51 protein-coding genes and 2 rRNA genes (2 of these 53 only partly in view) are annotated in these 57,671 nt (G+C 41.8%); 28 read left to right on the plus strand and 25 right to left on the minus strand.

Features of this window, described 5'->3' with window-relative positions; all coding sequences use genetic code 11:
• Both L0Z67_RS02775 and rrf read left to right on the plus strand, forming a co-directional pair.
• Positions 1-2,442 (plus strand): 23S ribosomal RNA (locus L0Z67_RS02775); it begins 443 nt to the left of the window's first position.
• A gap of 121 nt (positions 2,443-2,563) precedes the next feature.
• A 5S ribosomal RNA gene (rrf, locus tag L0Z67_RS02780) occupies positions 2,564-2,678 on the plus strand.
• A 488-nt stretch (positions 2,679-3,166) separates the two neighbouring features.
• Here the strand turns inward: rrf and L0Z67_RS02785 are convergent.
• The 4 genes from L0Z67_RS02785 to gpmM form a co-directional block, all read right to left on the minus strand.
• On the minus strand, positions 3,167-3,880 hold the full coding sequence (locus L0Z67_RS02785) for a divergent polysaccharide deacetylase family protein (protein ID WP_062570050.1): 714 nt from the start codon (positions 3,878-3,880) through the stop codon (positions 3,167-3,169).
• A 76-nt stretch (positions 3,881-3,956) separates the two neighbouring features.
• Positions 3,957-5,225 (minus strand): S41 family peptidase, encoded by a 1,269-nt coding sequence (locus L0Z67_RS02790; RefSeq protein WP_062570051.1) that lies wholly within the window; start codon positions 5,223-5,225, stop codon positions 3,957-3,959.
• A 35-nt stretch (positions 5,226-5,260) separates the two neighbouring features.
• Complete coding sequence (locus L0Z67_RS02795) at positions 5,261-6,400, minus strand: murein hydrolase activator EnvC (protein ID WP_237114805.1); 1,140 nt, start codon at positions 6,398-6,400, stop codon at positions 5,261-5,263.
• Positions 6,401-6,403: 3 nt separating this feature from the next.
• Positions 6,404-7,948 carry a 2,3-bisphosphoglycerate-independent phosphoglycerate mutase gene (gene gpmM, locus L0Z67_RS02800; RefSeq protein ID WP_062570053.1) on the minus strand — a complete coding sequence of 515 codons (1,545 nt, stop codon included), beginning with the start codon at positions 7,946-7,948 and terminating at the stop codon, positions 6,404-6,406.
• A gap of 191 nt (positions 7,949-8,139) precedes the next feature.
• Between gpmM and L0Z67_RS02805 the strand changes: the two genes are divergently transcribed.
• From L0Z67_RS02805 to gpsA, 4 genes are read left to right on the plus strand one after another with little or no spacing between them, the layout of a single operon-like run.
• On the plus strand, positions 8,140-8,571 hold the full coding sequence (locus L0Z67_RS02805; RefSeq protein WP_062570054.1) for a rhodanese-like domain-containing protein: 432 nt from the start codon (positions 8,140-8,142) through the stop codon (positions 8,569-8,571).
• A gap of 34 nt (positions 8,572-8,605) precedes the next feature.
• Positions 8,606-8,863, plus strand: a complete 258-nt coding sequence (grxC, locus tag L0Z67_RS02810) for a glutaredoxin 3 (RefSeq protein WP_062570055.1) — start codon at positions 8,606-8,608, stop codon at positions 8,861-8,863.
• Between the two features lie 37 nt (positions 8,864-8,900).
• A complete protein-coding gene (secB, locus tag L0Z67_RS02815; protein ID WP_062570056.1) occupies positions 8,901-9,389 on the plus strand; it encodes a protein-export chaperone SecB in 489 nt (162 codons plus the stop codon).
• 3 nt (positions 9,390-9,392) lie between these two features.
• Complete coding sequence (gene gpsA, locus L0Z67_RS02820) at positions 9,393-10,400, plus strand: NAD(P)H-dependent glycerol-3-phosphate dehydrogenase (protein ID WP_062570057.1); 1,008 nt, start codon at positions 9,393-9,395, stop codon at positions 10,398-10,400.
• 57 nt (positions 10,401-10,457) lie between these two features.
• On the opposite strand, the gene L0Z67_RS02825 is transcribed toward gpsA, so the two are convergent.
• Both L0Z67_RS02825 and trmL read right to left on the minus strand, forming a co-directional pair.
• Entirely contained in the window at positions 10,458-12,290 is a 1,833-nt protein-coding gene (locus tag L0Z67_RS02825; protein WP_167346350.1) for a bifunctional diguanylate cyclase/phosphodiesterase, read from the minus strand.
• Between the two features lie 140 nt (positions 12,291-12,430).
• Positions 12,431-12,895: a tRNA (uridine(34)/cytosine(34)/5-carboxymethylaminomethyluridine(34)-2'-O)-methyltransferase TrmL gene (gene trmL, locus L0Z67_RS02830; protein ID WP_054550977.1), complete on the minus strand. Its 465-nt coding sequence runs from the start codon at positions 12,893-12,895 to the stop codon at positions 12,431-12,433.
• Between the two features lie 102 nt (positions 12,896-12,997).
• On the opposite strand from trmL, the gene L0Z67_RS02835 reads away from it, so the two are divergent.
• Positions 12,998-13,906, plus strand: coding sequence for a cation diffusion facilitator family transporter (locus tag L0Z67_RS02835; RefSeq protein WP_237114806.1), 909 nt, complete (start codon positions 12,998-13,000; stop codon positions 13,904-13,906).
• Here L0Z67_RS02835 and L0Z67_RS02840 read toward each other — a convergent pair.
• From L0Z67_RS02840 to L0Z67_RS02850, 3 genes are read right to left on the minus strand one after another with little or no spacing between them, the layout of a single operon-like run.
• Complete coding sequence (locus tag L0Z67_RS02840; protein WP_237114807.1) at positions 13,885-14,826, minus strand: alpha/beta fold hydrolase; 942 nt, start codon at positions 14,824-14,826, stop codon at positions 13,885-13,887. The two genes, L0Z67_RS02835 and L0Z67_RS02840, sit on opposite strands and share 22 nt — an antisense overlap.
• Positions 14,827-14,828: 2 nt before the next feature.
• Positions 14,829-16,211: an ATP-binding protein gene (locus L0Z67_RS02845; RefSeq protein WP_083515341.1), complete on the minus strand. Its 1,383-nt coding sequence runs from the start codon at positions 16,209-16,211 to the stop codon at positions 14,829-14,831.
• A 1-nt stretch (position 16,212) separates the two neighbouring features.
• Complete coding sequence (locus tag L0Z67_RS02850; protein WP_062570060.1) at positions 16,213-16,902, minus strand: response regulator transcription factor; 690 nt, start codon at positions 16,900-16,902, stop codon at positions 16,213-16,215.
• 171 nt (positions 16,903-17,073) lie between these two features.
• Between L0Z67_RS02850 and L0Z67_RS02855 the strand changes: the two genes are divergently transcribed.
• Positions 17,074-17,604, plus strand: coding sequence for a Spy/CpxP family protein refolding chaperone (locus L0Z67_RS02855; protein ID WP_062570061.1), 531 nt, complete (start codon positions 17,074-17,076; stop codon positions 17,602-17,604).
• 49 nt (positions 17,605-17,653) lie between these two features.
• Here the strand turns inward: L0Z67_RS02855 and yacG are convergent, their stop codons facing one another.
• The 7 genes from yacG to nadC all read right to left on the minus strand — a co-directional run bounded on the left by yacG (position 17,654) and on the right by nadC (position 24,915).
• On the minus strand, positions 17,654-17,887 hold the full coding sequence (gene yacG, locus L0Z67_RS02860; RefSeq protein WP_062570062.1) for a DNA gyrase inhibitor YacG: 234 nt from the start codon (positions 17,885-17,887) through the stop codon (positions 17,654-17,656).
• 73 nt (positions 17,888-17,960) lie between these two features.
• Complete coding sequence (gene pilB, locus L0Z67_RS02865) at positions 17,961-19,637, minus strand: type IV-A pilus assembly ATPase PilB (protein WP_062570063.1); 1,677 nt, start codon at positions 19,635-19,637, stop codon at positions 17,961-17,963.
• A 174-nt stretch (positions 19,638-19,811) separates the two neighbouring features.
• Entirely contained in the window at positions 19,812-20,417 is a 606-nt protein-coding gene (gene coaE, locus L0Z67_RS02870) for a dephospho-CoA kinase (protein WP_237114808.1), read from the minus strand.
• A 2-nt stretch (positions 20,418-20,419) separates the two neighbouring features.
• On the minus strand, positions 20,420-21,316 hold the full coding sequence (locus L0Z67_RS02875; protein WP_276574952.1) for an A24 family peptidase: 897 nt from the start codon (positions 21,314-21,316) through the stop codon (positions 20,420-20,422).
• Positions 21,317-21,694: 378 nt separating this feature from the next.
• The gene (locus L0Z67_RS02880; RefSeq protein WP_237114809.1) at positions 21,695-22,924 is read right to left on the minus strand and encodes a type II secretion system F family protein; all 1,230 of its coding nucleotides are present in this window, start codon (positions 22,922-22,924) and stop codon (positions 21,695-21,697) included.
• A gap of 229 nt (positions 22,925-23,153) precedes the next feature.
• Complete coding sequence (locus tag L0Z67_RS02885) at positions 23,154-23,573, minus strand: pilin (protein ID WP_237114810.1); 420 nt, start codon at positions 23,571-23,573, stop codon at positions 23,154-23,156.
• 493 nt (positions 23,574-24,066) lie between these two features.
• Positions 24,067-24,915, minus strand: coding sequence for a carboxylating nicotinate-nucleotide diphosphorylase (gene nadC, locus L0Z67_RS02890; protein WP_237114811.1), 849 nt, complete (start codon positions 24,913-24,915; stop codon positions 24,067-24,069).
• 151 nt (positions 24,916-25,066) lie between these two features.
• Between nadC and ampD the strand changes: the two genes are divergently transcribed.
• The 11 genes from ampD to L0Z67_RS02945 all read left to right on the plus strand — a co-directional run bounded on the left by ampD (position 25,067) and on the right by L0Z67_RS02945 (position 40,159).
• Positions 25,067-25,609 carry a 1,6-anhydro-N-acetylmuramyl-L-alanine amidase AmpD gene (gene ampD / locus L0Z67_RS02895; protein WP_237114812.1) on the plus strand — a complete coding sequence of 181 codons (543 nt, stop codon included), beginning with the start codon at positions 25,067-25,069 and terminating at the stop codon, positions 25,607-25,609.
• Positions 25,610-25,626: 17 nt separating this feature from the next.
• Positions 25,627-26,478, plus strand: a complete 852-nt coding sequence (gene ampE / locus L0Z67_RS02900; RefSeq protein WP_237114813.1) for a beta-lactamase regulator AmpE — start codon at positions 25,627-25,629, stop codon at positions 26,476-26,478.
• Positions 26,479-26,830: 352 nt separating this feature from the next.
• Positions 26,831-27,580, plus strand: a complete 750-nt coding sequence (gene pdhR / locus L0Z67_RS02905; RefSeq protein ID WP_062570071.1) for a pyruvate dehydrogenase complex transcriptional repressor PdhR — start codon at positions 26,831-26,833, stop codon at positions 27,578-27,580.
• Between the two features lie 84 nt (positions 27,581-27,664).
• A complete protein-coding gene (aceE, locus tag L0Z67_RS02910; RefSeq protein ID WP_062570072.1) occupies positions 27,665-30,331 on the plus strand; it encodes a pyruvate dehydrogenase (acetyl-transferring), homodimeric type in 2,667 nt (888 codons plus the stop codon).
• A 9-nt stretch (positions 30,332-30,340) separates the two neighbouring features.
• Complete coding sequence (aceF, locus tag L0Z67_RS02915; RefSeq protein WP_237114814.1) at positions 30,341-32,233, plus strand: pyruvate dehydrogenase complex dihydrolipoyllysine-residue acetyltransferase; 1,893 nt, start codon at positions 30,341-30,343, stop codon at positions 32,231-32,233.
• A gap of 187 nt (positions 32,234-32,420) precedes the next feature.
• Positions 32,421-33,845 (plus strand): dihydrolipoyl dehydrogenase, encoded by a 1,425-nt coding sequence (lpdA, locus tag L0Z67_RS02920; protein ID WP_062570074.1) that lies wholly within the window; start codon positions 32,421-32,423, stop codon positions 33,843-33,845.
• A 169-nt stretch (positions 33,846-34,014) separates the two neighbouring features.
• Entirely contained in the window at positions 34,015-34,659 is a 645-nt protein-coding gene (locus L0Z67_RS02925; protein ID WP_276529641.1) for a tRNA-uridine aminocarboxypropyltransferase, read from the plus strand.
• 787 nt (positions 34,660-35,446) lie between these two features.
• Positions 35,447-36,451, plus strand: coding sequence for a Fe(3+) ABC transporter substrate-binding protein (locus L0Z67_RS02930; protein WP_193988328.1), 1,005 nt, complete (start codon positions 35,447-35,449; stop codon positions 36,449-36,451).
• A gap of 71 nt (positions 36,452-36,522) precedes the next feature.
• Positions 36,523-38,157, plus strand: a complete 1,635-nt coding sequence (locus L0Z67_RS02935) for an iron ABC transporter permease (protein WP_237114815.1) — start codon at positions 36,523-36,525, stop codon at positions 38,155-38,157.
• A complete protein-coding gene (locus tag L0Z67_RS02940) occupies positions 38,154-39,197 on the plus strand; it encodes an ABC transporter ATP-binding protein (RefSeq protein ID WP_237114816.1) in 1,044 nt (347 codons plus the stop codon). Before L0Z67_RS02935 ends, L0Z67_RS02940 begins: the two co-directional genes overlap by 4 nt.
• A gap of 62 nt (positions 39,198-39,259) precedes the next feature.
• The gene (locus tag L0Z67_RS02945; protein WP_062570078.1) at positions 39,260-40,159 is read left to right on the plus strand and encodes a Dyp-type peroxidase; all 900 of its coding nucleotides are present in this window, start codon (positions 39,260-39,262) and stop codon (positions 40,157-40,159) included.
• Here L0Z67_RS02945 and argR read toward each other — a convergent pair.
• Entirely contained in the window at positions 40,156-40,623 is a 468-nt protein-coding gene (gene argR / locus L0Z67_RS02950; RefSeq protein ID WP_062570079.1) for a transcriptional regulator ArgR, read from the minus strand. The genes L0Z67_RS02945 and argR overlap by 4 nt on opposite strands.
• Positions 40,624-40,848: 225 nt before the next feature.
• On the opposite strand from argR, the gene mdh reads away from it, so the two are divergent.
• Positions 40,849-41,784, plus strand: a complete 936-nt coding sequence (gene mdh, locus L0Z67_RS02955; protein WP_062570080.1) for a malate dehydrogenase — start codon at positions 40,849-40,851, stop codon at positions 41,782-41,784.
• Positions 41,785-41,879: 95 nt separating this feature from the next.
• Here mdh and ispB read toward each other — a convergent pair whose 3' ends face one another.
• On the minus strand, positions 41,880-42,851 hold the full coding sequence (gene ispB, locus L0Z67_RS02960) for an octaprenyl diphosphate synthase (protein WP_237114817.1): 972 nt from the start codon (positions 42,849-42,851) through the stop codon (positions 41,880-41,882).
• A gap of 410 nt (positions 42,852-43,261) precedes the next feature.
• Between ispB and rplU the strand changes: the two genes are divergently transcribed.
• The 5 genes from rplU (at position 43,262) to L0Z67_RS02985 (ending at position 46,169) form a co-directional block, all read left to right on the plus strand.
• The gene (rplU, locus tag L0Z67_RS02965; protein WP_036965957.1) at positions 43,262-43,573 is read left to right on the plus strand and encodes a 50S ribosomal protein L21; all 312 of its coding nucleotides are present in this window, start codon (positions 43,262-43,264) and stop codon (positions 43,571-43,573) included.
• Between the two features lie 17 nt (positions 43,574-43,590).
• On the plus strand, positions 43,591-43,848 hold the full coding sequence (gene rpmA / locus L0Z67_RS02970) for a 50S ribosomal protein L27 (protein WP_054551015.1): 258 nt from the start codon (positions 43,591-43,593) through the stop codon (positions 43,846-43,848).
• Positions 43,849-44,005: 157 nt separating this feature from the next.
• Positions 44,006-45,157 carry an Obg family GTPase CgtA gene (gene cgtA / locus L0Z67_RS02975; RefSeq protein WP_405128442.1) on the plus strand — a complete coding sequence of 384 codons (1,152 nt, stop codon included), beginning with the start codon at positions 44,006-44,008 and terminating at the stop codon, positions 45,155-45,157.
• Positions 45,158-45,235: 78 nt separating this feature from the next.
• Positions 45,236-45,715: a type 3 dihydrofolate reductase gene (gene folA / locus L0Z67_RS02980; RefSeq protein ID WP_083515346.1), complete on the plus strand. Its 480-nt coding sequence runs from the start codon at positions 45,236-45,238 to the stop codon at positions 45,713-45,715.
• A 79-nt stretch (positions 45,716-45,794) separates the two neighbouring features.
• Positions 45,795-46,169 carry a DUF3718 domain-containing protein gene (locus L0Z67_RS02985; protein ID WP_062570084.1) on the plus strand — a complete coding sequence of 125 codons (375 nt, stop codon included), beginning with the start codon at positions 45,795-45,797 and terminating at the stop codon, positions 46,167-46,169.
• A gap of 383 nt (positions 46,170-46,552) precedes the next feature.
• On the opposite strand, the gene L0Z67_RS02990 is transcribed toward L0Z67_RS02985, so the two are convergent.
• The 7 genes from L0Z67_RS02990 to lptD form a co-directional block, all read right to left on the minus strand.
• Entirely contained in the window at positions 46,553-48,568 is a 2,016-nt protein-coding gene (locus tag L0Z67_RS02990) for a methyl-accepting chemotaxis protein (RefSeq protein WP_062570085.1), read from the minus strand.
• Between the two features lie 142 nt (positions 48,569-48,710).
• Entirely contained in the window at positions 48,711-49,526 is an 816-nt protein-coding gene (locus L0Z67_RS02995) for a symmetrical bis(5'-nucleosyl)-tetraphosphatase (protein ID WP_193988332.1), read from the minus strand.
• Positions 49,527-49,532: 6 nt separating this feature from the next.
• Positions 49,533-49,922: a Co2+/Mg2+ efflux protein ApaG gene (apaG, locus tag L0Z67_RS03000; protein ID WP_036965974.1), complete on the minus strand. Its 390-nt coding sequence runs from the start codon at positions 49,920-49,922 to the stop codon at positions 49,533-49,535.
• On the minus strand, positions 49,906-50,712 hold the full coding sequence (gene rsmA / locus L0Z67_RS03005; RefSeq protein ID WP_062570087.1) for a 16S rRNA (adenine(1518)-N(6)/adenine(1519)-N(6))-dimethyltransferase RsmA: 807 nt from the start codon (positions 50,710-50,712) through the stop codon (positions 49,906-49,908). The genes apaG and rsmA overlap by 17 nt, the downstream gene beginning before the upstream one ends.
• Entirely contained in the window at positions 50,709-51,701 is a 993-nt protein-coding gene (pdxA, locus tag L0Z67_RS03010) for a 4-hydroxythreonine-4-phosphate dehydrogenase PdxA (protein WP_062570088.1), read from the minus strand. The genes rsmA and pdxA overlap by 4 nt, the downstream gene beginning before the upstream one ends.
• Before the next feature lie 5 nt (positions 51,702-51,706).
• A complete protein-coding gene (gene surA / locus L0Z67_RS03015) occupies positions 51,707-52,999 on the minus strand; it encodes a peptidylprolyl isomerase SurA (RefSeq protein WP_062570089.1) in 1,293 nt (430 codons plus the stop codon).
• A gap of 36 nt (positions 53,000-53,035) precedes the next feature.
• Positions 53,036-55,282 carry an LPS assembly protein LptD gene (gene lptD / locus L0Z67_RS03020; protein WP_130150733.1) on the minus strand — a complete coding sequence of 749 codons (2,247 nt, stop codon included), beginning with the start codon at positions 55,280-55,282 and terminating at the stop codon, positions 53,036-53,038.
• 103 nt (positions 55,283-55,385) lie between these two features.
• Here lptD and L0Z67_RS03025 point away from each other — a divergent pair, with 103 nt between their 5' ends.
• The 3 genes in view from L0Z67_RS03025 to djlA are tightly spaced (at most 15 nt apart) and all read left to right on the plus strand, a layout consistent with a single transcriptional unit that may run on beyond the window.
• Positions 55,386-56,387, plus strand: a complete 1,002-nt coding sequence (locus tag L0Z67_RS03025) for an aminoglycoside phosphotransferase family protein (protein WP_062570091.1) — start codon at positions 55,386-55,388, stop codon at positions 56,385-56,387.
• Positions 56,384-57,049 (plus strand): N-acetylmuramate alpha-1-phosphate uridylyltransferase MurU, encoded by a 666-nt coding sequence (murU, locus tag L0Z67_RS03030; protein ID WP_062570092.1) that lies wholly within the window; start codon positions 56,384-56,386, stop codon positions 57,047-57,049. The genes L0Z67_RS03025 and murU overlap by 4 nt, the downstream gene beginning before the upstream one ends.
• Before the next feature lie 15 nt (positions 57,050-57,064).
• On the plus strand, positions 57,065-57,671 hold the 5' portion of the coding sequence (gene djlA, locus L0Z67_RS03035) for a co-chaperone DjlA (RefSeq protein WP_237128167.1). The gene runs 254 nt beyond the window's last position; only the first 607 of its 861 coding nucleotides appear in the window; it begins with the start codon at positions 57,065-57,067; its stop codon lies off the right edge, out of view.

Genomic DNA, 57,671 nt, shown 5'->3' on the forward strand with positions numbered 1-57,671 from the left:
AGTACCGTGAGGGAAAGGCGAAAAGAACCCCTGTGAGGGGAGTGAAATAGAACCTGAAACCGTGTACGTACAAGCAGTAGGAGCATACTTGTTATGTGACTGCGTACCTTTTGTATAATGGGTCAGCGACTTATATTTTGTAGCGAGGTTAACCGATTAGGGTAGCCGTAGTGAAAGCGAGCGTTAACTGCGCGTTGAGTTGCAAGGTATAGACCCGAAACCCGGTGATCTAGCCATGGGCAGGTTGAAGGTTGAGTAACATCAACTGGAGGACCGAACCCACTAACGTTGAAAAGTTAGGGGATGACCTGTGGCTAGGAGTGAAAGGCTAATCAAACCGGGAGATAGCTGGTTCTCCCCGAAATCTATTTAGGTAGAGCCTCGGACGAATACTTACGGGGGTAGAGCACTGTTAAGGCTAGGGGGTCATCCCGACTTACCAACCCTTTGCAAACTCCGAATACCGTAAAGTACTATCCGGGAGACACACGGCGGGTGCTAACGTCCGTCGTGAAGAGGGAAACAACCCAGACCGCCAGCTAAGGTCCCAAAGTCATAGTTAAGTGGGAAACGATGTGGAAAGGCCCAGACAGCCAGGAGGTTGGCTTAGAAGCAGCCATCCTTTAAAGAAAGCGTAATAGCTCACTGGTCGAGTCGGTCTGCGCGGAAGATGTAACGGGGCTAAACTATGCACCGAAGCTGCGGATTCAAACTTTGTTTGAGTGGTAGGGGAGCGTTCTGTAAGCCGTTGAAGGTGTACCGGGAGGTATGCTGGAGGTATCAGAAGTGCGAATGCTGACATGAGTAACGATAATGCGGGTGAAAAACCCGCACGCCGGAAGACCAAGGGTTCCTATCCCATGTTAATCAGGGTAGGGTAAGTCGACCCCTAAGGCGAGGCCGAAAGGCGTAGTCGATGGGAAACGGGTTAATATTCCCGTACTTGGTATAATTGCGATGGGGGGACGGAGCAGGCTAAACAAGCATGGCGTTGGTTGTCCATGTGAAAGTGAGTAGGTTGAGAGTTTAGGAAAATCCGGACTCTTAAGACTGAGACACGAGACGAGCACCTAAGGGTGTGAAGTTGTTGATGCCATACTTCCAGGAAAAGCCTCTAAGCTTCAGATTATACCGAATCGTACCCCAAACCGACACAGGTGGTCAGGTAGAGAATACTAAGGCGCTTGAGAGAACTCGGGTGAAGGAACTAGGCAAAATCGTACCGTAACTTCGGGAGAAGGTACGCTCCTATCTGTGATGAGACTTGCTCTCTAAGCGGACGGGAGCCGCAGTGACCAGGTGGCTGGGACTGTTTATTAAAAACACAGCACTGTGCAAAATCGCAAGATGACGTATACGGTGTGACACCTGCCCGGTGCCGGAAGGTTAATTGATGGGGTTAGTTTTCGGACGAAGCTCTTGATCGAAGCCCCGGTAAACGGCGGCCGTAACTATAACGGTCCTAAGGTAGCGAAATTCCTTGTCGGGTAAGTTCCGACCTGCACGAATGGTGTAACCATGGCCACGCTGTCTCCACCCGAGACTCAGTGAAATTGAAATCGCAGTGAAGATGCTGTGTACCCGCGGCTAGACGGAAAGACCCCGTGAACCTTTACTACAGCTTGGCACTGAACATTGAACCTACATGTGTAGGATAGGTGGGAGGCTTTGAAGCAGAGACGCTAGTCTGTGTGGAGCCGTCCTTGAAATACCACCCTTGTAGTTTTGATGTTCTAACGTTGGCCCCTAATCGGGGTTACGGACAGTGCCTGGTGGGTAGTTTGACTGGGGCGGTCTCCTCCCAAAGAGTAACGGAGGAGCACGAAGGTTGGCTAAGTACGGTCGGACATCGTACGGTTAGTGTAATGGTAGAAGCCAGCTTAACTGCGAGACAGACACGTCGAGCAGGTACGAAAGTAGGTCATAGTGATCCGGTGGTTCTGAATGGAAGGGCCATCGCTCAACGGATAAAAGGTACTCCGGGGATAACAGGCTGATACCGCCCAAGAGTTCATATCGACGGCGGTGTTTGGCACCTCGATGTCGGCTCATCACATCCTGGGGCTGAAGTCGGTCCCAAGGGTATGGCTGTTCGCCATTTAAAGTGGTACGCGAGCTGGGTTTAGAACGTCGTGAGACAGTTCGGTCCCTATCTGCCGTGGGCGTTTGAGAATTGAGAGGGGTTGCTCCTAGTACGAGAGGACCGGAGTGAACGAACCGCTGGTGTTCGGGTTGTCATGCCAATGGCACTGCCCGGTAGCTACGTTCGGAACTGATAAGCGCTGAAAGCATCTAAGCGCGAAGCAGGCCTCGAGATGAGTTCTCACTAGACTTTTAAAGTCTCTGAAGGGCCGTTGAAGACTACAACGTTGATAGGCAGGGTGTGGAAGTGGTGTGAGCCATTAAGCTAACCTGTACTAATTACCCGTGAGGCTTAACCATACAACGCCAAACGCGTTTTGTGGCAGCGTAACAGACAGAAGTTAGTATACTAAAGTAGATTTACGATTATCAGATTTCCGAATTTTAGTTAATTGCTAAGGCGATTAACAAACAGAATACGCTTGGTGACAATAGCGTTTTGGACCCACCTGACCCCATGCCGAACTCAGTAGTGAAACGAAACAGCGCCGATGATAGTGTGGCATTTGCCATGTGAAAGTAGGACATCGCCAGGCTCCTAATTAGAGAAACCCGATTCGAAAGAGTCGGGTTTTTTGTTGCCTGTAGAAAAATAAAACACCCAACCAAGACCCTACTACTTCTATCCTTGTAGGCATAGTGTGGCATTCGCCATGTGAAAGTAGGACATCCTACTGCGTAGCGCACCATGGCTCCTAATTAGAGAAACCCGTTGCAGTAATGCAACGGGTTTTTTTCGTATGTGGTCGCGCTTTTACATCGCGCTTTATCCGCGAACAGACATCCCATGACGCGGAATAAACCCGCAGCTACGCGACAAGGCTGCCCCAACACGTGTGTCGTCGCGATTTTACATCGTGCGCTCTATGAGCGAATAGACAGCTAATGACGCGGAAAAATCCGCCCAAGACAATGAAGCCGTTGCAGACAAGCTGCGGGTTTTGTGTGTCGTCGCGACTTTTCATCGCAGTAGTTAACGTAGCAGTATTAAATTCGCTCACTACAGCCAATAGGAGTGGGGGTACTATTCACCTTGCTTCTGCTCGGCTTTGGCAAGCTGAATATATTTGGTTTCAACTAGTTGAGATAAGGGAACGAGTTCATAACCTTGTTTTTCTAGCTCAGGTAAGGCTTCTTGTAAGAAAGCAACGGTTTCTGGGTAAGGGTGGGCTATCGCTATTGCATAATTAAAGTGTTCGGCTTTAACTTTTAGTTCTTCAAGCTGCTGTGTCAATTGCTGTGTTGTCACTACGTTATCAAGAAATACATGCCTTGAGACATTTGCTACACCGTAAAAGTTAGCGGCATTTTGTGCTTCGCTTTGACTTGTTGTTCGGCTATCTAAAAAGTACAAACCACGTTTTTTTAAAACTTCCATGGTCCATTTCATGGGCTCTGTTAACTGTGTTAGCTCGGATCCCATGTGATTATTTACACCTTTTACCTGTGGAAGCGATGCAAGTGCGTGCCCAAGTGTGGCTTGTAATTCTGACTTGCTCATCGATTCAGTGAGAGCGCCAGGTCCAAGTGCTTTGCTATTATCGAGAGCCTGCATAGGAATGTGTAGTAAAAGTTCTTTATTTATTTTACTGGCGCGTTCAGCAAACGTTTGGGCATAGGGTGTATGGGGCAAGACTGAGAAAGTGACCTGCCCCGGTAAGTTTAAAATATCAAGATCGCGTTGGTGGTAGCCTATATCATCAATGACGATAGCAATTTGTTTTGCAGAGCAAAACATTGGCAAACATACTGCGAGTAGTAACCCTTTTAATAACTTCACTTGTTGTAATTATTTTTTCCATGTAGGCACTCACTTACTGCACGATTAAGAGTTGCTGGGCAGTGAGTTGTTTTTTATCTTGTCTATCAAGTAGTGAGCTGAATAAAGCTAACTCTTGGATGTTTTTTATTATAGCGTCTTGGTTAATTTCTGAAAGCATTGTTTGATTTATACTCACATCAGGTGTGACTCCCTTTCCTTCTATTGACTGACCCGTTGGGGTGTAATAGCGAGCAGTCGTCAATTTAAGTGCTGTGTTGCCATTACCTAGAGGGATGAGTGATTGTACCGAGCCTTTACCGTAAGTTGTCTCGCCGATTAGTGTTGCTCGTTCATTATCTCTAAGGGCTGCTGCTAATATTTCCGCTGCAGACGCTGAGTTTTCATTTATCAATACCGCAATGGGGGCGCCATTTAGGATATCGCCATCATGCGCTTGATAATGTTGATTTGCTTCATTAAATCGACCTTTGGTTGAGACGATAACTCCGGTATCCAAGAATAAATCAGATACTTCAATGGCACCCTGCAATGTGCCTCCAGGGTTATCACGCAAGTCGATAATTAGTCCTGATAGTGGAAATCCGTTATTCATCTGCATTTTTGCTATTTCACGCGCAACATCGTGCAGGGTATGGTTGTTGAATGTATTGATACTTAACAGAGCAACACCGGTGTCTGCAAGGTAGCCCTGCACGCTTTCTAAGTTGATTTGTTGGCGTTTGATAGAAAAACTGAGCCAGGTATCTTGTTCACGTAAAACTGAAACATCTACCGCTGATTGACCACTTTGTTGAATAAGCTTTGTTATTTCACTCATACTTTTATTAGCGATAGGCTGTTGATTTATAGCAATCACTTTATCGTTCTCTTTTAATCCTGCTAGTGCAGCGGGGGAGTTGCTAATAGTATTAACAACAACGACATGTCCTTGCTCTATTTTTACTTCTATGCCAATGCCTGTGTAGCGGCCGCTCGTACTGCTGAAAATGGCGTCTAGTTCTGTTTCATCTAAGTATTTTGAGTAGGGGTCTAAGCGCTCAAATAAGGCTTCAATTTGTTGATTATCGGGTTGAGTAATAAAGGTATTCTGTAACTTGAGATCATCCACATAATAGGTATGTATATTAAATAGAATTTCATTTAACTGCTGTGTATGAAGCGCTTTAAGTGATGGTTTAGCATTGACCAAAGACGGTTGCAGCAATAAATATACGAAGGCTATAAGCAGTAGAAATGACAGCCAAGTGTATAGCTTGGCTGAAGGAGAGTATAATTTAAATGGGTAAGTCGTGTTTAGCATCAGCTGCTCCTCATAGGGTGCAGCTATTTAATCAATTAAATACGTCTGCACCATTTTACAGGATTTACTGCGCGTCCTTTATGGCGTATTTCAAAGTATAGACCAGGATCTGATTGTCCGCCGCTTTGGCCAACTAAGGCTATAATTTCGCCTTCTCTGACAAGATCGCCCACATCACGAAGTAAAGTTTGGGCGTGGCCGTATAAGCTCATAAAACCATCGCCATGATCAATAGCAATCACCCAGCCAAAACCATTTAACCAGTCTGCATAGACAACTTGCCCATTTTGAACGCTTTTGACATCACTGCCTTCTCTAGCGCCAATGAGAACGCCTTTCCAGTCAATATTACCGTGTTTACGCTGTCCAAAGCTGTAACGAATTTTTCCTTTTGTTGGCCAGTCAAGTTTGCCTTTACTGTTTTGCAAGCCAAGTAGCTCAACCTTTTTTGAGCGCTCTCTTTCTAACTCTTCTATGGCGGTGATAAGCGTTTGTTCATTTTCTTTGAGGTAATCAATTGAGCTTTTTGTTTCTTTTAGGGCTGATTGTAATTTGTTGAGGTTGCTCTTACGGTCTTGTTGCGCGCTGACAAGTGCTTGTTGTCGCGCCTTTTGCTCGTTATGTAATTCAACAAGACGCAACTTGGTTTGCTCAAGTTCTGCTTGGTTATCCGCAATTTTGATTTGTAGCGCCTTAAGCTCTTCAAGCTGCGCTATTCGTGCTTTATTTAAGTAGTTATAGTAACTGAGTGTGCGCTCAATTTTTGCCGTGTCTTGTTGGCTTAAGAGCATTTTTGAATAATCATGGCCACCAGACATATAAGCACTTTTTAGTTGGGCTGCTAGCACAGCTTGACGTTCAGCTTGCTCTTGCTTTAATTGTTTGGCTTTATTTTGAAGTTTAGCTTGTTGTTGCTCGTTCTCTTTAATTGATTGTGCAGCGAGATTCAGCGCTTTTGCATTTTTAGCTATTTCTAACTCGTGGCTACGAAGTGCACTACGCATGTCAGAAATAGACTTCCTCTGTCCTTTAAGGTTAGCTTGCGATTTTTCTAAAGCTGATTGAATTTCGGATAGGTCTTTTTTGGTTTGATCTTCATTAGCAGCAACTCCTGTTCCTGCTAATGAAGCCAGTATTAAACCAGTTTTTAGGAAGTGGTTAATACGTTTTCTCATTGTTTATTTCAGCGTCATAATTGGTTTGCCAGTCATTTCGCTTGGCTGCTCAAGACCCATTAAGTGAAGCATTGTTGGAGCAACGTCACTCAGTGTTTTACCATCGTGAGCTGTCGCGTCACGGCCCACGTAAATAAAGGGAACTGGTTCACTGGTATGGGCTGTATGTGCTTGACCCGTTGCAGGGTTGGCCATTTGCTCGGCATTACCGTGGTCAGCTGTAATTAACGCTTCACCACCGTGCTCTTCAAGTGCAGAAATTACACGGCCTATACAGTGATCAACTGCTTCACATGCTTTGACAGCCGCTTCGAATACGCCTGAGTGTCCAACCATATCGCCGTTAGGGTAGTTACAGATAATGGCATCGTATTTACCGCTGGCAATTGCTTCAACAAGTTTATCGGTTAGCATTTCTGAGTTCATTTCAGGTTGCAGGTCGTAAGTTGCCACTTGTGGTGATGGGATTAGTTCACGAGTCTCGCCAACAAATTCATCTTCACGGCCGCCACTAAAGAAAAAGGTGACGTGTGCATATTTTTCTGTTTCAGAGATGCGCAGTTGCGTTTTACCTTGCTTCTCGAGCCATTCACCTAATACGTTCGTTAGAGGTTCTGGTGCGAATGCAACAGGGGCTTTAATATCGGCAGCGTACTCTGTCATCATTACAAAACCACTAAGAGCAGGAGCTTTCTTTTTTTCAAAACCATCAAAGTCAGCGTCAACAAACGCGCGGGTCATTTCACGAGCGCGATCAGCTCTGAAGTTGGCAAAAATAATTGTGTCACCATCGTTAATTTCTACTGCTGATTGGCCATCAGGCACAATTGTTGTTGCCGCGACAAATTCATCATTTTCATCACGTTCGTAGGCAGCTTCGAGTGCGCTCACTCCGTCGCTAAAACTGTGACCTGCAATACCACTCACCATAACATCATAAGCAGCTTCGACACGATTCCAGCGGTTGTCTCTATCCATTGCATAGTAACGACCCACTAAGGTTGCTAAGCGGCCACAGTTCAGTTTTGCAAATAGTGCTTCAATTCGCTCAATAGAGGCTTTTGCACTGCGTGGTGGCGTATCACGACCGTCCAAGAAAGCATGGAAATATACTTCTTTGGCACCGCGCTTCGCTGCAAGCTCGATAGTAGCAACGATATGATCTTCATGGCTATGAACGCCACCTGGGCTTAAAAGTCCCATGATATGAACAGCTTTACCTGCGTTGACTGCTTTATCGATGTTTTCAACAAGAGCAGGGTTGTGAGCGAACTCACCATCTTCAATCGCTTTAGTGATACGCGTAAAATCTTGGTAGACAATGCGGCCAGCACCCAAGTTAACATGACCCACTTCTGAGTTACCCATTTGCCCTTGCGGTAAACCAACATCAAGGCCAGACCCTGAAATGAGTGTATGAGGACGCGTTGCCCAAAGTTCATCGAGTACAGGGGTATTAGCAGCAAGTATTGCATTACTTTCTGTGTCTTCACGGTATCCCCAACCGTCTAAGATCATTAATACCAATGGTTTTTTATGCTCTGTCATTATCGCTCCTGAAGATTGGCACTTATATACCATTAGCATACCGTGTTTTATGGTTTTGATCAGCTATCAATATGTCATATTAAAATATTTCACGCTCTAGTATTTTCGATTCAAGCACGTATACTTGCGTGGCATATTTTAATAACCCCATGGTAAGTCGCCGTGGTCGTAGATATCTTAGTGGAAAACGCATGGATCAATACATTGAATTTGTCGGAAATCATCCGATATTGAGCATTATCTGGCTTGCATTGGTGGCAATGCTTATCAGTAGCTGGTTTAAAAGTAAATTTTCAGCAATTCGTCAAATTAATCCACAACAAGTGACTTTGTTGATTAACCGTGAAGATGGCCAAGTTGTTGATATTAGAGCTCAAAAAGAATTTAACTCAGGTCATATCGCTGGAGCAACACACCTAAGCTCAGAAAAGGCAAAACAATCTGATTTTTCAAGCCTTGAAAAGTTCAAGAGTAAACCCATTATACTAGTATGTACCACGGGCATGACCGCCTCAGGTATCGCAACTGCAATGCATAAAGCAGGATTTGAACGTGTATATGTATTATCGGGTGGTATGGGTGCTTGGCAATCGGCCAGTTTACCAACGACAACCGGTCGCTAATAGCATCACGTAGCAGCCCAATAGAGGATTTATTATGAGTAATGTTGTTCTTTACACCAAGGCGTACTGCCCTTTTTGCCAACGCGCATTAGCTTTACTAGACAGTAAAGGTGTAAGTTATACGAACATTGACATTGGTGAGCATCCTGAACGTCGTGACGAAATGATCGACAAAGCCAATGGTGGTTATACAGTGCCGCAAATTTTTATTAATGATGAACATATTGGCGGTTGCGACGACATGATGGCGATAGAAGCACAAGGTCTATTAGACGCTAAGCTGAACGCTTAAAATTTATTATAAAAACGAATACAAGTTAGGAATTACAATGAACGAAGAAAACCAGAACGCAGCAGCAGAACAACAAGCAGGTGCTCAATTCACAATTCAACGTATCTATACAAAAGATGTTTCTTTTGAGACACCAAACTCACCAGCTATCTTTCAAAAAGAATGGACGCCTGAAGTTAAGTTAGACCTTGATACTCGTTCAAATAAGTTAGAAGAAGGTGTTTTTGAGGTTGTTCTTGCTCTGACTGTTACTGCATCAATCGGTGAAGAAACAGCTTTCTTATGTGAGATCCAACAAGCGGGTATTTTCACTATTGGTGAAGTTGAAGAAGTTCAATTAGCACATATGCTAGGCGCATTTTGCCCGAACGTATTGTTCCCGTATGCACGTGAAGCAGTTTCAAACTTAGTTAACCGTGGTACTTTCCCACAACTTAACTTAGCGCCTGTTAATTTTGATGCATTGTTTGCTCAGTACATGCAACAACGTGCAGCTCAAGAGCAACAGGCTCAAGCAGACGCATAAGCAATGACTACAGCACAATCAGCTGTTACAGTTTTAGGGGCGGGGTCGTATGGCACCGCCCTTGCTATTTGCTTTGCCAGAAATGGCCACCCAGTGACTTTGTGGGGGCGAAATAGCGATGACGTTGCCACGCTTGCAGCTGAGCGAAAGAATCAACGTTATCTTCCTGATGTGGATTTTCCACAAACCCTTTCACTTGAATCTGATCTCGAAACGGCGGTTAAGGCCAGCAAGATTATTCTTGTGGTTGTGCCAAGCCATGCATTTGCTACAACACTACAGCAGATAAAGCCATGGTTGCAAGAGGGTGCCCAAGTAGCTTGGGCTACCAAAGGACTGGAACCAAATACAGGACGCTTATTGCAAGAAGTTGCGATGCAGGAATTAGGCGATGATATGCCGCTTGCAGTGTTGTCTGGGCCTACTTTTGCTAAAGAAATGGCGATGGGGCTACCTACTGCAATTTCTGTGTCATCAACATCCAGTGACTTTGCAAAGCAACTTGCCGAGTTATTGCATTGTGGACGCTCTTTTAGGGTGTATAACAATGACGATTTTATTGGTATTCAGCTCGGTGGTGCGGTTAAAAATGTTATTGCGATTGGTGCCGGTATGTCGGATGGCTTTGGTTTTGGTGCCAATGCGAGAACTGCGCTGATCACTCGTGGTCTTGCAGAGTTATGTCGATTAGGCTGTGCTTTGGGTGCTCGCTCAGATACCTTTATGGGGATGGCAGGGTTAGGTGACTTAATTCTAACCTGCACAGATAACCAGTCGCGTAATCGACGCTTTGGCTTAGCACTTGGCAAAGGTGAAGGGGTTGAAGCTGCCATAGAATCAATTGGTCAAGTGGTTGAAGGTTATCGAAACACGAAAGAAGTGTATTTGTTAGCTGAGCGTACTGGTATTGAAATGCCAATCACTGAGCAAATTTACAAAGTGTTGTACGAAAACAAAAATGTAAAAGAAGCAGCAATGGCGCTACTCGGACGTGAACAAAAATCTGAGTAGGTTATAAAGAGCAACTATAGACATTAAAAAGCGCGATTTTATATCGCGCTTTTGTTTTTAAGTTAATTGCTTAGTCAATTTATTTTTGATGAATTCATTGACTTGCTCGACATTGAGCGGCTTACTGTAGTAGTAACCTTGCTGACAGTGACACCCCATTATGTGCAGCATGTACGCCTGCTCTTGTGTTTCAATTCCTTCCGCAACAACGTTAATATTCAAATACTTTGCTAGGCGGACAATCGTCGCTGTGATATTTCTATCTTGTTCATTTTTAGCAATATCTCTGACAAATGACTTATCAATTTTCAACGTATCGATAGGAAAACGTTTTAAATAGCTTAACGATGAATGTCCCGTGCCAAAATCATCTAGCGCTATTTGCACACCCAGCGATTTAATACGCCTCATTTGCTGCTCTGCAAATTGTGGGTTTTCCATCATAGCACTTTCGGTTATTTCAAGTTCTAAGCATGATGCTGGCACATCAAACTTAGCTAAGTTATCAACTAATGTATCGATTAGATTACTTTGCTGAAAGTGTAGGGCAGAAATATTAATCGCGACCTTTCCAAAGGCAAGATTTTGATGTCGCCAAGCTGCGAGTTGTTTTAGTAACTGCGCGAGTAGTAGTTGGGTAAGGGGGATAATCGCGCCATTTTGTTCCGCTAAAGGAATAAATTCATCAGGGTTAATTAAACTTCCATCTTCTTGGGGCCAACGAACTAAGGCCTCAAAACCATACAAACGGTTGTGTTGAGCATCATATTTAGGCTGGAAATAAAGTTCGAACTCATTGTTAGTAATAGCCTTGAATAACGCACTTTCTTTTGTGAGCTCTGTTGGGTCGAGGGTATGACGCTCTTTATCAAAAAACTGATATGTATTTCGGCCTATTTTTTTTGCATGATTTAAGGCGCTGTTAGCGCTGCGCATTAGATTTTCGCAGTTATACGCGTTCTCAGGGTAGATTGCGATTCCACAGCAAGCGGAAAGAGATGTTTCGAAACCATCAAGCATAAAAGGTGTTTTAAATTGTCGAAGTACTAAATCAGCGGTTTTTTTTGCAAAGAAAATGGTTTTATCGGAGTAAAGGTAGGGAGGGACTAAAATTGCAAACTCATCAGCGCCTAATCTAGCAATAGTAAAACCTGAGTTAAGTGCATTGGTAAGTCTACAAGCGACTTCCTTTAAAAGCATGTCGCCTACTGTATGACCAAGTGAATCGTTAATTTTTTTAAAGTTGTCCAGATCTATAAATAAAATGAGAAGGCTCGGGTATTTGTCATTGCAGGCGTTGATTGCTTTATCTAACGACTCTATAAAAATAGTGCGGTTTGATAACCCTGTAACCGTGTCTTTTGTGGTGAGTCTAAGCATTGTCCGCTCATGGTTTTTACGTGCAGTGACATCAGCAAATAAACCTACATAGCGAACAAATTGCCTTGGAAATTTAGGTGTTGCCACTTTGGTAATACACAAATCAAGTGCATATGGCTGACCATCTTTGCGTAAGTTCCAAATTTCACCTGACCAATAACCATCTTGTACTAACTCTTGTTGGATCATTTGTTCGAGTTGCCGATCTCTGCCATCTTTAGTGAGGGCTTTAAACTCCTTGCCCATGACATCTTCTTTACGATAACCCGAAATTTCACAAAACGTGTTATTCACTTCAATGATTTTGAAGTGTTCATCACTGACCCAAATCGCATCTTTCGACTGTGATAGAAGCGCATCAATTAACATCATTTTTTGACTTTTTTGATTATGAATAACGGCAATAAAAAGCCCAATGATGGCCAGTAGGATAAGAAAGAGTAGAAGAGGGATACTGTTAGATAAGTTTGATGCGATTGATGATGCAACGCTAACAGAATGTTGCATCATTAAAGTTATGCTGAATAAAACAGTAAAAAAGCGCATCTAGACTCGTCTTTAGGAACAGGCTTAACTTATTTAGGTTAGTTCATAAAAAAGGGTCGCGCTAAAAAATTAATGAATTTTTATTAGATACGTTTATCAATAACTTATTGGCCATTCACAAAACCCAGCTGACGCCAAGACTCATAGACAAATACGGCCACTGAATTAGATAAATTCATACTTCGACTGTCTTTTTGCATTGGAATCCGTACTCGTTGCTCTTTAGGCAAAGATTGAATTAGTTCATCAGGTAAGCCGCGGGTTTCAGGACCGAATACTAAACAATCACCAGGTTGATATTGGGCTTGGTGATGAAACTGACTGCCTTTCGTCGTGCAAGCATAAACTTTTTTAGGCTGACACTTCTCAAGATAGGCTTCGAAAGAGGCATGACGTTGCACATGACTAAATTCATGATAATCAAGCCCTGCGCGTTTTACACGTTTATCATCCCATTCAAACCCAAGTGGTTCAATAAGGTGTAAAGCGTAACCTGTATTTGCACATAAGCGAATGATATTACCTGTATTAGGTGGGATCTCAGGTTGGTACAACACAATATCAAGCATTTGAATCTCATTTTTAAACAATATGATCTGCAGCTGAGTATACACGAACTAGAATAAAAAGATGATATACTCAAGATTGATAATATCTAAAGGTAAGTTGTTGTGAAACATCGTAGTTATGAGTTTTGGGTCAGAACCGCCAGTCTTGTTACGATTATGATGGTGAGTTTGATGATTGCTGCAAAGAGCTGGGCATGGCTAGCCTCTGGCTCTGCGTCTATGTTGGGCTCGTTAACCGATTCATTGATGGATATCACAGCATCCCTAATGAGCTTTTTGGTACTTGGCTATGCGCTGCGTCCTGCTGATGATGATCATCGTTTTGGTCATGGCAAAGCAGAGGCTCTTGCGGGGCTGGCACAAGCTGCTTTTATTGCCGGCTCAGGCTGCTTTTTAGCATTTCATGGGATAGAAAGGCTGATCAACCCTGTTACGCTAAAGCACTCAAGTTTAGGTATTTGGGTGAGTCTATTTGCGATAGTATGTACCTTAGTTGTGGTATTTGTGCAAACCAAGGTGATTAATCACACTGAGTCAATCGCTATTAAGGCAGATTCAATTCACTACAAAGGCGATTTAATTCTTAATCTCGCGGTATTAATCGCGATACTGTTAGCTAAGTATGGCATGACCTATGCCGATCCCCTTTTTGCCATTGGTGTGGCTGTTTACTTACTTTATAACAGTTGGGATATTGCCCGTGACAGTGCCGACCACTTAATGGATAAAGAGCTACCTGATGAAGAAAAAGCGGAAATTCTGAGTATTGTAAATAGCCATAAAGAGGTGTTTGGCGCTCACGATATTCGTACACGCCAAGGTGGTAAAATTAAATTTATTCAGATGCACTTAGAGCTTGAAGACAACTTACCCCTTATTCGCGCACACCAAGTTGCAGATGAAGTGGAGGCGATGATAAAGGCTTATTTCGACTGTGAAATGGACATATTAATGCACTTAGATCCGCTTTCTGTCGTTAAAAAGCCACCTTACAGAGAATCGCAAAACTGATAAAAGTCAGTGAGCACAGCGTGTCTTATCTCATCTCGCTCGAATAACAACTCATGGCGTGCATGTGGGTAGCTTTTTAAGCGTGCTTTTTTTTGCCTATGTGTGAGCGCAAATTGTGCGGCGTTATCAACAACGGTGTCTTGCTCTGCACTGGCAATGAAAAGAGGGATCGACACTTTTCTGTCTACGAGTGTGGCAATGAAATCAAAAGAGGCGTTTAGCCAGCCATAGGTCACGCCACCTAATTGTAAATCAGGCTCTGCTAAGTAAAGCTCTCTGAACTGTTTATACCTCACTTCACTGCTTGTGAGCTCATTTACGGCAAAGTCGACGGGTAAATAATTGTTTTGTCCAAACGCATAACTGCGGCCAAGGCCAATTAAAGAGGCTATTTTCGCGGCAAGTTTAGCAAGGGGTTTTGGGGTGCCTTTGGTATAAATATCAAACATAGGTGCTGATAAAAATGCCCCTGAAAATGTATGTTGATAACGTGACAAGAAGTCATAAGCAATCGCACAGCCCATAGAATGGCCAAGTAAAACCTGTTTGCCTTGCCAGTGTGTTTGTACCACTTTTTCGTAGAATGTAGCAAAGTCGTCAGCGTAATCGCTAAAACGGTTTACATAGCCTTTATGTGTGTTTTTTAAAAGGCGGTAAGAGCGTCCTTGGCCTTGATGGTCAACAATAAAGACGGCATAGCCATTATGGTATAACTCCCACAAAAGCTCTTTATATTTAAATAATGACTCGATACGACCACTGCTAATTATAATTGCTGTCGTTGCTTGCTGTGGAATTGCAAACCCATAATATAAAGTGCCATAACGGGTCGTTAAAAAGTCTTGTTGTAACTGCTCTGAAAAAAACGTGTTTATTTTGGTTGTGTTATTAGTAAGGTTGGTTTCATCACTATAAAACATACTTAGCTCTTTATTGGCAGGCGAATTTTAACGCAAAGCCCGCCTTGTTCTTGGTTTTCGAGTATGAGCGTACCATCATGGGCTGAAATTGCATTTTTGGCAATCGCAAGCCCTAAACCTGTACCTCCTGTATTTCTATCCCTAGCATGCTCTTGACGAAAGAAAGGTTCGCATAATCTTTCAAGGTTGGCTTCATCAACCCCTTTACCGTCGTCACAAATGGTAATGTAAATCGCATCAGATTCAGACAGTATTAGATGAATGTGTTGAGTAGCATATTTAATTGCATTACGTAGCACATTCTCAAGTGCACTGGCGATGAGTGTTTCATCACAAGGCACTTCTTTTTCAATTTTTCCCTCAACGCTGAGGTGCTTATTACACTGGTTTGCCTCAAAGCGAACATCATTTAAAACATGATCAATAATAACCTGTATCGACTGTGTACTTAGCGATAAAGTCTGACTTTTTGCTTCAAGGCGAGATACCTGTAAAACATCTGCAATCATTTTATCAAGCTGATTCGCCTCTTTTTCAATACGCTCTAAATAGGCTTGTTGTGCATCTTCTGCTTGCATCTGTGCAAGGCCTGTTGCCATTTTAAGACGCGTTAACGGAGAACGTAACTCATGAGAAATATCTGCAAGTAAACGTTTTTGCGCACTAATTAATTGCTCAAGCTGTGTTGCCATTGTATTAAAGTCGCGCCCTAATACGCCCAACTCATCTTGTCGTGAATTAGAGATATCAGCACGTGCCGTTAAGTCGCCATGTGCAAGCTTATTGGCTGTTTCTTTAAGGCTGTTGATAGGGGCTATCAGATTGCGGCTAAAGAAAAAGCTCAACATAAGTGAGGCGATTACCGCAATAATGATTTTTAACCACGTTGGCATAAGCCAAAGACCAACAAAGAAGGGCTTTTTACGTTTTTCATCTATTTCATAAAGGAAAAATGTTCCTTCTGGCACATCGATTTTTACAGGCCCATAAGCTTGGTATTCATCGGTAAAGATAATTTGTGGTGACATACGCTTGGTAAAGTTTAATAAACTTAAGTCTATGTCCTTAGAAATAGGCTCACTGAGCATTTCTACACCATGCACTTCACCATTTAAATACAATAACTTGTGTTTCGATAGGCGGGGATGTGAAATGACTTCTTGTGTTGATTTGCCATGTTTAGCCACAATACGCTCAATACTTTTTGCCGTATATTGCAAGTTTTTAAGCATGGGGCCGCGAAGCTCATCATTACCTACGTTGCTGGTTAATTTGCTTAAAAATACTAAGGTGGTAATTGTGGCGATAACCGTTACCCAAAACCAAGCAAAAATCTTTAAAAATAAATAATGACGTGGTTTTTTAAACCAATCAGGTGTCTTCATATTACTCGCCTTGAATCAACACATAGCCGCTACCACGCATTGTTTTAATACGTTCATTATTTACATGCTCAGCAATTTTTTTACGAATATTGCTGACGTGCATGTCGATTGAGCGATCAAAGGGAGCAAGGCGTCTGCCGAGCACTTGTTCGCTTATTTGCTCTTTACTTATGACTTCTCCTGCATGCTGAACTAGCATGGCCAAAATCTCGTACTCAGTGCCTGTCAGACTCAATGTGTTTTCATTCACAGAGGCTTCGCGAGTGGCAAGGTTAATATGAATGCTATTTACACTTAGGGAGCTTGTTTGCTGCTGCGATAAGCTATTAATGTGTTCAATACGACGAGTTATCGCTTTTACGCGAGCTAGTAACTCTCTGTGGTTAAAGGGTTTAGGGATGTAGTCATCAGCACCGAGCTCTAAGCCAAAAATACGGTCGAAGTCTTCGCCTTTAGCGGTCAGCATAATAACAGGCGTGAGCTTTTTCTGACGAAGTTGTTTTAACACTTCAAAGCCGTCCATAGATGGTAGCATGACATCAAGTAAAATAAGTTCGTAATTGTGATTAAGAGCGTGCGCTAAGCCTTCAGCACCATCATGAAAACAATCTACTGCAAACCCTTGTGCGGTTAAGTACTCGCTGAGTAGTTCGCACAACCCTGTATCGTCGTCGATCATTAATAGTTTCATTCTGACACCTACTTATTCGTTTCTATAAGGTTATTCTACTTAGTAAATTGTGTAAAAGTGAATCTTTACATAACCTTTACACTGGTTTGCGTTCCTTTGCATTGAACTTTGTATAGTTAACTCATCAGCTCAAAACAAGCATTGAGCACAACCCAACAAAAGGTAATGATTATGACTATTTCAAATAAGCTTTCTAAATTCGTATTTGTTTGTGGTTTAGCAGCAGCCAGTGTTGCTGCAACTCCTGTTATGGCAAAAGGGGATATGCACCGTGGCATGAACCCACACGCGCGTTTTTTATTATCTGAGCGTGGCATTGATAAATTACAACTGACTGAAGATCAGCAAACGCAGCTAAAAGCTATTTTTGCTGAGCAAAAAACGCAATTTAAAGCACTGCATGGTGATAAAGAAACCATGAAAGCTAATCGTGCGGCTTATAAAGAAAAGATGGATGTGCTTCTTGCAACTCAAGCGTTTGATGAAAATGCAGCAATGGAATTGATTAAAGCGCGTGAAGAAAAAACACAACAAGCTGCTTTGATTAAACTAAAATCAGAGCATGCTATTTGGCAAGTTCTTAATGCTGAGCAGCGTGAAAGTTACAAAGAAATTAAAAAGCATATGCGTAAAAAAGCCCACAAGAAAGGTCAACATCGTCCACATGGCGAGCGCAAAGATAAACGTTCAGACAGTAAATAATTAAAAAATGCGGCTTAAATGCCGCATTTTTACATTTTGAGCTTGAAAACTATTCTTTAAAAAACGAGTCATCATTTTTAGCAAGCATGGCTTCGATATCCTCAATCATATCTTGGTTTAGCTCATTGGCACTGCTAATAGGGCTCGATATTTTATTATTCTCAAACGACCATTCACCTAGATCAATGAGCTGGCAGCGTTTTGAACAAAAAGGGCGGTGCGGACTGTGTTCTGACCATTCGACTTTTGCTTTACATGTTGGGCAGTTTACAACTGTTGGCATGGTTTTCTTCTCAATTAAGCTTATGCATTTTAGGTGATCTTACTAAAGCTCAGCGTGAGAATCGAGTCACGAGTTAAAAACTCGTCACACGATTTACTTCAGCCAAAGAGGTAACACCATCTGCTGCTTTTTTTAACCCCGACAGTCTTAAGTTATTAAAGCCAGATTTAAGCGCCACCTCTGCAATTTCAAGCGAATTACCACCACGCATAATAATTTGCGCTATTTCAGGTGTGATCTGCATAACTTCATAAATACCAACACGGCCTTTATAGCCTTCGGTACAACTGTCGCACCCTTTAGGTGCAAATAATTGAATTTCACTTAATGTGTCTTTATCAAAACCTTGGCGAATAAGCTCTTCATCGGGGAGCTTTTCTGGGGTCTTGCATTTAGGGCATAAACGACGCGCTAGACGCTGTGCAATGATAAGACTAATTGAGCTTGCTACGTTATACGCAGGCACACCCATATTTAATAAACGGGTTAAGGTTTCTGGTGCCGAGTTAGTATGCAAAGTAGATAAAACCAAGTGGCCTGTTTGTGCTGCTTTGATTGAGATTTCAGCAGTTTCAAGGTCACGGATCTCACCCACCATAACCACATCGGGATCTTGTCGTAAGAAGGCTTTCAAGGCATTGGCAAAGGTCATATCTGCTTTTGGATTGATTTGCACTTGGTTAATGCCTTCAAGATTGATCTCAACGGGATCTTCGGCGGTACTGATATTGCGCTCAGGCTGGTTGAGAATATTTAAACCAGTATAAAGCGATACGGTTTTACCAGAACCCGTTGGGCCGGTTACCAATATCATACCTTGTGGTTGCTCAAGGGCATCCATGTAGAGTTTTTTCTGCTCTGGTTCATAACCGAGTACATCAATACCGAGCATGGCACTTGATGAGTCGAGAATACGCATAACGATTTTCTCGCCCCAAAGAGTTGGTAAGGTACTGACACGAAAATCGATACTTTTTCGCTCTGTTATTTTTAGTTTAATGCGACCATCTTGAGGTTTACGTTTTTCTGCAATATCTAAGCGAGACATCACTTTGATACGTGCTGATAAACGACTTGCTAAGCTATTCGGCGGACTGGCCATTTCATGTAAGATGCCATCAATACGAAAGCGCACTCGATAGCGGTGTTCATAAGGTTCAAAGTGTAAATCGGATGCGCCTTTTTTAATGGCGTCCATCAATATTTTATTGATGTAGACGATGATAGGGGCATCGTCTTTGTCTTCATCACTGCCTGAAATATCTTTAGGTTTTTCAGTTTCTAGATCGCCCAGTTCTTTAAATTCATCTTCGCTTAAGTGCAGACCACCTGTTGCATCCAGCAGTTGTTCTATTTTATTTTCTAACTGGTTGTAATCAACCACTACCACTTCACATGATAACCCTGTACTAAATTCAAAGTTTTCAAATGCGCCGTAGTCAGTAGGGTCAGAGGCTGCAATATAAAGTTTACGGCCCTTTTTAATGAGCGGTAGAATGTGATGTTCGCGAATTAGCTTTTCTTTTATCAGCTCTTCACTGATAAGCGAGACATCAAAATCTTTAATATCAAAATAAGGAACGCGAAAAAGATCGGTGCACTGCTCCGCAAGCTCATGGCCATCAATCTGGCAGCTTTTAGAAATAAGCTCAGCCGTAGAGTTATATTCACGCTGCTTGAGTTTTACTGTTTCTGCGTCAATACGGCCAAGAGTAATAAATTTTCTAAGTAACGGTGAGTTAATATTCATTGCGCACCTTGGTTGATCCTTTTTTTGTCACAATCTATCAGAAAAAAGAAGGGTGTAACATGAGTCTTGTCTATTTCGGCAAAATAGCCAAATAAATTCACTATAAAGTCAGTTATTTATAAGTTGTGCTAGTTATTTATTCTTAACTTTAATTGAGGTTAAAACCACGCCATATTAACTCATGGCACTTAACTGCAAATAGCCTTGGTGAAGTGCTTTAACGTCATTGGCAACCTCGGTTAATGGGCGATTATTATCTAAAATATCGTTTGCTTTTTGTTGCTTATTTTCGCGCGACATTTGCGATGCGATAATTTGCTTCGCTTGTTCGATTGATACTTTATCGCGGGCCGTTGTTCTGGCTATTTGCACATCAACAGGCACATCTATTAATAAAGTATGTGAGCAATACTGTTCAAGACCATTTTCAAATAACAAAGGAGCAACGAGTATCACATAATCGCTGGTGGCCTGCGCTAATTGCGTAAGCATTGACTCCCTAATTAGTGGGTGCATTAAAGCATTTAACCACTGTTTCTCGGCTTCATTTTCGAAAATAATTGCACGAAGTTTTGCTCTATCTAGTGTACCTTCTGAGGTTAAAATGTCTTCACCAAAATGGGCTGTTATCTGCTTTAACCCTAGTGAACCCGGTAGCACTACTTCTCTGGCAACAATATCTGCATCAACCACCGTGATTGATAGCTTTTCGAACATCTCACTGATTGCACTTTTACCTGAGCCAATACCGCCAGTTAACCCCAATACCCAATTTGCCATAGTTAGTGACCTAAATAGCTAAAGTAGTAAGCTTGTATTTGTTCACCCCACAGTAAAGTAACCCAGCCAGCAATCGCAAGGTAAGGGCCAAATGGAATCGGGGTCGTTTTATCTTTACCTTGCAGAATAATTTGAGCAATACCAATGATTGCGCCCACCACACTTGAAAGCAATACAATGGTTAAGATTGATTGCCAACCTAGTAAGCCACCAAATACAGCTAAAAGCTTAAAGTCACCATATCCCATACCTTCTTTACCGGTTGCTAGCTTAAATAACCAATAAACACTCCACAAACTCAAGTAACCAACGGCTGCGCCAATAATGGCGTCAGAAGGGGCAATGGTGATATCCATGACTGCTGCAATGAGGGTGAGCCACACCAGTGGAAGAGTGAGTTGGTCGGGGAGTAACATATGATCGATATCAATAAATGTTAAAGCAATAAGTACCCAAGTAATGAAAATATAAAGTAAGGCAAGCTCTGTCGCACCAAAGAGTGATGCCACCACAAGGCTTAACCCTGCAGTGAGCATTTCTATGATTGGGTAGCGTACAGAAATCGCTGTTTTACAACTGTCACAGCGACCTTTAAGTAATAACCAACTAATAACAGGAATATTCTGCCACACCTTAATAGGTGATTTGCATTTTGGACAGGTCGAATTTGGTGTAACTAAATTAAACGGTGCCTGCTCTGTGGTATTTTGAGATGGTAATTCATCAGCTAATAAAACACGGCATTCCGATTGCCATTCTCGTTTCATCATCAGTGGTAACCTATAAATTACCACATTTAAAAAACTGCCAATACACAGGCTAACCAGCCCAACAGTTAAAAAATAAAACCACGGTTGGCTTTGCATTACAGTGGCAATATCAAGAAAGAAATTTTGCATTAAACTACCTAAAACTTTTTGTGCATCACAAGCGCAATAAACTATCGCGGGGTAAACCCACTGCTACATGGGCGTAGTCGCGATTTTATATCGCGTTTAAATTGTCATTACCAATACGCTTTATAAATTGTTGCGGGGTAAACCCGCTGCTACAAGGGCGTAGTCGCGATTTTATATCGCGTTTAATTACCAGTACCAATGTGCTTTATACATAGTCGCGGGGTAAACCCGCTGCTACATGGACGTAGTCGCGATTTTATATCGCGTTTAAATTGCTATGGCCAATGTGCTTTATACATTGTCGCGGGATAAACCCGCTGCTACAAGGGCGTAGTCGCGATTTTACATCGCGTTTAATTAACCACACCCGAATGGTAACTAGATAACAGAACCTAATTGGAAAATTGGTAAATACATAGCCACAATTAAACCGCCAACAAGCACACCTAATACAGCCATTATTAAAGGCTCAAGTAAACTTGAAAGGCCATCGACCGCATCATCAACTTCTTGCTCGTAAATAGTCGCGACTTTGGCAAGCATCCCATCTAATGAGCCTGACTCTTCGCCAATAGCGACCATTTGTACAACCATGTCGGGGAATATTTTTGAGTTACGCATGGCCCAGTTCATTTGATTACCTGAGCTCACCTCGGCTTTAATTTCTAAAATAGCGTAGCGATACACAGCATTACCCGAGGCACCGGCCGCTGAATCTAAGGCATCAACCAATGGCACACCAGCTGCAAAGGTGGTTGAGAGTGTCCGTGCGTAGCGCGCAACCGCTGCCTTATTTAAAATCATACCTACAACAGGGAGCTTTAATATCGCTCTGTCGTTGGCATCTCTGAGTTTTTTACTTTTTAAAAGGGCTTCTTTATAGGCATATCCAAAAGCAACTAGCGCGATAAGTATCATCCACCAGTATTCTTGCATAAACTCTGAAATACCGATCACCATCAAGGTAAATGCGGGAAGCTCTGCGCCAAAGCCGTTAAAAATATCTTGGAATTGCGGTACCACAAAAATAAGTAGGATAGAGGTGACAATTAAAGCCACCACTAACACCGCAATAGGGTAAAACATGGCTTTTTTAATTTTTGATTTTAGCGCTTCGGCTTTTTCTTTATAAAGCGCAACACGGTCAAATATTTTATCAAGAGCACCCGATTGCTCACCTGAGGCTACTAAATCACAATATAAATCATCAAAATAGCGGGGATGTTTGCGAAGAGCTTGGGATAATGGAGCACCAGCCTTGACTTCGTCGCCAATGTCCTCCATAAGCTTTGTTATACTTTTGTTCTTAGCGCCAGATGCAATTAATTCGATAGATTGAATGAGTGGCACACCGGCCATTAACATTGTAGCTATCTGTCTCGTTACAAGAGCAATATCTTTTGCGGTAATTTTTTGAATGCTTTTTATACCAAATAAAGGTTTTGGCTTACGCTTTACTTTTGACGGGGTAATGCCTTGTTTACGTAATTGAGCTTTGATTAAAGCAACACTTTGTCCCGATAATTCACCCTCCAGCTTTTTACCTCTGGCATTAACACCAACCCACTGAAAGGTATCAATATCTTTGTTTTCTTGTGTTTTTTTCATCGAGAAAACCTTACTCTATAATAGTGCTCAATGTCATAAATAACAGTGTATTCCGACTCAATACTAAGCTTTCGGTTATCAATTCTAAAGTTATCAATATCAGGTAGCGTATCAATGCATTAGCATATTAATTAATATGCGTTATTAGTTAAATTAATTTAATGTTTTGAAGGCGTTTGGAGTTGTTTAATGATAAAGAGGGGGCCAATGAGGCACCCTCTTTACTCTATTAAGCTTGTGGGCAGCTTTTAGGAGCCAAAGTTTTATCACCAGTAATACCAGTAGTGGCGCATGTCCACTCACCCGTAGTTGCTGATCTTGTCCATGTAATAGCTGCTCCATTTACTTGAGAAGGTGCATTTACTACAGTGCAAACAAGTGTAGTATCAGTGGCAGTTATTGTGCAGTTTTTTGTTGAAGCATTTTTGATGCTTTTCAGATCTGCCACGGTATTTATTGTTTCGCCATTATTTTTCTTAAGTTCGAATTCTGTCTTAGCACCTGTAATCTCAGCTAAACCAGCTGTCAGCTTTGAAGAAGCTTGATAATCAGAGTAAGCAGGCAGTGCTACTGCAGCCAAAATACCGATGATTGCTACTACAATCATTAATTCAATTAGGGTGAAACCCTGTTGCTTTTGTTGTGTCATTTGTTCCTCTCCTAAAGGATATGATGTGTTGTAAGTTTAGCTGTTGCTTCAGCATTGTAAAATTAATGCTTAATCTACAGAATAAATCTTACAGTTTTACTTAAAATTTCAATCAAACAGCCTGTTTGTAAACAGACTATCCTAAATTTTTGCTTATTCAGCGTATGTAAATTTACTTTAGCATTTATAAATGTTTTTGGAAGCTGTTTTCCCGCTAGCTAGCTGGTTTTTCAGAACTTTCCTACTTTAGTTTGAGACGGATCACGTTTTAAGCGGATCCCTGTAATAACGTGTAAATAAAATTGTTTTGTTATAACTTGTTGAGTTAATTGCAATCTTTACTTTACTGCAGAGTGAGTTGGCTTATACAGTCTCAAAGTTCTAATTAAATATATATTTTTTGTTACCAGCTCAGGCTTTTTGCGTATTTAATGCTTTTTTTATTACGGTGTCAACGAATTAGGTAAAGATTAAATACGCAAATAAAGAAGGATTAGGCGTTAAAACGCATTGATAAGTCGATTGATTGTAAATTTTTTGTAAGTGCACCGCTTGATATAAAATCAACCCCTGCTTGTGAGTAGGTTTTCAGTGTTTCAAGGGTCATATTGCCAGACACTTCTAACTTGGCACGTTTGTCAGTTATTACCACTGCTTGTTGAATTTGTTCAACGCTAAAGTTATCAAGCATGATGATATCAGCGCCAGCATCAATAGCTTGCTCAAGCTCATTTAAAGATTCAACTTCAACTTCAACAGGTTTGCTTGGGTGATTCAATTTAGCTTGAGCAACCGCTTTATCAATGCCACCGCAAGCCGCAATGTGGTTTTCTTTAATAAGGAATGCGTCGAACAATCCAATTCGATGATTGGCGCCGCCACCGCATTTTACTGCATATTTTTGTAGTGCGCGTAAGCCTGGAATGGTTTTTCGGGTATCCAATAATTGAGTTGTGGTGCCAACAAGTTCTTTTACATAATGTGCTGTGGTTGTGGCTGTGCCTGAGAGTGTTTGCACAAAGTTAAGTGCTGTACGCTCGGCTGTTAAAATCGCGCGGGCAGAACCACTGGCTGTAAATAAGGTACTGTTGGCTGCAACGGTGTCGCCATCGTTGACTAACACATCCACCTTTACAGATTCATCGACCTGTTTAAACACTTCTAAAATGATGTCTTTACCACAAAACACGCAGTCTTCGCGGGTAATAACTTTGGCATTGGCTTGTTCATTTTCTGGAATAAGCTGTGCGGTGATATCACCGTCATTTGCTGATTGGTAATTAAGGTCTTCATCTAGCGCAAGTTTAACTAACTGGCTAATTAAAGAGTGGGGAACAGACATGTCAAAGCTCATTGTGTAGTAAGAAGTTAGCAAAATTTTACTATGTTTAACTCTTGATTAGAAGATATAGGCTTGCTTGTTTTTGGCAACTAGACCCAAGGTTGTTAAGCCATTACACTGTTTAACTTTCTTGTCATGGTTAGTTTTTAATATGTATATAGATGACCTAGGTCGATTAAACACGGTATTACAGCGCCCATCTAGCCATTGCGATGAACGCCCACACGGTGAAGTCTCATTGCTTGTTATACATAATATTTCATTGCCAGCAGGGCAGTTTTTAACCCCTTATGTTGATGATTTATTTATGGGCTGTATTGATTGTAATGCCCATGAAACGTTTAGTGATTTACAGGGACTTCGAGTCTCGGCTCATTGTTTTATTCGTCGTACAGGTGAGGTTATTCAATATGTGCCTTTTGAAAAGCGAGCTTGGCATGCCGGTGTGTCAATGTTTGAAGGGCGAGAGCAGTGTAACGATTTTAGCGTGGGTATTGAGCTTGAAGGAACAGATACAACCCCCTATACCCAAGCACAATATAATGCATTACAATCACTAACAAAGGCGTTAATTTATAAGTATCCAGCTATTACACGCTCACGCATTGTTGGGCATTGCGATATTGCTCCTGGTCGCAAGACGGATCCTGGTGAGTGCTTCGATTGGCAATATTATTTTGATTTAGTGTTTTAAAGGAAATAGGTAACAAGATGATCTTAATTTCAATCATTATTGCGCTAGTCATAGAGCGTTTGGGCGCGCGTGCTGATTATTGGCAAATTAGTCATTATGCAAATAGTTACCTGACGCTTTCAAATAAGCAGCTGTCTAAGAAGGGATTATTTTACTCTCCAATCGGTTTTTTAATTTGGCTGATGTTACCAGTACTTGCAATTGCCGTTGTTTTTCAGTTGTCTGATTCAATTGTTTGGCAATTAGCGATTAATGTTGTGGTGTTGTTAGTGTGTTTTGGCTGTGCTAAACAGCGGGCACTTTATAAGTCGTACTTGAATGCATTAACGCGCAGTGACCTTGAAGCGGCAAGTTTATATGCACTACAAATCGGGCAAAAGAAGCTTGAAGATGAGCCGCAAGGCGAAACCTTCGGCCAGACATTAGCATGGCTTAACTTTCGGTTTTATTGCGCAGTGATATTTTGGTTTGTCATTTTAGGTGTGCCAGGTGCTGTGTTGTACGCTTTAGTACGTACTTATGCTGATAAAGTACGAGATGACCACCGTGTAATTTATGCAAAGCGTTTCAAACTTATTCACACATTACTATTTTGGCTTGATTGGTTACCTGCACGTGTTGCGAGCTTTGGTTACTTAGTGATTGGTAACTTTAATAAAGGAACCAGCTGTTGGCTTAAGTATGTTTTAGATTTTTCAGTAAGCAACCGCAAAGTAGTGACGCAAACAGCCCTTGCAGCCGAACAAATTGAACAACAACATTTTGGTTGTACTTACGAAGCAACCTGTATGATGAAATTAATAAAACGAAACGTCCTGTTCTTTTTAGTGATCATCGCCGCATTGACCTTGTTTGGTGGCTTAGCGTAGTCGCGATTTTATATCGCGTTTGGGTTTTGAAATTTGTTTCGAGGTGTCGCGGGGTAAACCCGCTGCTACAAGCAGGTTTATTTCGTATTTTTGCAATTTGCTATCTGGTCTGACCATTTCTTTTTTATTTATTTTTTCTTCCGAAATAGTCACTTTATTCCATACTGTTTAATCTTTAGGCTAATTAAGTTAGGGTATAACTAGTCGCTAAGGGTGTGAAATTGACAGAAATACGGCTTTTTGATAACGTATGCATCAAATTTGGTATGACCAATTTACCTTTTGGTCAAGATGCAAGGCTAAACACCCTGTATTTAGTGGGCTTAGCATTAAACAATGCGGACGTTGATAAATGTCTTTAAAAATTAAAGCTGCAAAATTATCTGATGTAATTTTACAACAACTTGAGAATATGATTCTTGAGGGGTCGTTAGCACCGGGCGAAAAGTTGCCTCCTGAACGTGAGTTAGCAAAACAGTTTGAAGTGTCGCGTCCCTCTTTGCGCGAAGCGATTCAAAAGCTAGAGGCGAAGGGGTTGGTAACGCGCCGTCAGGGTGGTGGGACATTTGTAAAAAATCAGCTTGAAGAAGGGCTTACTGATCCACTCTTTGATTTGATTAGTAAACATCCCGAGTCACAATTTGATTTACTTGAATTTCGTCATGCACTAGAGGGGATTGCTGCTTACTATGCGGCTATGCGCGGTACGACGAATGATTTCAAAAAAGTAAAACAGAGTTTTGACAATATTGCGCTTGTGAATGATGACATTGTACAAAAAGCGAAAGCAATTAATGCTTTTCATTTTAGTGTCGCTGAAGCATCACACAATGTTGTATTACTGCATTTAGTACGCGGTATGCAGGCATTGCTTGAACAAAATGTATTACAAAATTTAACTGTATTGTTAAAAAAACCACATATTAGTCAAAAGCTTGCTGAGCACAGACAGTTTTTGATGGATGCGGTTATAGAAGGAAACCCAGAGCAAGCACGTCTTGCTAGTAATGCTCACTTAGCCTTTATCGAAGAAGCCTTACTTGAGGCTGGCAAAGAGCATTCGCGGATTGAACGTAGTTTAAGACGCACCAAACAACATTAAGCAAGTGATTAGCTAAGTTTAGTTAACTACTTAATTTAAGATTTATTAAAATAATTAGTATTTTAAACATAAGGAAACCTCCATATGTCTGAAGTCAATAAAATTGACGTAGACGCGCTAGAAACACAAGAGTGGTTACAAGCCCTTGAATCTGTTGTGCGTGAAGAAGGTGTAGAACGTGCTCAATTTTTACTTGAGCAAGTGTTAGAGCAAGCCCGTTTAGACGGTGTTGATATGCCTACTGGCACAACCACTAACTACGTTAATACCATTCCGGTAGATCAAGAACCTGCTTACCCAGGTGACGTAAACATTGAACGTCGTATTCGTTCAATCATCCGTTGGAATGCGATCATGATCGTATTACGTGCGTCGAAAAAAGATCTAGACTTAGGCGGCCATATGGCGTCTTACCAGTCTTCTGCTGCATTCTATGAAGTATGTTTTAACCACTTCTTTAAAGCACCAAACGATGTTGATGGCGGTGACTTAGTTTATTATCAAGGCCACATTTCTCCTGGTATTTATGCCCGTGCATTTGTTGAAGGTCGTTTAACGGCTGAGCAGCTTGACAACTTCCGTCAAGAAGTGGATGGTAAAGGTCTTCCTTCATACCCACACCCTAAATTAATGCCTGAATTCTGGCAGTTCCCTACGGTATCAATGGGTCTTGGTCCAATTGCATCTATCTACCAAGCGCGTTTCTTAAAATACCTCGATGGTCGTGGCTTAAAAGACACTAAAAACCAACGTGTGTACGCTTTCTTAGGCGACGGTGAGATGGATGAGCCAGAATCACGTGGTGCAATCTCATTCGCTGCCCGTGAGAAGCTAGATAACCTATGTTACCTAATCAACTGTAACTTACAGCGTTTAGACGGCCCAGTAATGGGTAATGGTAAGATCATTCAAGAGCTTGAAGGCCTATTCAAAGGCGCAGGTTGGAACGTAATTAAAGTTGTATGGGGTAGTGGTTGGGATATCCTACTTGCTAAAGATACAACAGGTAAATTACTACAATTAATGAACGAAACCATTGACGGTGATTACCAAACATATAAAGCGAAAGACGGTGCATACGTTCGTGAACACTTCTTCGGTCGTTACCCAGAAACAGCTGCGCTTGTTGCTGATATGACTGATGAAGAGATTTTCGCACTTAAGCGTGGTGGTCATGAGCCATCAAAACTTTACGCTGCATTCAAAAAAGCGGAAGAAACCAAAGACCGTCCAACGGTTATCCTTGCTAAAACTGTAAAAGGTTACGGCATGGGTGAAGCGGCTGAAGGTAAAAACATCGCGCACCAAGTTAAGAAAATGGATATGACCCATGTTGAGCACCTACGTGCACGTTTAGGTCTACAAGACTTAGTGTCTGATGAAGAAATTAAAGATTTACCATATCTAACACTTGAAGAAGGCTCTGAAGAGTACAAGTACCTACATGCGCGTCGTGAAGCGCTACAAGGTTACACACCTAAGCGTATTGCTAAGTTTTCTGAAACGTTAACATTGCCAGAAGTTGACGCGTTCAAGCCACTACTTGAAGAGCAAAAACGTGACATCTCTACAACAATGGGCTTTGTACGTGCACTTAACGTGTTACTAAAAGACAAAGGCATTGGTAAAAACATCGTTCCTATCATTGCTGATGAAGCGCGTACGTTTGGTATGGAAGGTTTATTCCGTCAAATCGGTATTTATAACCCGCATGGCCAAAACTATACGCCGCAAGACCGTGACATCGTTTCTTACTATAAAGAAGCAACATCAGGTCAGGTACTACAAGAAGGTATCAACGAATTAGGTGCAATGTCATCATGGGTTGCTGCTGCAACATCATACAGCACTAACGATTTACCAATGATCCCATTCTACATCTACTACTCAATGTTTGGTTTCCAACGTGTAGGTGATATGGCGTGGATGGCTGGTGACCAACAAGCACGTGGTTTCTTACTTGGTGCTACGGCAGGTCGTACTACACTAAACGGTGAAGGTTTACAGCACGAAGATGGTCACAGCCACATTCTTGCTAACACGGTTCCTAACTGTATTTCTTATGACCCGACATTCGCATACGAAGTTGCGGTCATCATGCAAGACGGTATTCGTCGCATGTACGGCGAAGACCAAGAAAACGTGTTCTACTACCTAACGCTAATGAACGAAAACTACCATCAACCAGCAATGCCTGAAGGCGCTGAAGAAGGTATTCGTAAAGGTATCTACAAACTTGAAACGGTAGCTGGTGATAAAGCAAAAGTGCAGTTACTGGGTTCAGGTACTATCATGATTGAAGTGCGTAAAGCAGCACAGATCCTGAGCGAAGAGTATGGCATTGGTTCTGATGTATTCTCTGTAACCTCATTCAATGAGCTAACACGTGACGGTCAAGACGCTGAGCGTTTCAACATGCTTAACCCAGAAGCAGAGCAAAAAACTGCTTACATCACCAATGTATTAGGTGACTCTGTGACTGTTGCAGCAACAGACTACATGAAGAACTATGCTGAGCAAGTTCGTTCATTTGTACCAAGCAGCAACTATAAAGTATTGGGTACAGATGGCTACGGTCGTTCTGATAGCCGTGAAAACCTACGTCGTCACTTTGAAGTTAATGCGGGCTATGTTGTGGTTGCAACATTATCTGAGCTTGCTAAACGTGGTGAAGTTGAAAAGTCAGTGGTTGTTGAAGCAATCAAGAAATTCGACATCGACACAAACAAAGTAAACCCGCTATACGCATAAGAGGTTCCAATGAGTATTGAAATTAATGTACCAGATATCGGTGGCGATGAAGTTGAAGTAACCGAAATCCTTGTTAGCGTTGGCGATAAGGTTGAGGTTGATCAATCGTTATTAACGGTTGAAGGCGACAAAGCATCAATGGAAGTACCTGCTGCACAAGCAGGTACGGTTAAAGAAATTAAAGTTGCTGAAGGTGACACGGTGACAACCGGTTCACTTATCATGATCTTCGAAGGTGAAGAGCAAGCTTCTGCATCTTCTGACACAAAAGAAGAAGCTAAAGCAGAGCCTGCTAAGCAATCTTCAGGTTCAGCGTCACAAGAAGTGACTGTGCCAGATATCGGCGATGATGAAGTTGAAGTAACTGAAATCATGGTTGCGGTAGGTGACACGGTTGAAGAAGAGCAATCTTTACTGAGCGTTGAAGGCGATAAAGCATCAATGGAAGTACCAGCACCATTTGCAGGTACTGTTAAAGAGATCAAAATCGCCACTGGCGATAAAGTGAAAACTGGCTCTTTAATCTTCGTTTTTGAAACTGCATCAAGTGGCTCTGACGCCCCTGCTGCTGAGTCTGCACCAGCAGAAAAAGCGCCAGCTGAAACCGCATCAAGCACTAAAGAAGTGAATGTGCCTGATATCGGCGGTGATGAAGTTGAAGTTACCGAAGTGATGGTTGCTGTTGGCGATAAGGTTGAAGAAGATCAATCAATCTTAAACGTTGAAGGCGATAAAGCATCAATGGAAGTACCTGCGCCATTTGCTGGCACAGTTAAAGAAATCAAAGTAGCAGCGGGCGATAAAGTATCAACTGGCTCACTTATCTTTGTATTTGAAGTCGCTGGCAGTGCTAAAGCAGCGCCAGAAGCTAAAAAAGAGTCAGCACCTGCACCAGCGGCAAAAGCTGAATCTGCACCTGCTGCAAAACCAGCTGCGGCTAAAGCAAGCAAAGAAGAGTTTGCGGATAACAAAGCGTATGCACATGCATCGCCTGTTGTACGTCGTTTAGCGCGTGAGTTTGGTATTAACCTAGCAAACGTAAAAGGCACAGGTCGTAAAAACCGTGTTGTCAAAGAAGACGTGCAAAACTATGTGAAAGAGCTAGTTAAGCAAGTTGAATCAGGTAATGCTGGCAAAGGCAATGCTGGTGGCGGTGAGTTAGGTCTTATCCCTTGGCCGAAAGTTGATTTTGCTAAATTTGGTGAAATCGAAGAGAAGAAACTTTCTCGTATTCAAAAACTTTCAGGTGCTAACTTACACCGTAACTGGGTACAAATCCCGCACGTTACACAGTTTGATGAAGCGGATATCACAAGCTTAGAGGCATTCCGTAAAGAGCAAAACGCCCTTGCTGAGAAGAAAAAGCTAGGTGTTAAAATCACGCCACTGGTATTTGTGATGAAAGCGGCGGCTAAAGCACTTGCTGAATTCCCAACGTTTAACTCTTCACTGTCTGAAGATGGCGAAAGCTTAATCTTGAAGAAGTACATCAATATCGGTGTTGCCGTTGATACGCCAAACGGTCTAGTTGTTCCGGTATTTAAAGATGTTGATAAGAAAGGCATCATTGAACTTTCTCGTGAGTTAATGGAGGTGTCGGCTAAAGCACGTGATGGCAAGCTAACGTCATCTGATATGCAAGGCGGTTGTTTCACAATTTCAAGCCTTGGTGGTATCGGTGGTACAGCATTTACACCTATCGTGAATGCACCTGAGGTCGCAATTTTAGGTGTCTCTAAATCAGAGATGAAGCCTAAGTGGAATGGCAAAGAATTTGAGCCTAAGTTAATGGTTCCATTATCAATGTCATACGACCATAGGGTAATTGACGGTGCCTTAGCAGCACGCTTTACTGTGACGCTAGCAAGCTACATGAGCGATATCCGTCAATTAGTGATGTAATCGTCTCGTAAATTATAAGAATCAAATCCCAGCAAGTTGTTTTTTGCTGGGATTTTTACCATTGGCAATGATACAATCTTTGCTATAGAACAATCTTGGTATAGATATCTGCTCTCCCTTTCTGCCTTGCAGAAACATGGCAGTTAAACTTAGGGCAGTGTCCCGTTCAAACATTTAAGGTAATAGCATGAGCAACGAATTAAAAACTCAAGTTGTTGTACTAGGCGGTGGTCCTGGTGGTTATTCTGCGGCTTTCCGCGCTGCTGACTTGGGCTTAGAAGTTACATTGGTAGAATCTCGCAACACATTAGGTGGTGTTTGTCTTAATGTGGGTTGTATTCCTTCAAAAGCACTTTTACACGTAGCTAAAGTGATTGATGACGCGGCAGAAATGTCATCTCACGGCGTTACTTTTGGTAAGCCTGAAATCGACCTAGATAAAATCCGTGATTGGAAAGAGTCTGTAATTGGTCAGTTAACTGGCGGCCTAGACGGCATGGCTAAAATGCGTAAAGTGAAAGTAGTAAGTGGCTACGGTAAGTTCACTGGTAGCAACACACTTGCTGTTGAAGGTGAAGACGGTACAACAACTATCACATTCGATAATGCTATTATTGCAGCGGGTTCTCAGCCTGTTAACTTACCTTTCATCCCTGAAGATGACCGTGTAATCGATTCAACTGGCGCGCTTGAGCTTAAAGATGTACCTGAGAAACTACTTGTTTTAGGTGGTGGTATCATCGGTCTTGAGATGGGTACTGTATACCGTGCACTAGGTTCTGAAATCGACGTTGTTGAGTTTGCTGATCAATTAGTTCCAGCAGCTGATAAAGACGTTATCAAGATTTACCAGAAATACGTTAAGAACAAGTTTAACGTAATGCTATCTACTAAAGTAACTGGCGTTGAAGCAAAAGACGACGGTTTATATGTAACATTTGAAGGTAAAAATGCTCCGGCTGAACCTGTACGTTACGATAAAGTACTTGTTGCTGTTGGCCGTACGCCGAACGGTAAACTACTTGATGCTGACAAAGCAGGTGTTAATGTTGATGAGCGTGGCTTCATCAATGTTGATAAGCAGCTTAAAACAAACGTTGATCACATCTTCGCTATCGGTGACATCGTTGGTCAACCAATGCTTGCGCACAAAGCGGTTCACGAAGCTCACGTTGCTGCTGAAGTTATTTCTGGTCAGAAACACTTCTTCGATCCTAAGTGCATTCCTTCAATCGCATACACAGATCCAGAAATCGCATGGGTTGGTGTAACTGAGAAAGAAGCGAAAGAGCAAGGCTTAAGCATCGAAACAGCTGTATTCCCTTGGGCAGCATCTGGTCGTGCTATCGCTTCAGCACGTACCGAAGGTCAAACTAAGCTAATCTTCGATAAAGACTCAGGTCGTGTTATCGGTGGTGCTATGGTTGGTATCAACGCAGGTGAAATGCTAGGTGAAATCGGCTTAGCAGTTGAAATGGGCGCAGACGGTGAAGACCTAGCGTTAACTATTCACGCTCACCCAACGTTAAATGAATCAATCGGTCTAGCTGCTGAAATCTTCGAAGGTTCAATCACTGACCTTCCAAACAAAAAAGCCGTTAAAAAGAAGTAAGTTCTTTTGACTAATAGCTTTAAAAACCCAGCTTTGACTGGGTTTTTGTTTTTTAATCGCTGATTTCTATTCCCCTTATTTTTAGCTACAATACGCGCCGTTCAACTTTCTGGTAAATGCAGTGGCTACAATCTCAAATAACTCCGTTTTAGAACTTCGCGCAAAACAAATGGCTGAGTCGCGTCGTGAATTTAAAGCTCGTGGCGCAAAGCTAACACGGTGTGAGCGCTGTCTGCTTGCTGAGCATTATTGTATTTGTGAAGGTGTTGAACAGGCCGAGTGTAATGCGGCAGTCTGCTTACTTATGTATCACAATGAGAGTTTTAAGCCGTCAAATACTGGCCGTTTAATTGCTGAAATCGTGCCAGATAATCATGCCTTTAAATGGGATAGAACCACCCCCGATGAAGCCTTACTGAGCTTGTTGGCAGACTCACAATATCAGCCTATGGTTATTTTTCCTGCCAGTGATGTAGATGATGAAGAGCGCGTGATCACCGAAGTAACCCCTGTGGATGGCAAGCGCCCATTGTTTATCTTCTTAGATGGTACTTGGCGCGAAGCAAAAAAAATGATCCGTAAAAGTCCTTATTTAGATAATTTGCCCGTGCTTTCGATTACCCCTGAGAAGCTTTCTGATTATCGACTGCGTGTTGCCCCACATGAACATCAGCTTGGTACAGCAGAGGTTGCTATTATGGTGCTTGCGCTTGCAGGTGAAGTGGATGCTACGCAAAAGCTAGAAGATCATTTTATTAAGTTCAGAGATGCGTATTTACTTGGTAAGCGAAATAAGGGACGCCCAGAGCAATAACTCTTTACTAAATTTTAGGCAAAAGAAAAGCGCGTACTATCGCTAGTCGCGCTTGCGGAATCTTCTTAATTTTTTGCATCCTGCAATTGAACCTAATCAACTCCATAAACTTCGCCAATCCATGCCATTGCACTTTACTTATTGGTTCTGTGCAATTTAAGGCAATCCAGCCTTGCTTCCTTTTTAGTCCTTTACATCCTTGCTGGTAAATTCTTTACCTGTCCTTTACGCGTCATCCTAACGCTATCCTTTTATTAGCAACTCAGTTGCGATGCCCTTACAGCCTGTCCTTTGTTCCACTTTTTAACGTCCTGTATAACAACATCCTGTTGTTATGCCTTTCCACATCATCCTGATGCTGTCCGTAGGTTGTCATTCCATTGCGTTACTCTTCCTGAGCCTGTCCTTGTTTCCTTTATTTCCTTATGAACCTAAATCCTCGGTTTTATGAGTAATGTATTTTCTTCCGTTTACTCATTAAGCGTCTTGCTTAGTTGATGTAAGTAATTATAGAGAGTTAGCCAAGCCTTGGTAGGTTAAAATCATGCATAAATAGAGCGTTATTTTATTGCAATAAATATAAATTCCTTTATTTTCAAATGGTTGCTTTTTTATTTGCAGTGTTAACCTGTGTTTTTTACTCAATAACTGTCATGCAGGTGAGATATGTCTTACAGGTAAATTCCTAAATAGCGATAGGCATAACTTGATTGTGAGTAAAACAGGTGTAATTTCGCTTCAGTCTAGGTAAAATACTTGAGAATCGTTATTATTTAGGTGCTATAAAATGAGAAAGAAAGCCTTAGTATTATTAACAGCTTTGTTAAGCACACCTGTGTTTGCAGCTGATGTTGTAAATATATATTCGTTTCGTCAGCCTTTTTTGATTAAACCTATTTTAGATGATTTTACTAAGCAAACAGGGATCAAAACGAATGTCGTGTTTGCGAAAAAAGGACTCATCGAGCGTGTGAAACGTGAGGGAAAGCATAGCAAGGCTGATCTTGTGCTCACTTCAAATTTTAGTGCGCTTATTCAGTTAGAAGATCTTAACTTAACCCAAAAGATTCAAAGCGATGTTGTCAGTGCTAATGTGCCAAGTACATTTCGCGATAGTGATGGACAATGGGTTGCGCTTACAAAGCGTGTTCGTAATGTTTATTCATCTAAAGAACGTGTTGGGGCATTACCTGAGCTAACTTATGAAGACCTTGCTGATCCTAAATACAAAGGTAAGCTATGCACACGTTCGGGTAAACATCCCTATAATTTAGGTTTAGTGGCCTCTATGATTGCTCATCATGGAGAGGCAGGAGCAAAGCAGTGGCTGGAAGGTGTAAAGGCGAATCTTGCTCGTAAGCCTCAGGGTAATGACCGTGCTCAAGTAAAAGCTGTAAAAGAAGGTTTGTGTGACATCGCTTTAGGTAACAGTTACTACTTTGGCAAAATGATGCAAGATGAACAGCAAAAATCATGGGCAGAAGCCGTTCATATTAACTTTCCTAACCAAACTAATCGTGGCTCACATATTAATGTATCGGGTGTGGTAATGACGAAATACGCCAAAAACCCTGAAAATGCCTTGAAACTGATTGAGTATATGACCGACAATAAGGCACAAAATATGTATGCCTCAGTCAATATGGAATACCCAGTAAAAAATGGGGTTGAATTATCTGAGATGGTTGCATCATGGGGTGAGTTTAAAGAAGATAGCCTTCCACTTGATGAAATTAGTAAATATCGTCCAGCGGCACTGAAGCTAATTGATGAAGTGAAGTTTGATTTATAACGAGGATATTCCTCGTATTTTATAAAAGCTGTTTTTTAACAGCTTTTATTTTATCTGGTATTAATCCACTTATGCATGTGAAGTTTTCGCTGTCGCGTTGGCAGCTTTTAGCTTGGCTAATTGGCCTGCTGCTTGTTACACCTTTAGGTTTTTTGTTATTTGAATCTCTACAAGGGGATTCGGATGTATTTCAGCACCTTTTCGATACGGTGCTGTGGGATTATACCCGTAATACGTTATTGCTCATTTTAGGAGTGGGGCTTTTAAGTTGTGTTATTGCGTTGCCGCTAGCTTGGTTAACGGCTTATTGTGACTTTCCTGGGCGAAAACAGTTTGAGTGGGCGTTAATGCTGCCCTTAGCAATGCCCACCTATTTAATTGCTTATGTTTACACTGACCTACTTGATTATGCGGGACCTGTGCAAATAGCCTTAAGAGAGTGGTTTGGTTGGCAATCACCGGATGACTACTGGTTTTTTGATATTCGCACTTTAACTGGGGCGATCGTGATGATTGCGTTGGTGCTTTATCCTTATTTATTTCTGATTTTCAAAACGGCACTTCGAGAGCAGTCGTTTAAATTAGTACAAGCAAGTCAGCTTATGGGGCTTTCGCCAATACAAAGCTTTTTAAGGGTGAGCTTACCGCTTGGACGCGGTGCGATTGTCGCGGGTATTACCTTGATCAGTATGGAAGCGATGGCCGACTTTGCTACAGTTAACTACTTTGCCGTGAGCACACTCACGACCGCTGTTTACGATACGTGGCTTGGTTATTACTCTTTAACCGCTGCAGCGAAAATTTCGGGTATTATGCTGCTCATTTTATTTTTAACTATCATGGTTGAGCGCTTTAGCCGTCGCAATCAAGCCGTGTATGAGCGCCAATCTAGTGTTAATAGCGCAACACTTTATCGCTTAAAAGGCGGTACTGCATGGGCTGCAAGCTTAGCTTGCACAGTCGTACTGGTACTGGCTTTTATCTTGCCGGTTGGAGTGTTAGTTAAATACGCCGTTGTGTATGCCGATGAAGCATGGAATGGAGCATTTTTTAGTTACGCTTGGCAAAGTTTTAAAGTAGCGATTGTGGTGAGCCTAGTAACCATTTTACTGAGCTTACTGGTCTTGTTTTATCAGCGGATTGCTAAACACGCTTACCCTTTGATCCCAGGCCGTTTAGCAAGTACTGGCTATGCTCTGCCTGGAACCGTGCTAGCCATCGCGGTATTGTTGCCTCTAACTCAATTAGATGATGCATTAAATAACTGGCTTGAGCCTTTTGGCTTATCGCCTGGGTTACTTTTGAGTGGCACTTTATTTGCGATGATATTTGCTTATGTTGTGCGGTTTTATGCGATTGCGCATGGGGCACTTGAAAGCAGCTTCTTACGTATAAGCCCGTCGTTAGATATGGCAAGCCAATCAATGGGGAAGGGGCCATTGCAAACTTTGCGTAAAGTTCATTTACCCTTGTTAAAACGCGGCATTCTTACCGCAGGTTTGTTAGTCTTTATTGAATGCATGAAAGAGCTGCCCGCCGCATTATTATTAAGGCCATTTAACTTTGAAACACTGGCAACCCATGTGTTTCAGTATGTTAGTGATGAGCAGTTGGAGCTTGCCTCAATTTCAGCGTTATTGATTGTTTTAGTGGGGCTTATTCCTTTGTATTTCGTTAATCGTTCGATGGAGCAACATCACTCATGAGCCATTTAGTAATTAAAGACTTAGCTTATCAGTACAATGGCACTAAGGTTTTGAGTGGGTTAAGCCTCAATGTGAAGCAAGACGAAATAGTGTGTTTATTAGGGGCCAGTGGCTGTGGCAAAACCACAACCCTAAAAGCAATCGCGGGAATTTTGCAGCCTGAGCAAGGCTACATGAGTATCGATTCTAATATTGTGAACGATAATGGGGTTTTTGTTGCACCCCAAAAGCGCAATATCGGCATGATGTTTCAAGATTATGCGTTATTTCCTCATCTTACAGTGAGTGACAATATTGCGTTTGGTCTCAACACGATGAGTAAAGAGCAAAAACGTCAGCGAGTGAACGAGATGCTCACTTTAGTTAAGCTTGATGGTTGTGCCAAGCGATATCCTCACCAGCTCTCAGGTGGCCAACAGCAACGAGTCGCGATTGCCCGTGCACTTGCTTATAAACCAAGTTTGTTACTTCTTGATGAGCCATTTTCAAATATTGATACCCAAGTAAGGTTTGAGCTAATTGCCGATATTCGTCGGATTATCAAAGCGCAAAAAGTTTCTGCGGTATTTGTTACCCATTCAAAAGAAGAGGCGTTTGCCTTTGCTGATACACTTGCTGTTATGCATGGTGGAAAAATAGCCCAACAAGGCTCTGCTGAGCAGTTATTTAGCCAACCTAACTCAAAGGTGGTTGCAGAGTTTCTTGGTACGGGCATATACTTAACGGCAAAAGCATTAACCGCAACTGAATATGAGACGGTGTTCGGGGTTGTATCGTCAACCAATGCAGGTAACCATGATTGCGTACAAGGTCAAATTTATGTGCGCCCTCATCATATCCAGTTGTGTAAAGCAGAAAATGGCGATGCTCAAGGCTTAACTATTTTGCAAAGACGTTTTATCGGCACGCGTTATGTGTACCGTATTAATATTGCAGGGCAGGAGCTCGAAGTGGCCGCAGAGCAAGACCACGTTTTCTCGGTCGAACAGCCAGTAAAAATAAAAATAATGCCGCACACGGTCAATTTTTTTCGAGATTAAACATGATGTGAAATCCTAAATTGTTGATTGTGTGCCTGATAATGAATAGCTAAGGATTCACTATGGCGCAAGCGCAATCTGGGATTTGTGCTGAAGCAAACTTACATGGTTTGCACCTGTTTTTTAACGTCTATGATGGCCACGATGAGTCATTACGAAAAAAACTAAAGCGTGTAAATGTAATACAAGACGAATTTTCTGATCAGTTCTCTGAGGCTATGCTGTCTTGTGTTGTTGCTGTTGGGGCGCAATATTGGCCGCATATATTGCCTGAGTTTATTCCAAGTCAATTACAAAGCTTTCCAAATGTCACACACAGTGAACATGTTGTAAGCGCACAACCGTTCGATTTATTTGTGCAAATTCGCTCTGACCGTGAAGACGTCAATCATTTATTTGCCCTGCAAATTTTAAAATTGTTTACACCGGATGTTGAGCTAGTGGAGCAAGTTCGTAACTTTCGCTTTTTGGATGGGCGAGATTTTAATGGTTTTATCTACGCCGGCGACACACCTCACGGTAGACAAAAACGCAGTACGGCACTAGTCAATAAACCAGGGCATTTTGAAGATCAAGGTAGTTATATTCATGTGCAGCGGTTTGTCCACGATCTAACGGTGTGGCAGTACTTGTCTTTATCAGAGCAAGAGCAAATAATGGGGCGTACTCGCCTTGATAATACCTTAGTTGTGCCGGCAATTGAAACGAGCCATGCAGTGAGATCAGAGCTCAAAGATGAGCATGGTCTGCCGCTATTACTCAATCAGAGTATGCCATTTGGCGACGTTCACAAACAGGGCATACTCATGGTGTCGTGTGCCGCACAAGGTGACTCATTTGAACACGTACTGAAAAGTCGTTTAGGGCAGGGCGAGCATTATGATCATTGGCTTGATTTTACACAAGCTGATATGGGTTCGGCATTTTTCGCCCCGTCAGTGAATTTTCTAAAGCAACTTTAAACAGTATCGAATAAGGTGCGAACACGCTCAAGCGTAACATCAATTTCAGACACTTTTGCAGGGGCGATAAAAATAGTATCGTCACCTGCAATGGTTCCTAGCACACCGTCTGCTTTACCTAATGAATCAAGTAAACGTGCAATAAGCTGCGCAGCCCCTGGACTGGTGCGAATAATGATCATCATTTCGTTATGCATAATGTCGATAACAAGCTGACGCAACGGGCTTTTCGCCGTTGGTACGCCCATTTCGGCCGGTAAGCAATACACCATTTCTTGTTTCGCGTTACGAGTACGTACCGCACCAAATTTACTCAACATGCGCGAGACTTTACTCTGGCTGATGTTATCAAAGCCTTGCTCTTTTAATGCATCTACAATTTCACCTTGTGAGCCGAAGTTTTCTTCTTTTAATAACGATTTAAACGCTTTGATTAGTGCTTCTTGTTTATCTTGAGGTTGCATGCTGTCGTATCTTTATTCATAAAATGTGAAGTAATTCTACACAATTATGCATACTTATGCAGTATTTGTTTGAATTTGTCGGCTAAATGAAGGCACTTTACAACATAGTTTACAACTATGGTCGAAATTATATGCGAAATAAGCAGGATAAATTTGTTTTTAGTCGCTAATTTCATTATCTTTAGGGCCACAAGTATTTCCTACCTCAAATTACGGAGAATTCCAATGAAAGTTGCTGTTTTAGGCGCAGCTGGCGGTATCGGCCAAGCATTGTCTTTATTATTAAAAACAAGTTTACCTGCAGGTTCTGAATTATCGTTATACGATGTTGCCCCTGTTGTTCCTGGTGTAGCGGTTGATCTTTCTCACATCCCAACAGACGTTAAAGTTGAAGGCTTTGGTGCTGACGACCTAGATGCAGCATTAGCTGGTTGTGATATCGTTCTTATCCCAGCGGGTATGCCACGTAAGCCGGGTATGGACCGTGCGGACCTTTTCAACGTAAACGCAGGTATCATCAAAACATTAGCTGAAGGCATCGTAAGAAACTGCCCTAAAGCGTTAGTAGGTATCATCACTAACCCAGTTAACGGCACTGTGCCAATCGTTGCTGAAGTATTCAAAAAAGCGGGCACTTACGATGCGAATCGTGTATTCGGTATCACAACACTTGACGTGATCCGTTCAGAAGCATTTGTTGCTGAACTTAAAGGTTTAAGCGCTACAGACGTTAAAGTTCCAGTGATCGGTGGTCACTCAGGTACGACTATTCTTCCTCTTCTTTCTCAAGTTGAAGGTGTTACTTTCACTGACGAAGAAGTTGCAGCATTAACACCACGTATCCAAAATGCAGGTACTGAAGTTGTTAACGCTAAAGCGGGTGGCGGTTCAGCGACGCTTTCAATGGGTGCAGCCGCAGCGCGTTTTTGTATGTCTTTAGTTAAAGGCTTACAAGGTGAAGACGTTGTTGATTACGCATACGTTGCAGTTGAGAACGGTGACGCGGCATACTTCGCACACCCAGTACGTTTAGGTAAAAACGGTGTTGAAGAAATCCTTTCTTACGGTGAATTAAGTGCATTCGAAGAGCAAGCTAAAAACGATATGTTAGCGACACTTAACAAAGACATCCAAGAAGGTGTTGATTTCATCAACGGCTAATACCCAGATGAAAATGGGGGTATTCTCTAGTCGATGTCCTCAATAATAAAAAAGCCTGCAATTGCAGGCTTTTTTGTGGCTCGAATAAATTGGGTTTAATGATCCCGCGCAACGGCGATGCGGGCTAAACTCTCAAGTGCTTGCTTGTACGGTGTATCTGGTAAAAAAGCAATACAAGCAATCGCTTTGTCGGCTTCTTGTTCTGCTTTTTGCATCGCAAACTCAAGGGCTTTAGTATCAGCTAATGCCGTTAGAATGCTCTCTAAGTGGTCCATACCATTACCAAGCTCAATGGCTTCGCGTACTAGCTTAACTTGCTCTGGTGTGCCTTTTTGCATTGCGTAGATTAGCGGTAGGGTAGGTTTACCTTCAGCTAAATCATCACCAATATTCTTACCAAGTTGCGTGGCATCAGCATTGTAATCAAGCACATCATCAACAAGCTGGAAGGCGGTGCCTAAATGCATGCCGTATAAGTTTAAGGCATCAAGGGTTTGTTGATCTTGCTCAGTGATAATGGCGGCTAAACCGGTCGCTGCCTCAAATAATTTGGCAGTTTTACTATAAATAACCTGCATATAGCTTTGTTCTGTGGTGTCAGGGTCATTACAGTTCATTAATTGTAAGACTTCACCTTCTGCGATGACATTCGTTGCATCTGCAAGTGTTTGCATAATAGGCATTTTACCTAGCCCAACCATTAACTGGAATGAACGAGTATAGATAAAGTCGCCTACTAATACGCTCGCTGCATTACCAAACTCGGCATTAGCCGTGGGTGTTCCTCGGCGTAGGTTAGACTCATCTACTACATCATCATGTAGTAAGGTTGCGGTATGAATAAACTCTATGATGGTGGCAAGCGTAATGTGATCTTTACCCTCATAGCCTAATGCTTTTGCCGCTAAAATAGCTAACATAGGGCGTACACGTTTGCCGCCGCTGTTTACTATATATAAGCCAAGTTGGTTTACCAATGCGACATCTGAGCGCATTTGGGCGTGTATAAGTTGATTGACGTCATTCATTTCACTTTCGATTAACGTCTGGATAGCTTTTATATCCATTGATCTCCGAGCCGATTTTTATGGGTATACGGGGCTGATTGTACATCAAAAATCGCACTTGCTCGATATTTTGTGACGATTCACCAAAAAAACACCTTAAAGTTTTTTATTTAGAGCTAAATTTGTCGAGTTAAGTTTATCACCTTGTTTAATAAGTAATCGGTATTACTACCTCGGTGACTCGGTTTTGTGACTGAAATTTAATTGTCACAAGATCGTAAAAAGCGCTTGGCAAGAGGCGTTTTTAGGATAAAATAAGGGAAAATATTGAATTGCTCTCAATGCAGCTATTTTTTATTCATTTTATCGAAAAAGAGGCTTGCTAGTTTTTGCGCATTAGCGTAAACTTCGCGCCCTATTGAAGAATATTTTAGTTGCGTCGATTTGAGGGCGCACAGACGGAGTTAATTATGTACGCGGTTTTCCAAAGTGGTGGTAAACAGCACCGTGTGACTGAAGGTCAAACAATTCGTCTTGAGAAATTAGACGTTGAAACTGGTGCAGCAGTTGAATTTGATTCAGTACTTTTAGTTGCTGATGGTGAGAAAATCGAGATCGGTGTACCGTTCGTAAACGGTGGTAAAGTGACAGCTGAGGTTGTTTCACACGGTCGCGGTGAGAAAGTGAAGATTGTTAAATTTAGACGTCGTAAGCATTCTCGAAAGCAAATGGGCCATCGTCAATGGTTCACTGAAGTTAAAATCACTGGCATTAGCGCTTAATTTAGAGGTACTGAGAAATGGCACATAAAAAAGCAGCTGGTAGTACTCGTAACGGTCGCGATTCAGAAAGCAAACGCCTAGGTGTTAAGCGTTTTGGTGGCGAATCAGTTCTAGCGGGCAGCATCATTGTTCGTCAACGTGGTACTCGTTTCCACGCTGGCGCTAACGTAGGTATCGGTAAAGACCACACTATCTTCGCAAAAGCAGATGGTAAAGTTCAATTCGAACAGAAAGGTCCTTTAAACCGTAAATACGTAAATATCGTAGCTGAGTAATCATCTCGATATTTGAAAAACCCCGCCTTTGCGGGGTTTTTTGTTTTAAGGCACTCGATTATATAGCTAAGCATCTTCGGCACTGTACGAAGATGCTTAGCTATATAATTAGGTGTATAATAGAGTTATTAATAAGCCAATCTTAAAGTGAGTAATCATGAAGTTTGTAGATGAAGTAGAAATTCGTTGTGACGCGGGTGATGGCGGCAGCGGTGTCGTATCTTTCCGACGTGAAAAATATGTGCCGGATGGCGGTCCTGACGGCGGTGATGGCGGCGATGGTGGCAGTGTCTATCTACAAGCTGATGAAAACTTAAACACACTTATTGATTATCAATTTGAGCGTTTTCATAAAGCAGAGCGTGGCACAAATGGTCAAAGCCGTAATATGACGGGTAAAAAAGGTGCAGACCTTGTGTTAAAGGTGCCGGTTGGCACACGTATTACGGATGTTGATACTGAAGAGTCACTAGGTGACCTTACTCAACACGGTCAAAAAACGGTTGTTGCTAAAGGTGGTTTCCATGGCTTAGGGAATGCACGCTTTAAATCGAGCACAAACCGTGCTCCTCGTCAGAAAACATTGGGCACACCAGGTGAGGTTCGTAGTTTACGTTTAGAGCTAATGTTACTTGCAGATGTTGGTTTACTGGGTTTACCAAATGCAGGCAAGTCAACGTTCATTCGCAGCGTATCTGCAGCCAAACCGAAAGTGGCTGATTATCCGTTTACTACATTGGTACCAAACTTAGGCGTGGTTCGTCCTGATGCTAATAAGTCATTCGTTATTGCTGATATCCCAGGCTTAATTGAAGGCGCATCAGACGGTGCAGGTTTAGGCATTCGTTTCTTAAAGCATCTAGAGCGTTGTCGCGTACTTTTACATATTATTGATGTGATGCCTATTGATGGTTCGAACCCTGTCGATAATGCCTTTGCTATCATTAATGAGCTACACCAATACAGCCCTAAGCTTGCTGAGAAACCTCGCTGGTTAGTATTTAATAAGATTGATCTACTACCAGAAGATGAGGCTGAGGCTTTATGTAAGCAAATTGCTGAGGAGATAGGCGAAGAGACAAACGTGTATCAAATTTCAGCAGCAAATAAGCAAAATACGCAAGCCTTGTGCCATGACATTATGGCGCTATTGGATAGCATGCCAAAAGAGAAGTTTGCTGAAGAAGAAAAAGAAAAAGTTGAATTTAAGTGGGATACTTATCATCAAAAAGCAACATCGAAAGATGATGACGATTGGGATGATTGGGACGAAGATGACTACGACGTTGAAGTCATTTACGAACGTTAAAATTTTAAATAAAAAAGGAGCTTTTGCTCCTTTTTTGTTGTTAGGAAAAAAGTATTAGGATTTAATGTGAAAATTTCAATGATTGCTGCAATGGCAAATAACCGTATTATTGGCCAAGATAATCAAATGCCATGGCATTTACCTGCTGACTTACAACACTTTAAGCAAGTAACAATGGCTAAACCTGTTATTATGGGCCGTAAAACATTTGAATCTATTGGCCGACCTTTACCAGGGCGTCAAAATATTATTATTAGCCGTAATGCACAATATAAAGCTGAAGGCATTGAGGTTGTGACTTCGCCAGAAGCGGCGCTAGCCCTTGTAAAAGAAGAAGATGAAGTGATGATCATTGGTGGTGGAAACATCTATCAGCAATTTCTTGCTCAGGCTGAACGCCTATATTTAACCTTCATCGATTTAGATGTAGAAGGGGATACACAGTTCCCAGATTACGAAAATGTTGCTGATTGGACAATTGTAGAGCAAGAGCAGAAGCAACCAGATAACAAAAATCCTTATTCATATACCTTTGTTACCTTGTATAAAAATTCGTAACATTATTGCGATGAATCAGATTGATTGGTACAATAATAGTCAATCTTGGTAAGTAAAAAGTATTACATAAGGGCAAAATATGATAAAGCTACCAAATATGTTACTAGCTGCGGCGGTTGTTTCGGCTTCAGTTGCGTACACTGCACCCGTTAAAGCTAATGATCAACTAGCTGTTTCTATTTGTGAGTATATTGCTGCGGACGACAAAAGCCGTTTACGTGGTAAATTAAAAAGTTCACGTATTAAAATTCGTAACATCATTGATTCTGTAAAGTGTAATGGTAACAATATGCTTCGCCACGCGATTGAAAGCGGTGCAAATGATACCGGCGAATACATTGTTAAAAACCTTTCTAAAAGCTCTTTAGAAGACGGTGCAGACCTTGCTTGGGCTGAATCTAATCATAGTGGCTCGCCTCTTATTGCAGTTATTAAAGAGCGCGCAGGACTTTAATTCCAAAAGTCTTAAAAGCAAGCGTTTGAAAAACCGCACATGTTGCGGTTTTTTTGTGCCTGAGTGATATCAATCCGCAATGATACTCAATCATTTTGAGGGATTAAACCTGCGCTACCTGCGTTAAAAAGTTCTTATTTACGACACGGCATGGATGCAGAAGGTAGAGCAATGCAGGAGCAATTGCCGAAAACAACTTAATAACGAAATTTTGCCTTGTTATCAATGAGGTTTTATTGCCTCAAAACAGACCACTTAATTAAGCGAATTGGTATCATTGCTGTTCGCGAGACATTTATCAAATATTCCTGATTTTACTTATAAAAAAACCGTATTTGCTATGGCAAACACGGTTTTTAGTAATCTAAATTGTCAGTCGCAATCTACACTTTAAACGCGTCAACAGATAAGCGAAGCTCCTCGGCAAGCTTAGCGACTTCAGAGCTTGAGATGTTGGTCTGGTTAGCCCCTTCTGCTGTTTGCTCTGCGATTGCAACGATTGACTCTAAGCGTTCGCTAATTTCTTGTGATACTTGCTGTTGCTCGTGTGCCGCTGTCGATATTTCCTCACTGACATTATGTGCTTGTGCAACGGCTGCAGTGATTGAATCAAGAGCTGTATTGGCCTGATCTGATTGCTCAACACATGATTCAGCTTGTTGCTTACCTTTCGACATAGCCGATACAGCAGCTTCAGCGCCAACCTGAAGCGATTCAATCATAGCTTGAATCTCTTGCGTAGACTCTTGTGTTTTACTTGCTAGAGAGCGTACTTCGTCTGCTACAACCGCAAAGCCTCGACCTTGTTCACCAGCACGTGCTGCTTCAATAGCGGCATTCAGTGCAAGCAGGTTAGTTTGTTCTGCAATACCACGAATTACATCTAAGATACCGCCAATCGACGCGCTGTCTTTATGAAGCTTATTGATAACTTGCGATGCATCATCCACCTCACGAGCAAGCTGTTCAATAGTTGCTTTGTTTTGCGATGAGATACCTTTAACACGATCCGCTTCTTTATCTGCGTTTTTAATTTCACTCAACGCCTGCTGTGCACTGCTGCTTACAGCTTGTGAGGTGCTGCTCATTTCAGTGGTTGCGGTGGCTGCCTGTTCAACCTGAGCTTGTTGGTTACGGATGGCTTGGCTAGATTCTTCAGTGATTGCTGAAGTCTCTTCAGATGCCGCAGCAAGCTGAGTTGAACGAGAGATAATGCCTTGAATAAGCGTACGCAAGCTTTCGATTAGTGTATTACAGCTTCGCGATAACTCACCAAACTCATCTTTGGCAGTGTCATCTAAACGTTGGGTCATATCGCCACTTGCAACAATATCGAGTACTCGGTTTACCTCAGCAAGTGGTTTAGTGATACGACTAACGGTAATCGCTGCAACAGCAATGGCAAGTAAAGTTGCGATAACCATGGCAATCCAAGTCCAAATAGTTGCTGTAGATACATTGCCACTTACATCTTGCTGTAAGTCGAAAGCAAGCACTGTCGATTGATCTACAAGCTCTTTAAGTTGCTTTAGGGCTTCTGCCGTCGATTTTTCTGCATTTGCCAGCTCAGCCTGAGTTTGTGCAATAGCATCAATCAAACGCTTTTTATTTGCAGATAAGCTGTTATTTCCTTTTACATTTTTAGCCAGTGCTTCGTAGTAGCCGTTCAGATCATTAAATAAACCCGCATTGCTATCAATAATAGCAGGGCGGATTAAACCTAAACTACGCTCAACTTCTTCAAGGTAGTATGTTTGCTCATTTTTTATGATATCGAGGGTGTTGTGGGTTTTAACCGTTAGCATGTCGGTACTATTTGTTACCACAGACTGAAAATTATTTTCCATGCTATTGGCTGCTTGATAAGCGCGTGAGTTGTTTTCTTCAAGTCCATCGATGTCAATAATATCAAGCACGACTGAGTTGGCGTCTTCAGCACTGATCTCAATCTCTTCTAATTGAGTGCGAAGGGTTTTGTTAAGTTCTAATTGGGTTTTCTTATCGGCAAATAAGTTATCGACAGATTTAACAAAGCGTTTGTATGTTTGCTCAACTTGCTGGCTGCTTTGCTTAAGTTCAGGATCGTTACTAACAACATCTTGTAAATCTTTATATGAGCTATCGTAGCGCTTTTTCTGCTCATTAAAGTTTTTGCGTAAGCTTGCAAGCTCATCTTGAGAAGCTGAATAAAAGCTCGCTTGAGCAGATTTACTCATTAAAATGAACTCGACCTGTAATTCATAACTTTTGTCTAAAGCAGGCAACGATAGTTGGTTCACTCGCTGTGTTGATTGATCAATACTGGTAATTCTGATCAATGAGTTACCACCAATAAATAGCAGGAGTAACGTAATGACAATGAAGCCACCCCAAATACGCTGTCTAACGGTCAAGTTCATAAATAATTCCACAAAAGAGTACTAATCCAAATTTATCGGCAGGGTTACCAATAAGTTAAGTATTTAAATTTAATTAGCTTTAATTTAAATTTACTTTAATTGTTATAAATCTAACAGATGTTCAGCTAATTTTCAGTTTATTTTAGATGAAAGAGTGGGAACTTTCGATAAAATGCTTCTTTTGTGCGAGTTCCATGAGTGTCATGCTCCCACCCCAAACGCAACCTGTATCAAGTCCATGCACATTTTCTTTATTGGTTTTCCCTTCAAGAGCAGCCCAGTGGCCAAAAACAACGTGTTGTTTTAATTGCGAAATGTTTGGGTGTTCAAACCAAGGTATTATTGAGCTATTGTCACTAACATTGGTTTTATTATTTAACTCAAGCTTGCCATCAATATCGACAAAGCGCATACGTGTAAAGTAGTTAACAATATAGCGAAACTTGGCTTCGTTGCTTAAAGTTGATTGCCACTCATTAGGGTGGGGGTCGTACATATGAGTGAAGTAATGATTGGCATCACTACCTTGATAGCAACTTTCTGCAAAGCGAGCGCGCTTTAATGCTTTTTTAATGGACCAGTTTGGATTTAAGCCAGCATGGCTGATAAAAGTGTCGTACTGTGCAAGCCAAATTGCAAGAGGTTGATGCTGAAGAAACTTGATATAGTCAGCACGTTTAGGGCTGTCAAAAACCGAGTCGAGTTTATCTTTTGGGTTTGCCGGTTTATTTAGATAGTGACAGGCAATGAGGTGCAGGTCATGATTGCCTAAACTGATACTGACACTGCCTTGCATGTTATAGAGCCGTTCAAGGCAAGCAAGAGAATTAGGGCCTCTGGCGACAATATCACCGACTAAGTAGAGGTGATCTTGGCTAGGATTAAAGTTAACACGCTCGAGGAGCCTGTTAAATTCAAAATAGCAGCCTTGTAGATCACCAATTGCGTAGTCGGCCATTGTTACTTAATGCAGTATATTAGGGCGAGCTAGACGAAACACGTCAATGGGGGCTTCAAATTCAGTGCCGAATTCATTGCGCATTGTATAATAGCCTTGCATTGTGCCAACAGGTGTATCGAGCACAGCACCACTGGTGTATTTGTAACTTTCGCCAGGGGCAATGGTTGGTGTTTCACCAACAACTCCTTCGCCCTGTACTTCAACTTCTTTACCATTAGCATCCGTTATTAACCAATAACGGCTCAATAGCTTAGCGCTGCACAAACTGTGATTTTTAATAGTGATAGAGTAGGCAAAAACGTATTTATCCTGTTCAGGTTCTGATTGCCCTTCAACATAAAAGGTCTCCACAGAGACTTTTATAGGTGAACCCAGATTACTGCTTGTTGTCATAAATCCAATTAGCTATATCAATAAATTGTTGTAAAGACAGGCTTTCTGCACGAAGCGTGATATCAATGCCAATACTTGTGAGCTCTTCAGCTGTAAGTAGGTTTGATAAACTGTTACGTAATGTTTTACGGCGTTGATTAAATGCTTCTAAACAGACCGTGTTCAATAGTTTGGTACTTTTTGCACTACGTTGCTCAGGCTTTTTAGGGATTAAACGGATGACCGCTGAGTCAACTTTAGGCGCAGGCTTAAAGCACTCTGGCGGAACATCAATCACTGGCATCGCGTGGCAATAGTACTGGGTCATCACACTTAAACGACCAAATGCTTTGCTACCAGGGCCTGCTACCATGCGCTTCACGACTTCTTTTTGTAGCATGAAGTGCATATGTTCAACATTGTCTGCAAATTCAAATAGATGAAAGAGTAGCGGTGTTGAGACGTTGTATGGCAAGTTACCAAATATTTTTAGCTTTTCATCTGCTTTTATCAAAGCACTGAAGTCGAACTTCATAGCATCACCTTGATGCACAGTTAACTTAGGTCCTAAAAAAGGGTGACTGGTTAAACGCTCGGCTAGATCTTTATCTAGTTCAACAACAGTTAAATGTCCGCTTAGCTCAGCCACAGGCTCAGTAATAGCCCCTAGGCCTGGGCCGATTTCTACTAAATTGTCTTCAGGTTTAGGATCAATAGCCGTGACTATTTTGTCGATGATCATGTCATCATTTAAAAAGTTTTGACCAAAACGCTTACGGGCGCGATGTCCTAAATGTACTTTATCTGTCATTGATTTTGTGCTTTTTCATGGGCGAGCTTAATCGCTTCGCGGATTGCTAATTCAAAACTACCCACATCAGCTGTACCAGTTCCAGCGAGATCGAGAGCTGTACCATGATCGACTGATGTGCGAATAAATGGCAATCCAAGGGTGATGTTAACTGAATTGCCGAAACCTTTGTATTTTAGCACAGGTAATCCTTGATCGTGATACATTGCGAGTACCGCGTCTGCCTGAGATAAATATTTATCTTGGAAAAGGGTATCGGCGGGTAATGGCCCTATTAAGTTCATACCTTGATTATTTAAAAGCTCAAGTGTTGGTGTTATCGTTTCGATTTCTTCACGGCCTAGGTGGCCATCTTCACCTGCATGCGGGTTTAAACCGCATACTAAGATACGTGGCTTTTCGATTCCAAACTTGGTTTGTAAATCATGGTTTAAAATTGTGGCAACCTTGCTCAGACGTTCTACCGTAATTGCTCGTGAAACATAAGCCAGTGGTATATGAGTGGTAACAAGCGCAACACGTAAGCCCTCAGTGGCTAATAGCATAACAACATCGGCGGTGTTTGATTGCTGAGCAAAATACTCAGTGTGACCACTAAATGAGATACCCGCTTTATTGATAATACCTTTATGCACGGGGCCAGTGACTACAGCAGCAAAGGTGCCATCCATGTTTTTTTCGCTGGCAATACGTAATGTGTCTAAGACATACTGTCCGTTGGCATCATTTAACACGCCAACTTCAACCTCTTCACCAAGATCAACTTGATGTAAATAAACACTCCCTGCAGGAGCCGTTGTAGGTGCTTGATTCTCATCAAACTTAATCAGGTCGATTGATAATCCTAGTTGCTTAGCGCGCTCTTTTAATAGCGCGCCATCAGCGATCACAACCAGTTGAGCATCCCATTGATGTTGAGCTAGTTTTATTAGTAAATCTGGGCCTATGCCGGCAGGCTCACCTGGGGTTATTGCTACTCTAATTGTCATGACGCTTATTCTGCCGGAAAGATATCAACATGGGCTTGTTCACGCATTTCTTGCTGCCAGTTGAAGCTTTCTTCTTTAAATTTACGGTTAAACAGTAATTGGTGAGCACGGTTGCGTTTTGCCAGTTCTGTTTTGTCTGCTACGCGTTTGCCCAGAAGTTGTACAATGTGCCAGCCGAACTGAGTTCTAAATGGTTCACTGATTTCATCTTTTTCTAATGAAAGAAGAGTGTTTTTAAACTCAGGTACATAGGTACTAGGGTCAGTCCAATCGTACTCGCCACCTTTTAATGCTGAACCTGGGTCTTCAGAGTATTCTTTTGCAAGCTCTGCAAAGTCAGCTTTGCCTTCACGTAGCTCTTTTGCGAAGCCTTTTAGCATATCACGGGCTTTCTCTTCACTTAAGATGATTGAAGGCTTAATAAGAATATGGCGAGAGCGTACTTCTGTTGTTTCAACAACTTGGCGTCCACGTACGTCTTGAACTTTAATAATATGAAAGCCTGCGCCTGAGCGAAGTGGGCCAACAATATCATCTTTTTTATGGCCTTTTACTGCCTCAGCAAAAAGAGAGGGCATTTCATTGATGCTCATCCAGCCTAGTTGACCACCTTCAAGTGCTTTTGAGCCACTTGATGATGAAATTGCAATACGTTTGAACTCTTTACCATCTTCTAAGAACTCGATGACTTTATCTGCGCGAGTTTTTGCGCTCGCAATTTCATCAGGTGTTGCATCACTTGGGATATCAATCAAGATATGACCGATGTCATACTCTTCGGCATTTTTACCCTGAGTTTCCATGATTTTTAAAAGGTTATCGATTTCTTGTGGGCTAATATAAATTCGGCGATCGACATTGGCACGCATCACTTGCTGGGTTGTTATTTCTTTACGGATTTCTTCGCGATACGCAGGGAAACTTTCACCTGACGCTTCTATCGTGCGACGTAAATCAGCGATGCTACCGCCTTGCTCACGCGCCATGTTTTCGAGGGTCTGATCAAGTTGTGAATCAGAAATCTCAAGACCCATACGCTCGGCAAGTTGCATCATAAGCGCTTGGTTTACTAAACGCTCAATTGCTTGAATACGCAGGGTGTCATCAGAAGGAAGCTCTTGACCTTGTTCTGCTGCTTGCGCTTTAACACGATTAATAATCGTGTCGACTTCACTTTGTAAGATTACGCCTTGGTTAACTACACCAACCACTTTGTCAATTTCGACAGGCTTGGCGAAAACGCTTTGGCATAGGCCAACTGTTAATAATGCAGATGCAAATAATTTTTTAAAATTCATATTTTTTCTAATACTCTTGCTAATAGTACTGCGGTACTAGTTATTAAGAAAATACGGTCTACGATAGCCAAAAATACCTTGTTGTAATAATTTTTGCGCATCATAACGGCTTTTACTTCCAAGTCCTTTTAATACAATATTAAAACCAATACTGGTATCAAAAGTAGCTTGTTCTTGGCCTATCGCTTGATTCAAATCCGTTTCGATTTGGCGACGGCCTGTAATTTGAAACGCCCAACAGCACGATTCATACTGAAGACCGGTGAAAACTTCAATACTACGACCACTTTCTAAATCGCGGTGGTAGCTACCAACAAATTGCCAATCTCTTGTTAGTGGAATACTCGTAAATAAACCAACTTGTTCGATTGTATTGCCTGAGACATCATTTGCATAGCGATGGTTCAATTGTACAAGCTGTTTATCATCACCTTTATAATCTAAGGTGACATTAGATTGGATGATTTCTTTACCGTCGGTGTCATATTGAATACCACCAGACAAATACCAGCGACGGTGCCAATGTAACATGGTTTGCGCTGCAAACAAGGCATTGTAATTGGTATCTGTGCCTAATCCTTGAGATGTTGGTTTTGCTTCGTCGCTTAAATAGAATATTTGACCCGCACTAAAATTAAAGACTTCTTCATTATCGCTACTAAATAAACGGGTTGTTGCACCGAGTGTAAATTGGTTCGCTGTTGCAATGCGATCGATACCTGAAAAGCGGCGATCTCGAAACAAACCAAAAAAGTCGTCTTGTAATTTAGTGGTATCGTACAGGCCAATATTTGATTGGTCTTTATTGGGTGTATACAAATATTGAATCTGTGGCTCTAGAGTTTGTATACCGTCTTTAAAGAAAAAAGCGGTTTCACGTTCAAAGTTTAGTTGGCTGTATAAGCGGACTTTTGGCAGGGTACGCGTGACTTTTTCATCAAAATTAGTACCGCTCAAATCACCATGCTGATTATATTCTGTATGCAGTAAACTGACCTCAGATAAAAACGACCACGCATATTCTTGATAACCTAAGCTTGCTTTTGGCTCAATGTGAAGACGGCTTGCTTCATCAATCACAGCATTATCATTGGTGAAATAGCTTAATTCGCCATCAAGGGTTAAATCTACACCATAAAAATCGTAGGCATCAGTTTGCGAGAAACTGATTTGTGGTAAGGCGGCGTATGAATCTTTATGATCTCCCAATACCTCAAAGCTTTGTAATTTGATATTGGTGCGCCACGTTTCTCCTAAATGCGTCAAAGAACCTGTGCGGTAAAGCTGAGTATCTGTGCGCGTTGCATAGCTTGAATTTAAATCTGTTAGGTAATTATCATCACTGACGTTAGTTACATCGATTGCACCACGCCAATTTTCGCCAAAGTAGCTTTGTTGTTGCCAGTGAAATAAATAACGTGAGTCAACATTCGGCTCTTCGTCATCTTTATCTAAGTACTCGACGGCAACTAAACCATTGTTATGTTCAGTCAGGTAACGGAACTCACCAATCATCTGTAAACCACGTTTAGACATATAACGCGGGGTAATAGTCGCATCATAATTTGGTGCGATATTCCAGTAATAAGGGGTGATGGTTTCAATCCCGTAACGGCCTGAGCTTGAGAAGTTTGGTGTGAGTAAACCTGACTTACGGCGATCATCTAACGGGAACGTAAAATACGGTAAGTATAAAACAGGCGTATCAAACACACGCAGAACAGTATTATGGGTTTCGCCCCAGCCATCATCACTTGATAGATCAATTTTATCAGCTTCGATTGTCCACACGGGTGTTTCACCAGGGCAGGTAGTAAAGCTTGCGTTCATCAGGTTTAGGCCAGACTGATTAACCGTTAGTTTTTCTGCACCACCATGACCAAGTTGGTCGGTGAGCTTATAGTCTGCACCCAGTAAGCTTAACTCTGAGTTATTTAAATCAGCATTGAGTCCCGAGCTGTTAATTTGGCTTACCTTATCGCGATAGACGATAGGCCCAGTTGCATTAAGTAGACCACGTTGTTTGTCAATCAGTGCACTTTGTGCGGACAAATTCATCGTTAGGGTGTTAATATCTACGTTGCCGGTAAATTCTGCGCTTTGGGTGCCCAATAGTTCAATATCATCAGATTTGATATCGATCATATTAAGTTCAAGGCCTGGGAGCGGTTGCCAAGCTCTGGTTTGCATTGAAGTGCCACAAAAATTGTGTGTCAGTTCAGTTTCGGCGAACGATGGTGCGCTAAGTACGCTTAGCATCATTATGCCCCAGGTTTTGCTCATTTAATGACCTTAATGCTCTTTGGTTGGATATAAGCTAGACATAATAAAGGAAAACAATGGCAAATACAGTAATTGACTTAGTGAAAAATAGATATCTTACTAAATGAATCGTTATAAAAGTTTACAGCAGTTTTTAAATCCTCACTTTAAAGAGGATGAATATCAGTTAGCCGCCATTACTGGTGATGCAAGTTTTCGCCGCTATTTTCGTGTAAATACAGGCGATCATAGCTATATCGTCATGGATTCAGACCCAAATAAATTAGATAACACACCTTACATTGAACTTAATAAAGTGTTTTCTAAGCATGGCTTTAAATTACCAAAAATTCTTCAAGCAGACGAGAAGCAAGGGTTTTTCTTATTAAGTGACTTAGGTAATACACACTTAGCTGATTTACTTGGTGATAATGATCGCACCTCACACTATAAACACTTAATAAAATTAAGTGCGCAATGGGCTCAAATCCCGCCAGCCCAGCATATGAAAGTATTTGATAGTGAATTTTTACAGTTTGAACTAAGCATATTCAAAGAATGGTTAGTTGATGCGTTTATTGGTTACACGATGCTGGATGAGCAGCAAAGCATGTGGCAGCGAGTATGTGAGTTACTAATAAATAATGCCCTTGAACAACCTAAAGTAACAGTGCACCGTGACTTTCACAGCCGTAATATTATGCGTACCGGCCAGCAGTGGGCGATTATTGATTATCAAGACGCAGTGCAAGGACCTGTTTGCTACGATCTCGTATCTTTATTAAGAGATTGCTATTTTCAGTTACCAGAAAAAGAGCTCGACTATTTATTACACTATGCGTATGACGAGTTTATCGCGCAGCAACTTATCAATGACGTACCATTTTCAGCGTTTAAGCGCTGGTTTGATTTAACCGGTGTGCAACGTCACTTAAAAGCCGCAGGCATATTTTGCCGCTTAAAATTACGCGATGGTAAGTCAGGTTATTTGAATAATGTACTGCCCACCCTTAAATACATTAGTAGCGTAAGTAAAGAATACCCTGAGCTTGAAACATTAAGTGAATGGATGGAAACAATCATTATTCCTTTAACTGAAAAGCGGTTAGCGGTAGAGATAAAATGAAAGCTATGATTTTAGCTGCAGGACGTGGCAAGCGGATGATGCCACTGACCGAGCAGCTACCAAAGCCAATGCTTAAGGTTGCTAATAAGCCATTACTTGAGCACCATATTAATAATTTACGCCAAGCAGGTATTGTCGATATTGTCATTAATCTTGCGTGGCAAGGCGATAAAATAAAAAGTCACTTTGGTGATGGAGCTGCTTTTGGTGTGAATATTCAATACAGTCAAGAGCCCGAAGGCGGACTTGAAACAGCTGGGGGAATTATCCACGCTCTTCCTTTGCTAGGGGAGCAATTTGTGGTGATAAATGGTGATGTATTTTCTGATTATGATGTCAGCTCATTAACTCAGCTACATTTGCACTCTGGTGAGGCGCATATCGTACTGGTTGAAAACCCAAGCCATAACCCTGCAGGAGACTTCGCGTTGAGCCACATGAGCCCTGAGAGTCAGAAGTATACATTTTCTGGAATTAGCCGATACCATAGTGACTTTTTTAAAGACCTTGAAGCTGGAGTGCTTGCGTTAGGTCCTATTTTACGTGAAAGATTAGCTGAACACCGCGTGTCAACTGAGTTGTATATTGGTCAATGGAATGATATTGGCACACCAGCTAGGCTCGATGAGTTAAATCAGCGCTTAGCTGCTCAAGATTTTTAAGAGGATGTATTGACGATGTGGGGAAAAGTACTGGGTTTTTGTTTTGGCTTTATGTTTGGAAAATTCATAGGTGCTTTACTCGGTTTATACCTTGGTCATATGTTTGATCGCAGCTTAAAGCAAGACTTTGATAAAGCGGGGGGCTTTTCAGGTTTGTTTAAAGGCGATGATATTAACGAACGCCAAGCACTGTTCTTCTCGAGTTGTTTTGCTGTGATGGGGCACATTGCTAAATCAAACGGTCGAGTAAGTGAAACTCACATTCGTGCCGCAAGTTTGTTTATGGATGAGATGAACTTGTCAGGTGATGAGCGTCGCGAAGCACAAGATGCGTTTCGAAGTGGTAAAGAAAGTGACTTTTCACTAAAAGAAACGGTTCATGATTTTAAAGAACGTTTCGCACGCCGCCATGACTTATTACAACTATTTTTAGAAATACAAATTCAAATGGCGTTTTCCGATGGTCATTTAGCTGAACAAGAAAAGCAATTATTGCAAGAGGTCAGCAAACAATTAGGAATATCTCGTACTCAGTTTTCATTTTTACTTAAACGTTATCAAGCAGAGTTTGCATTTCGTCAGCAGCAACAACGCTTTTATGAGCAGCAAAATCAACAGCGCA

The organism is Pseudoalteromonas sp. PB2-1 (assembly GCF_045040605.1).
Classification (GTDB): Bacteria; Pseudomonadota; Gammaproteobacteria; order Enterobacterales; family Alteromonadaceae; genus Pseudoalteromonas; species Pseudoalteromonas arabiensis.

What these genes read in the sequence shown, in the direction of transcription:
- L0Z67_RS02785 (WP_062570050.1), bottom strand. Translation starts at nt 3,880, where the DNA reads ATGTTTTGCTCTGCAAAACAAATTGCTATCGTCATTGATGATATAGGC.
- L0Z67_RS02790 (WP_062570051.1), bottom strand. Translation starts at nt 5,225, where the DNA reads ATGCTAAACACGACTTACCCATTTAAATTATACTCTCCTTCAGCCAAG.
- L0Z67_RS02795 (WP_237114805.1), bottom strand. Translation starts at nt 6,400, where the DNA reads ATGAGAAAACGTATTAACCACTTCCTAAAAACTGGTTTAATACTGGCT.
- gpmM (WP_062570053.1), bottom strand. Translation starts at nt 7,948, where the DNA reads ATGACAGAGCATAAAAAACCATTGGTATTAATGATCTTAGACGGTTGG.
- L0Z67_RS02805 (WP_062570054.1), top strand. Translation starts at nt 8,140, where the DNA reads ATGGATCAATACATTGAATTTGTCGGAAATCATCCGATATTGAGCATT.
- grxC (WP_062570055.1), top strand. Translation starts at nt 8,606, where the DNA reads ATGAGTAATGTTGTTCTTTACACCAAGGCGTACTGCCCTTTTTGCCAA.
- secB (WP_062570056.1), top strand. Translation starts at nt 8,901, where the DNA reads ATGAACGAAGAAAACCAGAACGCAGCAGCAGAACAACAAGCAGGTGCT.
- gpsA (WP_062570057.1), top strand. Translation starts at nt 9,393, where the DNA reads ATGACTACAGCACAATCAGCTGTTACAGTTTTAGGGGCGGGGTCGTAT.
- L0Z67_RS02825 (WP_167346350.1), bottom strand. Translation starts at nt 12,290, where the DNA reads ATGATGCAACATTCTGTTAGCGTTGCATCATCAATCGCATCAAACTTA.
- trmL (WP_054550977.1), bottom strand. Translation starts at nt 12,895, where the DNA reads ATGCTTGATATTGTGTTGTACCAACCTGAGATCCCACCTAATACAGGT.
- L0Z67_RS02840 (WP_237114807.1), bottom strand. Translation starts at nt 14,826, where the DNA reads ATGTTTTATAGTGATGAAACCAACCTTACTAATAACACAACCAAAATA.
- L0Z67_RS02845 (WP_083515341.1), bottom strand. Translation starts at nt 16,211, where the DNA reads ATGAAGACACCTGATTGGTTTAAAAAACCACGTCATTATTTATTTTTA.
- L0Z67_RS02850 (WP_062570060.1), bottom strand. Translation starts at nt 16,902, where the DNA reads ATGAAACTATTAATGATCGACGACGATACAGGGTTGTGCGAACTACTC.
- L0Z67_RS02855 (WP_062570061.1), top strand. Translation starts at nt 17,074, where the DNA reads ATGACTATTTCAAATAAGCTTTCTAAATTCGTATTTGTTTGTGGTTTA.
- yacG (WP_062570062.1), bottom strand. Translation starts at nt 17,887, where the DNA reads ATGCCAACAGTTGTAAACTGCCCAACATGTAAAGCAAAAGTCGAATGG.
- pilB (WP_062570063.1), bottom strand. Translation starts at nt 19,637, where the DNA reads ATGAATATTAACTCACCGTTACTTAGAAAATTTATTACTCTTGGCCGT.
- coaE (WP_237114808.1), bottom strand. Translation starts at nt 20,417, where the DNA reads ATGGCAAATTGGGTATTGGGGTTAACTGGCGGTATTGGCTCAGGTAAA.
- L0Z67_RS02875 (WP_276574952.1), bottom strand. Translation starts at nt 21,316, where the DNA reads ATGCAAAATTTCTTTCTTGATATTGCCACTGTAATGCAAAGCCAACCG.
- L0Z67_RS02880 (WP_237114809.1), bottom strand. Translation starts at nt 22,924, where the DNA reads ATGAAAAAAACACAAGAAAACAAAGATATTGATACCTTTCAGTGGGTT.
- L0Z67_RS02885 (WP_237114810.1), bottom strand. Translation starts at nt 23,573, where the DNA reads ATGACACAACAAAAGCAACAGGGTTTCACCCTAATTGAATTAATGATT.
- nadC (WP_237114811.1), bottom strand. Translation starts at nt 24,915, where the DNA reads ATGTCTGTTCCCCACTCTTTAATTAGCCAGTTAGTTAAACTTGCGCTA.
- ampD (WP_237114812.1), top strand. Translation starts at nt 25,067, where the DNA reads ATGTATATAGATGACCTAGGTCGATTAAACACGGTATTACAGCGCCCA.
- ampE (WP_237114813.1), top strand. Translation starts at nt 25,627, where the DNA reads ATGATCTTAATTTCAATCATTATTGCGCTAGTCATAGAGCGTTTGGGC.
- pdhR (WP_062570071.1), top strand. Translation starts at nt 26,831, where the DNA reads ATGTCTTTAAAAATTAAAGCTGCAAAATTATCTGATGTAATTTTACAA.
- aceE (WP_062570072.1), top strand. Translation starts at nt 27,665, where the DNA reads ATGTCTGAAGTCAATAAAATTGACGTAGACGCGCTAGAAACACAAGAG.
- aceF (WP_237114814.1), top strand. Translation starts at nt 30,341, where the DNA reads ATGAGTATTGAAATTAATGTACCAGATATCGGTGGCGATGAAGTTGAA.
- lpdA (WP_062570074.1), top strand. Translation starts at nt 32,421, where the DNA reads ATGAGCAACGAATTAAAAACTCAAGTTGTTGTACTAGGCGGTGGTCCT.
- L0Z67_RS02925 (WP_276529641.1), top strand. Translation starts at nt 34,015, where the DNA reads ATGGCTGAGTCGCGTCGTGAATTTAAAGCTCGTGGCGCAAAGCTAACA.
- L0Z67_RS02930 (WP_193988328.1), top strand. Translation starts at nt 35,447, where the DNA reads ATGAGAAAGAAAGCCTTAGTATTATTAACAGCTTTGTTAAGCACACCT.
- L0Z67_RS02935 (WP_237114815.1), top strand. Translation starts at nt 36,523, where the DNA reads ATGCATGTGAAGTTTTCGCTGTCGCGTTGGCAGCTTTTAGCTTGGCTA.
- L0Z67_RS02940 (WP_237114816.1), top strand. Translation starts at nt 38,154, where the DNA reads ATGAGCCATTTAGTAATTAAAGACTTAGCTTATCAGTACAATGGCACT.
- L0Z67_RS02945 (WP_062570078.1), top strand. Translation starts at nt 39,260, where the DNA reads ATGGCGCAAGCGCAATCTGGGATTTGTGCTGAAGCAAACTTACATGGT.
- argR (WP_062570079.1), bottom strand. Translation starts at nt 40,623, where the DNA reads ATGCAACCTCAAGATAAACAAGAAGCACTAATCAAAGCGTTTAAATCG.
- mdh (WP_062570080.1), top strand. Translation starts at nt 40,849, where the DNA reads ATGAAAGTTGCTGTTTTAGGCGCAGCTGGCGGTATCGGCCAAGCATTG.
- ispB (WP_237114817.1), bottom strand. Translation starts at nt 42,851, where the DNA reads ATGGATATAAAAGCTATCCAGACGTTAATCGAAAGTGAAATGAATGAC.
- rplU (WP_036965957.1), top strand. Translation starts at nt 43,262, where the DNA reads ATGTACGCGGTTTTCCAAAGTGGTGGTAAACAGCACCGTGTGACTGAA.
- rpmA (WP_054551015.1), top strand. Translation starts at nt 43,591, where the DNA reads ATGGCACATAAAAAAGCAGCTGGTAGTACTCGTAACGGTCGCGATTCA.
- cgtA (WP_405128442.1), top strand. Translation starts at nt 44,006, where the DNA reads ATGAAGTTTGTAGATGAAGTAGAAATTCGTTGTGACGCGGGTGATGGC.
- folA (WP_083515346.1), top strand. Translation starts at nt 45,236, where the DNA reads ATGATTGCTGCAATGGCAAATAACCGTATTATTGGCCAAGATAATCAA.
- L0Z67_RS02985 (WP_062570084.1), top strand. Translation starts at nt 45,795, where the DNA reads ATGATAAAGCTACCAAATATGTTACTAGCTGCGGCGGTTGTTTCGGCT.
- L0Z67_RS02990 (WP_062570085.1), bottom strand. Translation starts at nt 48,568, where the DNA reads ATGAACTTGACCGTTAGACAGCGTATTTGGGGTGGCTTCATTGTCATT.
- L0Z67_RS02995 (WP_193988332.1), bottom strand. Translation starts at nt 49,526, where the DNA reads ATGGCCGACTACGCAATTGGTGATCTACAAGGCTGCTATTTTGAATTT.
- apaG (WP_036965974.1), bottom strand. Translation starts at nt 49,922, where the DNA reads ATGACAACAAGCAGTAATCTGGGTTCACCTATAAAAGTCTCTGTGGAG.
- rsmA (WP_062570087.1), bottom strand. Translation starts at nt 50,712, where the DNA reads ATGACAGATAAAGTACATTTAGGACATCGCGCCCGTAAGCGTTTTGGT.
- pdxA (WP_062570088.1), bottom strand. Translation starts at nt 51,701, where the DNA reads ATGACAATTAGAGTAGCAATAACCCCAGGTGAGCCTGCCGGCATAGGC.
- surA (WP_062570089.1), bottom strand. Translation starts at nt 52,999, where the DNA reads ATGAATTTTAAAAAATTATTTGCATCTGCATTATTAACAGTTGGCCTA.
- lptD (WP_130150733.1), bottom strand. Translation starts at nt 55,282, where the DNA reads ATGAGCAAAACCTGGGGCATAATGATGCTAAGCGTACTTAGCGCACCA.
- L0Z67_RS03025 (WP_062570091.1), top strand. Translation starts at nt 55,386, where the DNA reads ATGAATCGTTATAAAAGTTTACAGCAGTTTTTAAATCCTCACTTTAAA.
- murU (WP_062570092.1), top strand. Translation starts at nt 56,384, where the DNA reads ATGAAAGCTATGATTTTAGCTGCAGGACGTGGCAAGCGGATGATGCCA.